Annotated in this window: 44 protein-coding genes (2 of these 44 running past the window's edge); 14 read left to right on the forward strand and 30 right to left on the reverse strand. The window is 66.3% G+C overall.

Going from position 1 to position 57,671, the window contains the following annotated elements:
* The 10 genes from ligA to smc all read right to left on the reverse strand — a co-directional run.
* On the reverse strand, positions 1–1,851 hold the 5' portion of the coding sequence (gene ligA, locus FB548_RS11830; RefSeq protein ID WP_142124979.1) for an NAD-dependent DNA ligase LigA. It extends 492 nt beyond the left edge of the window; only the first 1,851 of its 2,343 coding nucleotides appear in the window; its start codon is at positions 1,849–1,851; its stop codon lies beyond the left edge, outside the window.
* A 467-nt stretch (positions 1,852–2,318) separates the two neighbouring features.
* Positions 2,319–2,861 carry a hypothetical protein gene (locus tag FB548_RS11835; RefSeq protein ID WP_142124980.1) on the reverse strand — a complete coding sequence of 181 codons (543 nt, stop codon included), beginning with the start codon at positions 2,859–2,861 and terminating at the stop codon, positions 2,319–2,321.
* Between the two features lie 23 nt (positions 2,862–2,884).
* On the reverse strand, positions 2,885–3,244 hold the full coding sequence (locus tag FB548_RS11840; protein WP_142124981.1) for a GFA family protein: 360 nt from the start codon (positions 3,242–3,244) through the stop codon (positions 2,885–2,887).
* Positions 3,245–3,460: 216 nt separating this feature from the next.
* Entirely contained in the window at positions 3,461–3,967 is a 507-nt protein-coding gene (locus FB548_RS11845; RefSeq protein ID WP_142124982.1) for a DUF2314 domain-containing protein, read from the reverse strand.
* 60 nt (positions 3,968–4,027) lie between these two features.
* Entirely contained in the window at positions 4,028–4,375 is a 348-nt protein-coding gene (locus FB548_RS11850; protein ID WP_142124983.1) for a low molecular weight protein tyrosine phosphatase family protein, read from the reverse strand.
* Positions 4,376–4,473: 98 nt separating this feature from the next.
* Positions 4,474–4,953 carry a DUF2200 family protein gene (locus FB548_RS19010; RefSeq protein WP_345775916.1) on the reverse strand — a complete coding sequence of 160 codons (480 nt, stop codon included), beginning with the start codon at positions 4,951–4,953 and terminating at the stop codon, positions 4,474–4,476.
* 9 nt (positions 4,954–4,962) lie between these two features.
* A complete protein-coding gene (locus FB548_RS11860; protein ID WP_142124984.1) occupies positions 4,963–5,562 on the reverse strand; it encodes a hypothetical protein in 600 nt (199 codons plus the stop codon).
* A 139-nt stretch (positions 5,563–5,701) separates the two neighbouring features.
* Complete coding sequence (locus FB548_RS11865; protein WP_142124985.1) at positions 5,702–6,136, reverse strand: T6SS immunity protein Tdi1 domain-containing protein; 435 nt, start codon at positions 6,134–6,136, stop codon at positions 5,702–5,704.
* A 35-nt stretch (positions 6,137–6,171) separates the two neighbouring features.
* A complete protein-coding gene (gene zipA / locus FB548_RS11870) occupies positions 6,172–6,906 on the reverse strand; it encodes a cell division protein ZipA (RefSeq protein WP_142124986.1) in 735 nt (244 codons plus the stop codon).
* A gap of 35 nt (positions 6,907–6,941) precedes the next feature.
* Positions 6,942–10,445 (reverse strand): chromosome segregation protein SMC, encoded by a 3,504-nt coding sequence (gene smc / locus FB548_RS11875; RefSeq protein WP_142124987.1) that lies wholly within the window; start codon positions 10,443–10,445, stop codon positions 6,942–6,944.
* A gap of 276 nt (positions 10,446–10,721) precedes the next feature.
* Here smc and FB548_RS11880 point away from each other — a divergent pair, with 276 nt between their 5' ends.
* The gene (locus FB548_RS11880; protein WP_142124988.1) at positions 10,722–11,924 is read left to right on the forward strand and encodes an amino acid aminotransferase; all 1,203 of its coding nucleotides are present in this window, start codon (positions 10,722–10,724) and stop codon (positions 11,922–11,924) included.
* Between the two features lie 68 nt (positions 11,925–11,992).
* On the opposite strand, the gene ugpC is transcribed toward FB548_RS11880, so the two are convergent.
* Complete coding sequence (gene ugpC, locus FB548_RS11885; protein ID WP_142124989.1) at positions 11,993–13,075, reverse strand: sn-glycerol-3-phosphate ABC transporter ATP-binding protein UgpC; 1,083 nt, start codon at positions 13,073–13,075, stop codon at positions 11,993–11,995.
* 436 nt (positions 13,076–13,511) lie between these two features.
* Between ugpC and glk the strand changes: the two genes are divergently transcribed.
* From glk to FB548_RS11900, 3 genes are all read left to right on the forward strand, one after another.
* Positions 13,512–14,519 (forward strand): glucokinase, encoded by a 1,008-nt coding sequence (gene glk / locus FB548_RS11890; protein WP_142124990.1) that lies wholly within the window; start codon positions 13,512–13,514, stop codon positions 14,517–14,519.
* A gap of 232 nt (positions 14,520–14,751) precedes the next feature.
* On the forward strand, positions 14,752–16,662 hold the full coding sequence (edd, locus tag FB548_RS11895) for a phosphogluconate dehydratase (RefSeq protein ID WP_142124991.1): 1,911 nt from the start codon (positions 14,752–14,754) through the stop codon (positions 16,660–16,662).
* 150 nt (positions 16,663–16,812) lie between these two features.
* On the forward strand, positions 16,813–17,469 hold the full coding sequence (locus FB548_RS11900) for a bifunctional 4-hydroxy-2-oxoglutarate aldolase/2-dehydro-3-deoxy-phosphogluconate aldolase (RefSeq protein ID WP_142124992.1): 657 nt from the start codon (positions 16,813–16,815) through the stop codon (positions 17,467–17,469).
* A 156-nt stretch (positions 17,470–17,625) separates the two neighbouring features.
* Here the strand turns inward: FB548_RS11900 and FB548_RS11905 are convergent, their stop codons facing one another.
* The 11 genes from FB548_RS11905 to FB548_RS11955 form a co-directional block, all read right to left on the reverse strand.
* A complete protein-coding gene (locus FB548_RS11905; protein WP_142124993.1) occupies positions 17,626–18,333 on the reverse strand; it encodes a hypothetical protein in 708 nt (235 codons plus the stop codon).
* A gap of 111 nt (positions 18,334–18,444) precedes the next feature.
* Complete coding sequence (locus FB548_RS11910) at positions 18,445–21,663, reverse strand: discoidin domain-containing protein (RefSeq protein WP_142124994.1); 3,219 nt, start codon at positions 21,661–21,663, stop codon at positions 18,445–18,447.
* 35 nt (positions 21,664–21,698) lie between these two features.
* Complete coding sequence (locus FB548_RS11915; protein ID WP_142124995.1) at positions 21,699–22,520, reverse strand: carbohydrate ABC transporter permease; 822 nt, start codon at positions 22,518–22,520, stop codon at positions 21,699–21,701.
* Positions 22,517–23,401: a sugar ABC transporter permease gene (locus tag FB548_RS11920; RefSeq protein WP_142124996.1), complete on the reverse strand. Its 885-nt coding sequence runs from the start codon at positions 23,399–23,401 to the stop codon at positions 22,517–22,519. The genes FB548_RS11915 and FB548_RS11920 overlap by 4 nt, the downstream gene beginning before the upstream one ends.
* Complete coding sequence (locus FB548_RS11925; RefSeq protein WP_255470517.1) at positions 23,398–24,678, reverse strand: sugar ABC transporter substrate-binding protein; 1,281 nt, start codon at positions 24,676–24,678, stop codon at positions 23,398–23,400. The genes FB548_RS11920 and FB548_RS11925 overlap by 4 nt, the downstream gene beginning before the upstream one ends.
* An 81-nt stretch (positions 24,679–24,759) precedes the next feature.
* Positions 24,760–26,385: a glucoamylase family protein gene (locus tag FB548_RS11930; RefSeq protein WP_255470534.1), complete on the reverse strand. Its 1,626-nt coding sequence runs from the start codon at positions 26,383–26,385 to the stop codon at positions 24,760–24,762.
* A 101-nt stretch (positions 26,386–26,486) separates the two neighbouring features.
* The gene (locus FB548_RS11935) at positions 26,487–29,462 is read right to left on the reverse strand and encodes a TonB-dependent receptor (RefSeq protein WP_142124999.1); all 2,976 of its coding nucleotides are present in this window, start codon (positions 29,460–29,462) and stop codon (positions 26,487–26,489) included.
* Between the two features lie 96 nt (positions 29,463–29,558).
* The gene (locus tag FB548_RS11940; RefSeq protein ID WP_142125000.1) at positions 29,559–30,587 is read right to left on the reverse strand and encodes a LacI family DNA-binding transcriptional regulator; all 1,029 of its coding nucleotides are present in this window, start codon (positions 30,585–30,587) and stop codon (positions 29,559–29,561) included.
* A gap of 182 nt (positions 30,588–30,769) precedes the next feature.
* A complete protein-coding gene (locus FB548_RS11945; RefSeq protein ID WP_142125001.1) occupies positions 30,770–33,031 on the reverse strand; it encodes a glycoside hydrolase family 3 N-terminal domain-containing protein in 2,262 nt (753 codons plus the stop codon).
* An 86-nt stretch (positions 33,032–33,117) separates the two neighbouring features.
* Complete coding sequence (locus FB548_RS11950; RefSeq protein WP_142125002.1) at positions 33,118–33,387, reverse strand: BolA family protein; 270 nt, start codon at positions 33,385–33,387, stop codon at positions 33,118–33,120.
* Positions 33,384–33,683: a YciI family protein gene (locus FB548_RS11955; protein WP_142125003.1), complete on the reverse strand. Its 300-nt coding sequence runs from the start codon at positions 33,681–33,683 to the stop codon at positions 33,384–33,386. The genes FB548_RS11950 and FB548_RS11955 overlap by 4 nt, the downstream gene beginning before the upstream one ends.
* Positions 33,684–34,059: 376 nt before the next feature.
* Here FB548_RS11955 and FB548_RS11960 point away from each other — a divergent pair, with 376 nt between their 5' ends.
* The 6 genes from FB548_RS11960 (at position 34,060) to FB548_RS11985 (ending at position 40,234) form a co-directional block, all read left to right on the forward strand.
* Positions 34,060–34,965 (forward strand): ScpA family protein, encoded by a 906-nt coding sequence (locus tag FB548_RS11960; RefSeq protein WP_142125004.1) that lies wholly within the window; start codon positions 34,060–34,062, stop codon positions 34,963–34,965.
* A 46-nt stretch (positions 34,966–35,011) separates the two neighbouring features.
* Complete coding sequence (gene scpB, locus FB548_RS11965) at positions 35,012–35,845, forward strand: SMC-Scp complex subunit ScpB (RefSeq protein WP_255470518.1); 834 nt, start codon at positions 35,012–35,014, stop codon at positions 35,843–35,845.
* Entirely contained in the window at positions 35,842–37,506 is a 1,665-nt protein-coding gene (locus FB548_RS11970; RefSeq protein ID WP_142125005.1) for a pseudouridine synthase, read from the forward strand. The genes scpB and FB548_RS11970 overlap by 4 nt, the downstream gene beginning before the upstream one ends.
* 138 nt (positions 37,507–37,644) lie before the next feature.
* Positions 37,645–38,757: an NAD(P)/FAD-dependent oxidoreductase gene (locus tag FB548_RS11975; protein ID WP_142125006.1), complete on the forward strand. Its 1,113-nt coding sequence runs from the start codon at positions 37,645–37,647 to the stop codon at positions 38,755–38,757.
* A 69-nt stretch (positions 38,758–38,826) separates the two neighbouring features.
* A complete protein-coding gene (locus FB548_RS11980; protein ID WP_142125007.1) occupies positions 38,827–39,606 on the forward strand; it encodes a ferredoxin--NADP reductase in 780 nt (259 codons plus the stop codon).
* A gap of 163 nt (positions 39,607–39,769) precedes the next feature.
* Positions 39,770–40,234, forward strand: coding sequence for a TlpA disulfide reductase family protein (locus FB548_RS11985; RefSeq protein ID WP_255470519.1), 465 nt, complete (start codon positions 39,770–39,772; stop codon positions 40,232–40,234).
* Here the strand turns inward: FB548_RS11985 and FB548_RS11990 are convergent.
* Both FB548_RS11990 and FB548_RS11995 read right to left on the reverse strand, forming a co-directional pair.
* Positions 40,219–40,668 carry a hypothetical protein gene (locus FB548_RS11990; protein WP_221625953.1) on the reverse strand — a complete coding sequence of 150 codons (450 nt, stop codon included), beginning with the start codon at positions 40,666–40,668 and terminating at the stop codon, positions 40,219–40,221. The genes FB548_RS11985 and FB548_RS11990 overlap by 16 nt on opposite strands.
* Positions 40,622–41,104 (reverse strand): glutathione peroxidase, encoded by a 483-nt coding sequence (locus tag FB548_RS11995; protein ID WP_142125010.1) that lies wholly within the window; start codon positions 41,102–41,104, stop codon positions 40,622–40,624. Before FB548_RS11995 ends, FB548_RS11990 begins: the two co-directional genes overlap by 47 nt.
* A 127-nt stretch (positions 41,105–41,231) precedes the next feature.
* Here FB548_RS11995 and FB548_RS12000 point away from each other — a divergent pair, with 127 nt between their 5' ends.
* Entirely contained in the window at positions 41,232–41,831 is a 600-nt protein-coding gene (locus tag FB548_RS12000; protein ID WP_142125011.1) for a hypothetical protein, read from the forward strand.
* A 96-nt stretch (positions 41,832–41,927) separates the two neighbouring features.
* Here the strand turns inward: FB548_RS12000 and FB548_RS12005 are convergent, their stop codons facing one another.
* Positions 41,928–43,961: an amidohydrolase family protein gene (locus tag FB548_RS12005; protein WP_142125012.1), complete on the reverse strand. Its 2,034-nt coding sequence runs from the start codon at positions 43,959–43,961 to the stop codon at positions 41,928–41,930.
* 143 nt (positions 43,962–44,104) lie between these two features.
* On the opposite strand from FB548_RS12005, the gene FB548_RS12010 reads away from it, so the two are divergent.
* A complete protein-coding gene (locus tag FB548_RS12010; protein WP_142125013.1) occupies positions 44,105–46,294 on the forward strand; it encodes a M3 family metallopeptidase in 2,190 nt (729 codons plus the stop codon).
* 309 nt (positions 46,295–46,603) lie between these two features.
* Here the strand turns inward: FB548_RS12010 and FB548_RS12015 are convergent, their stop codons facing one another.
* Together FB548_RS12015 and FB548_RS12020 are read right to left on the reverse strand one after the other, a co-directional pair.
* The gene (locus FB548_RS12015; protein WP_142125014.1) at positions 46,604–47,488 is read right to left on the reverse strand and encodes a DnaJ C-terminal domain-containing protein; all 885 of its coding nucleotides are present in this window, start codon (positions 47,486–47,488) and stop codon (positions 46,604–46,606) included.
* 149 nt (positions 47,489–47,637) lie between these two features.
* Positions 47,638–48,078, reverse strand: coding sequence for an Hsp20/alpha crystallin family protein (locus FB548_RS12020; protein WP_142125015.1), 441 nt, complete (start codon positions 48,076–48,078; stop codon positions 47,638–47,640).
* Between the two features lie 148 nt (positions 48,079–48,226).
* On the opposite strand from FB548_RS12020, the gene FB548_RS12025 reads away from it, so the two are divergent.
* Positions 48,227–48,706 (forward strand): peroxiredoxin, encoded by a 480-nt coding sequence (locus FB548_RS12025; RefSeq protein ID WP_142125016.1) that lies wholly within the window; start codon positions 48,227–48,229, stop codon positions 48,704–48,706.
* 78 nt (positions 48,707–48,784) lie between these two features.
* Positions 48,785–49,459: a hypothetical protein gene (locus tag FB548_RS12030; protein ID WP_142125017.1), complete on the forward strand. Its 675-nt coding sequence runs from the start codon at positions 48,785–48,787 to the stop codon at positions 49,457–49,459.
* A 2-nt stretch (positions 49,460–49,461) separates the two neighbouring features.
* On the opposite strand, the gene pbpC is transcribed toward FB548_RS12030, so the two are convergent.
* The 3 genes from pbpC to gyrA form a co-directional block, all read right to left on the reverse strand.
* On the reverse strand, positions 49,462–51,813 hold the full coding sequence (gene pbpC / locus FB548_RS12035; RefSeq protein WP_142125018.1) for a penicillin-binding protein 1C: 2,352 nt from the start codon (positions 51,811–51,813) through the stop codon (positions 49,462–49,464).
* Positions 51,814–51,954: 141 nt separating this feature from the next.
* The gene (locus FB548_RS12040) at positions 51,955–56,853 is read right to left on the reverse strand and encodes an alpha-2-macroglobulin (RefSeq protein WP_185742097.1); all 4,899 of its coding nucleotides are present in this window, start codon (positions 56,851–56,853) and stop codon (positions 51,955–51,957) included.
* 137 nt (positions 56,854–56,990) lie between these two features.
* Positions 56,991–57,671: the end of a DNA gyrase subunit A gene (gene gyrA, locus FB548_RS12045; RefSeq protein ID WP_142125020.1), read on the reverse strand. Its footprint extends 2,010 nt past the window's final position; only the last 681 of its 2,691 coding nucleotides appear in the window; its start codon lies off the right edge, out of view; its stop codon occupies positions 56,991–56,993.

Here is a 57,671-nt window from a genome sequence, read left to right on the forward strand (position 1 = left end):
GGCCAGGTCCAGGCCGGCGCGCAGCTTGCCCGACGGCGGATGTGTGTCGCCGATGACCACGCCGCGCGCCAGCAGGTCGCCGATGGCCTGCTGGTTGCCGGGCTGGTCGAGGAAGTGGCCCAGCGAGCGCGCCACTTCGCCACCGATGTCCGGCACGCGCTTGAACAGTGGCCACGGCAGGCGGCGGATCAGCTGAAGGTCGCCGAACCACTGTGCCAGCGCCTTCGCGGTGCTCTCGCCCACGTGCTGGATGCCCAGTGCGAACAGGAAGCGCTCCAGCGTGGTCTGTCGACTGCGGTCGATGGCCTCGATCAGGTTCTCGGCCCACTTCGTCGCGACCTTGCCGGACTTCACCGTCTCGGGCGTGGTGCCGTCGCGCTCGTCCGCGCGCCGCTTCATCTCCAGCAGGTCGTCCACGGTCAGCGTGTAGAGGTCAGCGATGCACTGCACGATGCCGAGGTCGCTCAGGTCCTCCACGAAACGCTCGCCCAGGCCTTCGATGTCCATCGCGCGGCGCGAGGCGAAGTGGATGATCGTCTCCTTGCGTTGCGCCGGGCAGGTCAGCTCGCCGCTGCAGCGCCAGACCGCGGCGCCCTCTTCGCGCACGATCTCCGAGCCGCAGACCGGGCACGCCGTCGGCATCTGCCACGGCTGCGTGCCGGCGGGGCGGCGTTCCAGCACCACGCCCACCACTTCGGGGATGACATCGCCGGCGCGGCGGATGATCACGGTGTCGCCGTTGCGCACGTCCAGGCGCGCCACCTGGTCGGCGTTGTGCAGCGTGGCGCGCGTCACCGTCACGCCGCCCACGTGCACCGGCTGCATCAGCGCCCACGGCGTCACCGCACCGGTGCGGCCGACGTTGACCTCGATGGACTCCAGCACGGTCATCTGTTCCTGCGCCGGGAACTTGTGCGCGATGGCCCAGCGCGGCGCGCGCGAGACGAACCCCATCGCGCGCTGCCCTTCCCCGTCGTCCAGCTTGTAGACCACGCCGTCGATGTCGAACGGCAATGCGTCGCGGCGTTCGCCGATACGCCGGTAGTAGTCCAGCAGCCCGTCGGCGCCTTCCACGGTTTCGCTGAGGCTGCTGACCGGAAAGCCCCACGCACGCAGCTGCTTCAGCGTGGCCGAATGCGAGTCCGGCAGTTCGCCGCCCTCCACCAGGCCAGTGCCGTAGGCGAAGAACGCCAGTGGCCGCTGCGCGGTGATGCGCGGGTCCAGTTGGCGCAGCGAACCGGCGGCGCCGTTGCGCGGATTGGCCAGCACCTTGCCGCCGTGCAGGCGGGCGTGTTCGTTGTACGTCTCGAAATCCGCGCGCGGCATGTACACCTCGCCACGCACTTCCAGCACGTCCGGCCAGCCGTTGCCGCGCAGCTTGAGGGGAATGGCCTTGACCGTGCGCAGGTTGAGGGTGACGTCCTCACCGGTGGCGCCATCGCCGCGCGTGGCGCCCTGCACGAACACGCCATTCTCGTAGCGCAGGCTGATGGCCAGCCCGTCCAGCTTGGGCTCGGCGGAGAACAGCAGCGTGGGCCGCTTCAGCCGGTCGGCGATGCGGCGAACGAAGTCGTCCACCTCTTCGTCGCTGAAGGCATTGCCCAGCGACAGCATGGGGATGGCGTGGCGCACCTCGGCGAACTTGCCGGCCGGGGCGTTGCCCACGCGCTGGGTGGGCGAATCGGCGGTGACCAGCTCCGGGTGGGCGGCCTCCAGCTCATCCAGCTCACGCAGCAGGCGGTCGTACTCGGCGTCCGGGATGTTGGGCTCGTCGAGGACGTGGTAGCGGTGGTTGGCGTCCTCCAACTGGCGGCGGAGGTCGGCGATGCGGGCAGTAGGCGTCAGCGTCATGGGGGAATTCTAAAGCCCCGCGCCGTGAGGGAAGGCGCAACGCCGGCGGGTCGAGGACCGTCCCTGCCCTCCGGCCCCGCGCGTGCCTCACGTGGCCGGATCGTTCACAAGGCTCGGAATCCCAAGCGCAAGGCACTGCAGCTCCATCGATGGGGCCCCGAGTGCCATCGATGGGGCTGGGAGTGCCATCGATGGGTTTCCGGGGGCGATCAATGGGGCTCCGGAATGCCATCGATGGCTTTCGGAGTGTGATCGCTGCGGCTGGGGAGCCCGACGGATGGGGCTCGGAATGTGATCGATGGGGCGTTGAGGGCGATCGATGGCTTTCAGAGAGCCATCGATGGAGCTCATGTACGCCATCGTCGGCGCTCCGAGCCGTGCGCGCGAGGCTCGGAGAGCCATCGATGGGGCTCGGAGCCCGATATGGCGACGGGAATGTGAGGCCCGACGCCCGCCGGGGCCCTGCTTCACGCGTGGACCAGGTACAGCACATCCTCGTCCAGGTCACGCAGGACCTCGGGCAGCGCGGCGCCCACTCTCACCGGACGGCGCTCGCGTATGCGGATGTCCTCATCCAGCGGGCCGCTGTAATGGTGCAGCAGCAGGCCAAGTTCCCGCACCTGTCCGGAGCCCAGCACCGCGTCGATGAAGGCGACCCATTTCGCCATCGCGGTGTCGACGCGGCGTGCCTCGACCTGCGCGTCCACCTCCGCCTGCTCGCGCTTCTGAGCCAGCGCCCGCGCCACCTTGGCCGTGCTCCACCCTTTGCGCGCCAGTTTCCGGGCTTCCTCGTCCCAGTCGGTGGTGCGCGACCTGCGCGCCCACCCCAACGGCGCATCGCAGTCGCAGTGGCCGAGCGTGGTCAGGAAGTACGCCTCGCAGGGCGCCAGGTGTCGCTGCACCGACGGATTTGCCAGGGGACGGAGCTGCTTGCCATGCGCACGCGCAAGCGCGTCCAGCGCGGCAATCTGCGCCGTGGCGGGCAGCGTGGCGGTGATGAAACGGCACATGGGCGCAGTCTAGCCGGTCAAAGTCATGGCATGCCCGCACCCACGGTCATCCGCACCGGGATGCCGGCCGGATCGAACCCGTCCAGGCAGTGCACGTTGATGCCGTAGTAGTCCGGGGTGACGCGCTTGCGGTGGAAGGGATAGATGCCGCACACCTTGCAGAAGTAGTGGTGAGCGGTGTGGGTGTGGAACTGGTAATCGGTCAGCGCGTCTTCGCCGGCCAGCAGGCGGAAGGCGTTTTCGTGCACCTTCACCATCAGCGCGTTCTTCTTGCGGCAGATCGAGCAGTCGCACTGCGTCAACTCGGGGAAATCGGTATCGATCTCGAAGCGTACGGCACCGCAATGGCAGCGGCCGGTGTAGGTTTGCAGGGGGCGGCTCATCGGGCATCCCATGGGGTTTGGAGGGGTCGGGGTGAGCAACGCGAACCCCTACACGCGCGGCCGGACCAGAGCATCAGAAAGCAACCGCAGGATGGGTTGAGCCATCGGCGGCTTTCAACGGCGAAGCCGGTCTACCCATCACGCTTTTTCAGAGGAGCGATGGGTATCGCTTCGCTCAACCCATCCTACGCGCTGCGCGCATGTCGGGCCGCGTGATCAGGTGTCGGCGTACTCGGCTTCGTGCGCCCTGAGCTTCTCGGGCAATGCAATGCCGTCGCGTCGCGCAATGGCGAACATCGCACGCTGGGTGAAGCCGCCATGGATCTTTCCGGCGCTGTCCCGTACCTGCCAGTCCTCGATGTCCTCGAAGGCGCAGTGATGCAGGCGGTCCAGCGTGCCGTTGTGGGTCACGGGCGGCGTGACCAGGCGCACGCCCAGTTCGCTTGGCCCGAGCACTTCGACGACCTCGGCCCACAGGTGCTCCACCTGCCCGGAACTGCTGACGAAGCGCAGCTTGACCAGTGCGCTCTCGCGCGGCCCCGCCAGGTGCGAGCGGAATGCATCCAGGGTGGCGGTGGCGCGCTCCATCGCAGCCAGCAGCAGGGGATCGTCCGGGTCCGTCTGCAACGGCGGAAACTCGGGACGCGGCGAACGCCATCGGATGAAAAGCCACAATGCGCCACACAAGGCGAGGAACAAGCCGATCTTGACGGGTAATGGCATGGTGGATCCTGCAAGGGGCGACCCAGCGCAAGGTACTGCACACGCGCAACACGGGGAAGCTCAACCGAGGCGCGCGGCTCCGGCGGGCAGGAACCGCACCACCTTCTCCTTCAACCGTTGAATGAGTGCCGGATCCATGAAGTCGTAGTTGTCTGGAATGTCCAGGCAGACCACGCGCTTGCCGTTGAGGTGGCGGGCGAACTTCGCTGACAAGCGGACCCGGTGGACTTTCTCCATCACGAAGACCAGGTCTGCCCATGCCAGGAGCTCGGGCGACACAGGCACCTCGGCGTCATGACCCAGTCCCGCCGAGGCCGTCTCGATTCCCGGCCAGTCGGCGAACACGTGCTCCGCCGTGGGGCTGCGCAGGCGGTTCTGGGTGCAGATGAAGAGGACGTTGCGGGGCATGGCGGGAGTGTGCGGGATCGCGTGGTGGTGGGCCAAGGCCCAGCCTACATGGTGCAGCCGACACGTAGGTAGGGCGGGCCCCGGCCCGCCGTCCGGGTTCACCGCAGGATCTTCTCCATCGCCTTCCCTTTCGCCAGTTCGTCCACCAGCTTGTCGACGTAGCGGATCTTCCGCATCAGCGGGTCTTCGACGTCTTCCACGCGCACGCCGCAGACCACGCCTTTGATGAGCGACGCGTTCGGATGAAACGCCGGCGCCTCGGCGAAGAACGTGGCGAAATCCATCTTCGCCTCAATGTGCCGCTCCAGGCTTGATCGTACACCGTCAGCCAACGGATGACCTCGCGGACTTCCGCCTTCGTACGGCCCTTGCGCTCCGCCTTCTGCACGTAGAGCGGGTACACGCTGGCGAAGGAGGTGGTGAAGATGCGGCGCTAGCCATTGGCGTTCCTCAGAATCCGGGCGCGGAGAGTAATCGTAGGATGGGTTGAGCCGAAGGCGATACCCATCGTGAGCCAGCCTTGCCGTCGGCGACAAACAGATCGGCGCCGTCGTGCAAAGCCACATCGCTCGACTCATCCCACGCCTTCATGAAATCCATGTCGGCTCAGTTCCGAGCACATGCCAGACACCTTCCTTGAACCGCAACCTGGACCGGAACCCGCCGCCGCAATGCGGGCCGCAGTGAATCCCATAGTCCACCGTCGCGAGCAAGCCTTCTGCGTCCCGTCCGTACCGTGGCATCTGAAGCGACATCCAGGACGCCATGCCGGGATAGCTTCGCTGGAGGCACGGCAAGGGCGAGTGCGACCGCTCGCGCGCCATCTGGCTCAAGCAACGGTCGACGTTCGCGTTGAAACGGACCCCATCCTCGACGTGGATGGAAGGACACCCGAGGTCTTCGGGTAGTGCCAGCAGGCGCAGTTCACGGCGCCCATCCACGCGGTCACGTGGCGGCGACGCCACGATGAAAAACTCTCGGTCCATGTGGCAGCGCCCTTCCAGCGCAAGCCGCAGCACGACCGCGTCGTATTGCAGCGCGAACGCCCGCGTCAGCACGAACGGCGGGATCTCTTCAGGAGGTGGAGGCGGTACCGTCGGCCGCGCCTTCAACAACGGCAGGATCAGCGCCACGATGGACGCGCCGAACAGAAGAACCATCCACGTTGCGATGCGCCTGCGTGCCATCTTCCGATTCCCCCGACCGCTAGACATGCTGATTGATGGCCGATCGCTAAGCTGCGCACCCCGGCGGCCATCCTTTTTCACCGCCGATGGGTATCGCCTTCGGCTCAACCCATCCTACGCACGCTTTTCAACCAAGACGCTACTTGACCACCAAACTGATACTTGCACCATCAGGCAGCTGATCGATCTGTCGCGCAATAGAGCCTGATACGGAAACAAGTTCCTCAAGCGGCATCGTGGCGACATTGTCTCCTCCATACTCACCGCCCAGCACACTAGGAATTTTCAGGCAGCATTTGAACCCCGGACGGAGCGGACCAAGCCTCTCTTTCGCCTGCCGCACCAGCTCGGTCATATTCCAATCGTGCGAGAAGCCCTGATCGTTCGAGAGCGTATCCAGCTCAGCCCTCGAGGCGGCAATCATCCTGCAGCAAGGGTCCTCCGGACGGAGCCGCCAGTAGTGTTCTTCGAAGTCCTTGACGATCAAGTTTCCGAATGCGTTGTCCCCGATGACGAGTTGCGGCCTCAAACCCGTCCAGCCCCACGACTCCTCAATGATGGCTATCAGCTGCATGCGTCGTTATTGAACACGCCGCCCGATCTCCACAATCACCACCGCGGCGCCTTCGTCAGCGGCGGCGCTTCATGCTGGCGGTCGTACGCACGCAGTTCCTCGCGGATGTGCTGGATCCGCTGGCGGCCGAGGGTGTTGCGGCTGTCGTCGAGGACTACGCCGCCCAGCAGTTCGGCCATGCGCTCGACGTTGGGGAGCAGCTTCTCCCAGGCTTCCAGCGCCGTCATCGGTGCGGGCAGCGTGAGGAAGAACGCGATGGCCGGGGTTTCCAGGGTGCGGATGTTGGCCATGTCGAAGCTGCCGGGCTGCATGATGTTGGCCATGCTGAAGACCGGGCCGCGTTCCGCATGCCCTTCCACCAGCCGGTGGAAGACATTCATGTGGCCGAAGGTCAGGCCCGTCTTCTCGGCGGCGACCACGATGTCCTCGCCGCGCAGCACCTGCCCGGCCTTGGCCGCGACATACAGCGAGACGATCTTGTCGAAATCCTGGCTGGGCCGCTTGCCCAGGTCGCTTTCGACGCCCGCCACCGGCGTGCCGCCGGGCAGGCCCAGCTCGGGCTGGCTGACACGGTCGTCGCTGTAGTCCTGCAACTGCTCGCTGGTGTCGTCGCCAGCAAGGCTGGGCTCGACGCGCGCCGTGTCGCGTTCGGCGGGTTCCAGCCGGCGGCCCTGGCTGGGTTTCTTGGGACGACCGAACAGGAAGATCGCGACCAGCAACAGGATGCCGGCGACGATGATTCCGATACGAAGCATGGCCATGTCGGACACAGGGGATTCTCCGGCAAGGTGGAATGGATGAAGGGTCAGGCGGCGCCGGCCAGGCGGGCGGCCTCTTCCAGGTCCACCGACACCAGCCGGCTGACACCGGGTTCCCGCATGGTAACGCCACTGAGCTGGTGTGCGGCTTCCATCGTGGCCTTGTTGTGGGACACGAACAGGAACTGCACCTTCTCGCTCATCTCCTTCACCATGTTGGTGAAGCGGCCCACGTTGGCCTCGTCGAGTGGAGCATCGACTTCGTCCAGCAGGCAGAACGGCGCGGGATTGAGCTGGAAGATGGCGAACACCAGCGCCACCGCGGTCATCGCCTTCTCGCCGCCGGAGAGCAGCGAAATATTGGACACGCGCTTGCCGGGAGGACGCGCCATGATGGCCACGCCGGTGTCGAGCAGGTCTTCGCCGGTCAGTTCCAGATAGGCATGGCCGCCGCCGAACAGGCGCGGATACAGCTGCTGCACGCCGGCATTGACGCGGTCGAAGGTGTCCTTGAAGCGGCCGCGGGTCTCGCGGTCGATCTTGCGGATGGCTTCTTCCAGCGTTTCCAGCGCGGTGGTCAGGTCGACGTTCTGCGCGTCCAGATACTCCGAACGCTGGCTGGCTTCGCCGTACTCGTGGATGGCGGCCAGGTTGACCGGCTCCAGCCGGCGCATGCGGCCATCGATCTGGGTGACGGCCTGCTCCCACTCGCGGATGTCGGCGACCTCGGGCAGCGTGTTGATGACGTCGTCCAGCACGAAGCCGCCGGCGACGACGGCCTCGGACAGCTGCTCGGCCTTCAGCGCGAGTGCCTGCTGGTCGAGCTTGCGCTGCGAGATGCGCTCGCGTTGGGCCACGGCCTGTTCGTCGCGTTGCTGGCGGGTCTGCTCGTACTTGCGCAGCTCGTTGTCGATGCCTTCCAGCAGCGAGCGCGCTTCGGCCAGCTGGCGGTCGGCGGTGACGCGGTGTTCGAGGGCAGCCTGGCGCTGGGCATCCAGCTCCTGGACCGGTGAATCGCCTTCGCTGAGCTGCAGGGTGAGTTCTTCCAGGCGTGAGTCCAGCTGCCCGCGCTGCCCACCCATGCGCTCCAGCGCCTGGCTCAGCGAGACGATCTGGGCGCGCTGCGATTCCAGCGTCAGTGCCAGCGCGTGCACGGTGTCGCGCGAACTGCGGGCGGCTTCGCGGGCCTGGTCGCGGGCGTCGACCAGCTGGCGGCGTTCGCCTTCCAGTGCCTGCCGGGCCGACTCCAGGTCGCCCATGCGGGTAACCGCATCCTCGAGCTTGGCGCGGGCTTCGCGGGCCTGTTCGCGGCTGGTATCCAGCGTTTCGACCAGTTGCGCGATCTCGCCATCGATGCGCTCAAGGCGCGTCCGCGTGGCGTCCACCTTGCCCTGCTGGCTCTGCAGCTGGCCGGCCAGTTCCGACACGCCGCGATGGGCCATGTAGAGCGTGCGCTGCGCGTCTTCGCGCTGCTGCTCGGCGGCCAGCAGCTGATCGCGCAGCTGCGCCAGGCGCTCTTCCAGTTCGGCTTCGCGCGCCTGCAGGGTTTCGATCTCGCCACGCAGCGCCTGGATCTCGCGCTCGCGCAGCAGCGCGCCCTGCTTGGCGGCGCCGGAACGCAGCACGCGCACCCAGCCTGCGCCGAGGCGTTCGCCGTTGCGGGTGATGACGGAATCGCCCTCGCCAAGCTGCGATTGCAGGCGGCGGGCTTCACCCAGATCCTCGGCCACGTGCAGGCGGGCCAGCAGGCGACGGATCGCCGCCGGCCCCTGCACCTTGGCGGCCAACGAGGTCGGTGCGAACGCGACATCGCTGCGGTCGTCCGACACCAGTGCGATGCGGCCGTCGCCGAGTTCGCCCAGTGCATCGACCAAGGCTTCGGGCGCATCGACCAGCACACCTTCGATCAGCTGGCCGAGCGCGCCTTCGACGGCGTTCTCCCAGCCCGGCTCGACGGTCAGCTTCTCGCCGACGCGCGAAGCATTGTCCAGGCCGCGCGCCTTCAACCAGCTCATCGCGGCGCCCTGCTCCTGGCCCAACGCGGCGTGCTGCAGCGTCTCGAGCGAGGACAGGCGGCCGCGCGCTTCCTGCGCGCGCTTGCGCACGTCGGACAGCTCGGTCTGGGTGCCACGCTGCTGCTCCTGCACGTCGGCGGCGCCCTGCTTGCGCGCCTCGACCTGCTCGGCCAGCGTGTCCAGTGATTCCTTCTGGGTATCGTGCTGCAGCTGCAGTTGTTCGAAGGCGGACGCCAGTGCGTCCAGGTCCAGCCCGAGGCGTTCGTTGGCCAACGCCTCGCGACGGCGCTCGGCTTCCAGCGACTGGCGGTCGAGGTAATCCACGCGGGTGCGTTCCACGTCACCGGCGCGCGAAGCTTCCGCCGATTCGCGGCTGTGGGTTTCCCAGCGCAGTTGCCAGTCGGCCAGCGCGGCCTCGGCCTCGCGCAGGGCGTCCTGGCGGAACACATCCTCCTCGCGCAGCTGTTCGAGCTGCGGTTCGGCATCGGCGACCGACTCACGCAGCACGTTGAGGCGGGTCTCGTCGCCGCTGATGTGCTGGCCGAGTTCCTGCAGCGCGTTATGGGCTTCGTCGCGGGCCCTCTTCAGGCGGTCGCCGAGCTCGCGCTGGTGCTGGATCTGCTGTTCGATGCGGGCCAGCGTGCTGCCGACCTGGTAGACCTCACCCTGCGCCTTGTTGAGGGCATCGGCAGCTTCCTCGCGGCGCACGCGGTCGGTTTCGAGCAGGCGCTCGGCTTCGCGCTGTTCGGCAATCAGCTGCTGCAGGCGGGTCTCTTCCTGCGACAACGCCTCGCGCAGGCCCTGCAGCTTGCCGTCAAGGCCGCGATACTCCAGCGCCTTCCACTCGGCGTCCTTCACCCGGCGTTCTTCCTGCAGCGCCTTGTACTGCTCGGCCTGCTTGGCCTGGCGCTTGAGGTGCTCGAGCTGCTTGCCGATTTCCTCGCGCAGGTCGTTGAGGCGGTCGAGGTTTTCGCGGGTGTGGCGGATGCGGGTTTCGGTTTCCTTGCGGCGCTCCTTGTACTTGGAGATGCCGGCGGCTTCCTCCAGGTACACGCGCAGGTCTTCCGGCCGCGCTTCGATGATCTGGCTGATCATGCCCTGCTCGATGATCGAGTAGCTGCGCGGGCCCAGGCCGGTGCCGAGGAACAGGTCGGTGATGTCGCGGCGGCGGCACTTGGTGCCGTTGAGGTAGTAGTTGCTCTGGCCGTCGCGACTGACCAGGCGCCGGACCGAGATTTCGTTGAAGGCGGCGAACTCGCCGCTGATGGTGTGGTCGCTGTTGTCGAAGATCAGTTCGACCGAGGCCTGCGAGACGGGCTTGCGCGCCGCCGAGCCGGAGAAGATCACATCGGTCAGCGAGTCGCCGCGCAGGCGGCTGGCCGAACTTTCGCCCATGACCCAGCGCACCGCATCGATGATGTTCGACTTGCCGCAGCCGTTCGGACCGACCACGCCGGTCATGTTGGTCGGCAGGTGCAGCACGGTGGGATCGACGAACGACTTGAAACCGGACAGCTTGATGGTGGAAAGGCGCATGCGGCGGTGTCTTCCGGGCACCGCGACCGGACCGGGCCGGCGCGCTGCCGCAAGTGTGAAGTGGGATCAGCTTCGATTGCCAATTCATTGATTTGACTGACAATCCGACATGCCTTGGGGCACGCCAACGGATGAGTATAGCCGCCCCTGCCATGGGATGCCCGGGCCTCCCGTTGACGTACGCCGCACCACTACCAGCGTACGGAGAGGCCCGCGCCTGTTAGCATCGCAGGCCGCTTCACCCCTCCTCCCTCACTCATCAACGGTCCCCACTCCGTGTCTCTTTTTGCATCCGTCGAACTGGTGCCCGGCGACCCCATCCTGGGGCTGACCGAGGCTTACAACGCCGATCCCCGCACCCAGAAGGTCAATCTGGGCGTCGGCATCTATTACGACGAACAGGGGCGCATCCCCCTGCTCGACTGCGTCCGTCAGGTGGAACAGGCGCTGGCCGACGCCGCCAAGCCGCGCGGCTACCTGCCGATCGATGGCCTGGCCGCCTATGACGCCGCCACCCGCGAACTCGTGTTCGGCAAGGATTCGGCCCTCGTGGCCGCCGGCCGCGTCGCCACCACCCAGACCGTCGGCGGCAGCGGCGCGTTGCGCGTGGGCGCGGACCTGCTGAAGAAGCTGCTGCCGCACGCCACCATCGCGATCAGCAACCCGAGCTGGGAAAACCACCGCGCGGTGTTCGGCGCGGCCGGATTCGACATCGTCGACTACACCTACTTCGATGCCGCCACGCATGGCCTGGACTTCGCCGGCATGCTGGCCGACCTGGGCCAACTCAAGCCGGGCACCGTCGTGCTGCTGCACGCGTGCTGCCACAACCCCACCGGCGCCGACCTGACGGTCGAGCAGTGGACACAGGTCGCAGCGCTACTGAAGGACCGTGGCCTGTTCCCGTTCATTGACATGGCCTACCAGGGCTTCGACAAGGGCATCGTCGAGGACGGCGCCGCGGTGCGCATCCTCGCCGATGCCGGCACCGACAGCTTCATCGTCGCCAACTCGTACTCCAAGTCGTTCTCGCTGTACGGCGAGCGCGTCGGCGCGCTATCGGTGGTCGGCCCGGACGCCAACGCGACCAAGGCCGTCCAGTCGCAGGTGAAGCGCATCATCCGCACCATCTACTCCAGCCCGTCCACGCACGGTGCCGCGCTGGTGGCGGGCGTGCTGGCAAGCAGCGAACTTCGTGCGGTATGGGAAAGCGAGCTGGGCGGCATGCGCGAGCGCATTCATGCGCTGCGCGCGGCACTGGTGGACAAGCTGGCCACCCTCGGCGCGCCGGAGTTCGCCTTCATCCAGCGGCAGGCGGGCATGTTCTCGTACTCGGGCCTGAGCAAGGCGCAGGTGGACCGGTTGCGCGATGAGTTCGGCATCTATGCGGTAGGGACCGGCCGCATCTGCGTGGCGGCCCTGAACCAGCAGAACCTGGGCTACGTAGCGGAAGCGATCCGGACGGTCAGCCGCGACTGACCGCAACGCATCCTGCTGCAAACGAAGAAGGGAGGCCTCGGCCTCCCTTCTTTCTGTCCTGCGGCGGGTCAGGCCAACCGCAGGCCGGTGTCGGGGTCGAAGAAATGCAGCACGGCGCCTTCGACGGTGACGCGCAGCGCCTGGCCCGGTTCGGGCAGACGCTGCGGCGGCATGCGGGCGACCAGCGCGTGGCCCGCATACGTCAGGTTGACGAAGACTTCATTGCCCACCGGCTCGATCAGTTCCACCTGCGCCTCGAACGCGGCCTTGCCGATGCCGGCGGGCAGCAGATGCTCGGGGCGCACGCCCAGGGCCACGCGTCGTCCGCTCCACGGATTGGCCACCAGGGCATGGCCGAGCGGCAGTTGCGTACCGTCGTCGAGTGAAAGATGCAGTCCATCGGCCTGGTGCAGTGTGCCGTACAGCACGTTCATCGCCGGACTGCCGAGGAAACCGGCGACAAACAGATTGGCCGGCTTCTCATACAGCGCCATCGGCGTGTCGATCTGCTGGATCTCGCCGTCCTTCAGCACCACGATGCGCTGGCCCAGCGTCATGGCTTCCACCTGATCGTGGGTTACGTAGACCATGGTCGCGCCAAGCTGACGGTGCAGGCGGCCGATCTCGGTACGCACGGAGTGGCGCAGCTTGGCGTCCAGATTCGACAGCGGTTCGTCCAGCAGGAACACCGACGGTTCGCGCACCAGCGCACGTCCGAGCGCCACGCGCTGGCGCTGGCCGCCGGACATTTCGCGCGGCAGCTTGCCCAGCATGTGCGTCATGCCCAGGGTCTCGGCAGCGGCGTTGACGCGCCGATCGATCTCGGCACGCGGCGCCCCGCGCAGCTTCAATCCGAAGGCCAGGTTGTCGGCCACCGTCATGTGCGGGTACAGCGCATAACTCTGGAACACCATCGCGATATCGCGGTCTTTCGGCGCCACGTCGTTGACGCGCCGTTCGCCGATCAGCAGGTTGCCGTCGGAGATCTCCTCAAGGCCGGCGATCATCCGCAGCAGCGTGGACTTGCCGCAGCCGGACGGACCGACCAGCACCATGAGCTCGCCATCGGCGATCTCGAAACTGGCCCCGTGCACGGCCACCTGGCCGTTGTCGTACACCTTGCGCACGCGGTCGAGTTGGACACTGGCCATCATTGCTCCGGTCGGGCGACGCCCATGGGTTGTATTCGCTGCGACCGGGCTCTCCCGATGGCAGGCATGCCCTCGCGGGCGATGCGTTCGGCTTCCCTTTCCGCAGGCGGGGAAGTTCGGCTATTCTGCCATGTAACCGTTTTCACAACGCAAGCCGCCCCCTGCACGCTGGTGTACTTGGGCGGGTCGCACTGCCCACGCACGCCATGTCCGTCACGTCTCCCTGCGCCTCCGACCGCGCGTCTTCCTATTCCGGAATAGCGCATACGTATACGGATGCCGCATGGACGCGCACGCCGGCATCCCGTTGGCGCAGGTGCGCGCTATCATGCGCCGCCCACGCGACGTGGCCCTTCTCCGGCAGCACAGGATCGACCAGGCGAATGCAGCGGACCCGTTTTGGAAGCCACCCCGCATCGAACAGGATGTTTGCCGCATGAGCAACGCCGAGCGCGTCCTTCTCGCCGATATCGGCGGCACCAATGCGCGCTTCGCGCTTGCCGATGCGGCCGCCGCCGTTCCGCTGCTGGACGACAGCGTGCGCGAGTTCGTGGTCGCCGATTTCCCTTCGCTCGCCGAGGCCGCGCAGCACTACCTCGATGAAACCGGCGCCACGGCGCAGAACGGCGTCTTCGCCGTTGCCGGGCGCGTCGATGGCGACGAAGCCCGCATCACCAATCATCCGTGGGTGATCTCGGTGAACCGCACGCGCCAGGCATTGGGATTCCAGGGCCTGAAACTGGTCAACGACTTTGCCGCGCAGGCGATGGCGGTATCGCTGTTGACGCCTCGCGATGTGGTCGCCATCGGCGGCGCGCAGTGGGCGCCGGCGCCGCTGTCGGTACCGCGCACGTATGCGGTGATCGGCCCCGGCACGGGCCTGGGCGTGGCGGCGCTGGTGATTCGCGACGGACGCGCGTATCCGCTGGAGACCGAAGGCGGCCACGTGAGTTTTCCGCCCGGTACACCGGAAGAAATCCGCATCCTCGACATCCTGTCCGCGCAGTTCGGCCGCGTGTCGAACGAACGCCTGATCTGCGGCCCGGGCCTGGTGAATCTGTACCGCGCGCTCAGCGAGATCGCGGGTGAGGATCCCGGCGGCCCGCTGGAACCGAAGGACGTCACCGCGCGTGCCGCCGCTGGCGATCCGCGCTGCGTGCGCACATTGGATGTGTTCTGTGCGGTGTTCGGCGCCATTGCCGGCGACCTGGTGCTGACCACGGGCGCATGGGACGGCGTGTTCCTCACCGGCGGGCTGGTGCCGAAGCTGCTGACCTCGCTGCAGCATTCCGGCTTCCGCCAGCGTTTCGAGCACAAGGGACGCTTCTCGCCCGCGATGGGACGCGTGCCTACGCTCGCGAACATGCATCCGCGCCCGGGCCTGCTGGGTGCGGCGGCGTACGCAGTCGAACTGTTCGGCCCCAGGACACCCGCGCGCACCTGAGGTTTTGCGCAGATGCGCGCTGCAATGCAACACGCGCAATGCTCCGAAGCAGGGACTGGTCTGCCTTTGGTCGCTTTCGCACCTGCGCCAAAGACGGTAGAAAGCATCATGCCGTCGCCGTCGTTCCCCGCCCTTCCCCTCCACGCGCTGGAGATGCCGGAAGGCTGCGCCTCACGGCCTCATCTCGCCACGCCATGCAGAATGTCCGTGTCTGCAGCCTAGCCCTATGCCCATGAGCCTGCACCCCCGTATCCAGGAAGTCACCGAACGCATCCGCCAGCGCAGCGCCCCCCTGCGCCGTGCCTACCTCGACGGCATCGATGCCGCGCACCGCGACGGGCCGCAGCGTGCGCGCCTGAGCTGCGGCAACCTGGCGCATGCCTTCGCCGCCTGCGGGCCCACCGACAAGGGTCGGCTGCGCGCCGACGTGACGCCGAACCTCGGCATCATCAATGCCTACAACGACATGCTGTCGGCGCACCAGCCGTTCGAGCATTACCCCGAGATCATCCGCCAAGTCGCGCGCGATCTCGGCGCCACCGCGCAGGTCGCCGGTGGTGTGCCGGCGATGTGCGACGGCGTGACGCAAGGCCGTCCGGGCATGGAGCTGTCGCTGTTCTCGCGCGACGTGATCGCGCAGGCCACGGCGATCTCACTGAGCCACGACATGTTCGACGCCGCGCTCTACCTGGGCGTCTGCGACAAGATCGTGCCGGGCCTGCTGATGGGCGCGCTGGCGTTCGGCCACCTGCCGGCGGTGTTCGTGCCGGCCGGCCCAATGTCGCCCGGCATTCCGAACAAGGAAAAGGCCGCCGTCCGCGAACGCTATGCCGCCGGCGAAGCCTCGCGCGAAGAACTGCTGGAGGCGGAAGCCGCCAGCTACCACGCCGCGGGCACGTGCACGTTCTACGGCACCGCCAATTCCAACCAGGTGTTGCTGGAAGCGATGGGCCTGCAGTTGCCGGGCACCTCGTTCGTCAATCCCGACCAGCCGCTGCGTGACGTGCTGACGCGCGCGGCGGCGGAGCGCGCGCTGGCCATCACCGCGCTGGGTGACGACTACCGTCCGATCGGCCGCCTGATCGACGAGCGCGCCATCGTCAACGCAATGGCGGCCTTGATGGCGACCGGCGGCTCCACCAACCACACGATCCACTGGATCGCGGTGGCGCGTTCGGCCGGGATCGTGCTGACCTGGGACGACATGGACCTGATCGCGCAGACCGTGCCGTTGCTGGCCCGCGTCTACCCCAATGGCGAAGCCGATGTGAACCGCTTCGCGGCGGCCGGTGGCACGCAGTTCGTGTTCCGCGAACTGCTCGATGCCGGCCTGATGCATGACATCACCACCATCGTGCCCGGCGGCCTGCGCGCGTTCTGCGATGAGCCGCGCCTGCAGGACGGCAAGCTCGCCTACGCGCCGGGTGTCGCCCAGAGCGCGGACGAAGACGTCGTTCGTCCGGTCTCGCGCGCATTCGAGGAACAAGGTGGCTTGCGCCTGCTGCGCGGCAATTTAGGCCGTTCGCTGATCAAGACCTCGGCCGTGAAGCCGGAGTATCGCTTCATCGAGGCTCCGGCCGTCGTCGTCGACGATCCGCGCGCACTCAACAAACTGCATGCCGCCGGCGTGCTGCCGCAGGACTTCGTCGCCGTGGTCCGCTACCAGGGACCGCGCGCGAACGGTATGCCGGAACTGCATTCGCTGGCACCGCTGCTGGGCCTGCTGCAGAACCAGGGCCGGCGCGTGGCGCTGGTGACGGACGGCCGCCTGTCGGGTGCGTCGGGCAAGATTCCCGCCGCCATCCACCTGACACCGGAAGCCGCCCGCGGTGGTCCGCTGGCCAAGCTGCGCGAAGGCGACATCGTGCGTCTCGATGCGGAAGCAGGAACGCTGGAAGCCCTGGTCGATGCGGCGGAATGGGCGGCGCGCGAGATTGCGCCGAACACCTCGCCCGCCGCGCTGGACATGGGCCGCAACCTGTTCGCGGTCAGTCGCGACGTGGTCACGCCCGCAGATCGCGGCGCCATGTCGATTTCCTGCGGCCTGCCGTATCACGACGGCACGTGGGAATACGATGCCGAGTACGAACTGGGCGATGCCGCGCATGCCGCCGAGGCGCCGCATGAAGCCAAAGATGCGTGAGCCTTTTCCTACTCCCCTCGGGAGAAGGTGCCCGAAGGGCGGATGAGGGGCGAAGGCCGTCCCGGTGGTGAATCATCCGGACCTTCGTCGCCCCTCTCCCCAACCCCTCTCCCGACGGAAGAGGGACTCAACCCAACAAGTCGACACGCCATGACCATCGAAGCCCACCAGCAGAAAGCCGAATCCCTCCTCCGCGCCGCCGGCATCCTGCCGGTCGTCACCGTCCATACGCTGGATGAAGCGCGCAAGGTGTCCGAAGCATTGCTGAAAGGCGGCCTGCCCGCGATCGAACTGACGCTGCGCACGCCGGTGGCGATGGAAGCGCTGGCGATGCTGAAGCAGGAGCTGCCGGACATCGTGATCGGCGCGGGCACGGTGCTCACCATCGAACAGATGGAGCAGTCCATCGCGGCGGGCGCGGATTTCCTGGTGACACCCGGCACGCCGCCGCACATGGCGGAAGCGCTGGCCACCGCCGACATCCCGGTGGTGCCCGGTGCCGCCACGCCGACCGAACTGCTGTCGCTGATGGCGCGCGGCTTCCGTGTGTGCAAGCTGTTCCCCGCCACCGCCGTCGGCGGTCTGGCGATGCTGAAAGGTCTCGCCGGCCCGCTGTCGGAACTGAAGATCTGCCCCACCGGCGGCATCACCGAAGACACCGCGGCCGACTATCTGTCGCAGCCCAACGTGGTCTGCATCGGCGGCTCGTGGATGGTCCCGAAGGGATGGCTGGACAACGGCGAGTGGGACAAGGTCACCGAGAGTTCGGCCAAGGCCGCCGGTATCGTGCAGCGCGTTCGCGGCTGACAGCTCCGCTGTGTGTAGGAGCGACGTGAGTCGCGACCGCAAGAATAAGCGGCCCTGATATCGGAACGCAGCCCGCTTGCCAAGGCCAGGAAGGTGTCGTGCTTGCCCCCGGTGCTACGGGAGGCTTTTGCCTTACGGTCGCGACTCACGTCGCTCCTACAGTGGAGCATGGGGCTTGAGGTCCGCTGACAGGCCCTGCCGCCTCCATCCCAAGGCGAGCACGGCGTACCAGCCGACCATCAGTACGCCGAGCCACCATTCAAAGACGTTCTCCCACCGGTCCTTCGCTGCCGGGTCGGCGACGAGCAAACCGGCCGCGACATTCGCCACACCAAGCAACAGCATTGCCAGCGAGATCCACGACATCGCCGTGATCGTCCTTGACGAAAGTGCGCGCATCCGCGACGCGCGACGCATCAACGCCAGCTGCGCCAGATATCCGAATCCGAAGTAGACGACCACGCCGTAGCGCCGCAGGAAACGGTAGGTCTCGCCTTCAGTCCCAAGGAACGTGGCGTAGACCGCCAGTGCGATCGCGGACAGGAGACCCAACAGCACCATCGCCCGCCCGCCGTGCAACCAGCGCATCGACAGCCACCACACCAGCGCATGCAGTACCGCGCACGGAATCACCATCAAGCGGAACAGGTGATTGCCCAGTCCGTGCCGAGCCGCACGACTGATCGAGACGCAACCTTCCGTGTATGGCATGCAGGCAGGCACATGGCCGCCCTGGATCGAAAGCAGGTAGGCAGCATGCGCGGCGACCAGGAACAGCAGCGTGATCAGCAGGGGCAGTGGCCAGAGCGGGATGCGCGTGGAGTCGGCGAGCATGGCGGCGACGCGGCAGGACGGACGATACATCGCAATGTACTCCGCCCTGCGAGAGACGTGGAGCCGGGCTTACCCGGCTCAAGCATGCAGCAGGCGTCTCCACCACACCGTTGAAGCAGCGGAGCGGGCTCCGCTCTACGGTCAAGGTGTCTTGACCACCACGCGTGCAGGCAACGTGGTGATGCGCAGTTCGCCGTCCTTCCACTGCGCCGGCTTGCCGTTGATGCGCGTCTCGCCGGGTGCCTGCTTGTACGGCCACGGCAGCACCAGTCCACCGGTTGGCAGTTTCAATCCGGCCTTCGCGTCCAGCACGACCTCGCCACCACCGCTGCGCAGCGAATAGCCGAGCACGCCGCTGGGCGTACGCAGGCCCTCGATGGCGATGCCCTCGCCGTCCAGCCATGCGGCCGGGACACCTGCGGCCAGCACGAGGCTGTCGTCCAGCTCTCGCGTGTAGGCAAACATGTCCAACGCGGAACGCACGAAATCCGAAGCCACCCACGCATGCGGCAGGTCGCCGACGAAGAACGGCGTGCGCGGCGTGCGCGACACCACCTCCGCCCACTGGTTCCAGGGCTGCGGCGCACGGTCCTTGAAGAAGAAATCCAGCACCTCCCACGCCCGCTCCCGCCAACCCAGCCGGACGAAGGCCGCCACGTTGCGCCATTCGTACGGCGTGTAATCCTTCCATTCGCGCTTGCCGTCGCGACGCTGCACGAACTCGGTCCAGTAGCGTTCGAACGTGCCATGCAGCAGGTCGGCGGGCAGCTCGCCCTGCTCGCCGCCCGGCGCAAGCGCGATGGTGGTCGACGTGGGGTCGAAGTCGCCGATCTCGGCCGCACCCGGCAGGTAGTTGATGCGATGAAGCTGCGTAGCCGCGCGCAGCGACGCGTACAGATCATCGCGGAACTGGTCGCGCGATGCGGCCATGCGCTTGGACGCGGCGACTTCACCCAGCGCGTCGGCGACCTCGACCGCATCCTTGTAGCCGCGCAGTGCCCAGAAGTTGTCCCAGTACGAATGCATCGGCTTGGCCGAATAGCCTTCGTGGCTGATCGAGGCCGGCATCATGCCGTAGAACGCCGCATTGACGGCGCGATTGGCCTCGGTGCGCTCGCTCAGGCGCAGCTCTTCCATATAGGCGAACGCGCCCTGCACGTGCGGCCACATCTTCTTGAGGAATGCCTTGTCGCCGGTGTAACGGTAGTACTCGGCGATGTTGAAGATCAGCTCGCCGTGGCTGTCGTTCTCCGGGACGGGGTCGCTGCCGCGATCGTCGACGCAGCACGGCACCTTGCCGTTCTCGAACTGGTAGGGCGCGTAGTACTCGACGTATTCCTTGACCACCTCCGGGCGACCGAGACGAAGCAGTCCCTCGGAAATCATCGCGCCATCGCGGATCCAGCTGCGCGAGTACGAGCGTGTGCCTGGCTGCAGGCGCGGGCCGATGCGCGAGATCAGCATGTGCGCGAGCGCGGTACGCAGCGTGTCGGCCACCGGCTGGCCTTCTGCCGGTACCTGCAGCTTCATTTCGCCGAGTTTTTCTCGCCACACGGCCGCGGTGGCCTGCTGGTCGCGTGCCGCGTCGACGCGCGCAGGCAGCGCACCTTCCAGCGGCGCGGCCCAGTCGATGTCGCGGCTTTCGCCCGGCGCCAGGGTGAACCGGTACAGCACCGCGCCCGAGGCAAGGCCGGTTGCATCGCCCGTCACGTGAGCGCCGCTCTGTTCGTCCCCGGCATCGAGGACGTCCAGCCGCTCGCGGACCAACCCTTCATCGAACCGGGATGCCAGCACCGCGTCCGGCTGCGCGAACCGCACGCTGTCGCGCCCGTTGACGGTGGCCACGCCGTCACGCAACTCCAGCGCGTTGACCGGGCTGAAACCACCCGTCGTGTTGAGGAACTGGCTGGGTGGATTCACCTGCCATGGCTGCACAGCCAGCGCCAGCACGTACTCGCGCGACGCAACGCCCGTGTTGGTCAGGCGATGGCGGGCTACGACGCGCGAGTCGCCGGGCCTGCCCGCAGCGAAAGTCGTGGTGGAAAGCGCGAAGTCGGCGTGCGTCCATGTGACGGTCGGCATCGGCAGATAGCCGTCCTGCAGCGACTGCGTCGCCTGCAGGTCCGCCCAGCCGATCCAGCGCCCATCGACCTGCACGAACGGCTCGACGCTGATGCCGCCCTTGGCGATCTCGATGGCCCCATCCTCGCCGATCAACCCCTGCTCGCGTCCGCCATCGATCCCGACGATCGTCCAGTACGGCTGTTCGCCGCTGAAGCCACGCGGGAACCAGCCCTTCGGCGCTTCAGCCGCCATCGCCTTGATCAGATCGTTCGGATGCGCGGCGAATGCCAACGGCTTCACTTCCAGTGCCGACAGCGCGAACGAACGCCCGGGGCCATCACCGACGTTGACACGCACATAGCGCGCCTCCGACTCCGGCAGCGCCAGATAATCGTTGCCGCCGTTGCCACCCACCACGGTGCGCACGTCGCGCCAGCGAGCGCCATCGTCGGACAGCTGTACCAGGTAATCCGACGCGTGCTGACCGGCTTTCCAGCGCAGTACCAGTCCACCGAACTCGCGCACCCTGCCCAGGTCCAGCGTCAGCTGGGGATCCGTGTCTCCATGCAGGTCGGCCGACCAGGCCGTCTCCGGTTTGCCGTCGATGGCCATCATCGCCGGGCCTGCGGGAAACGCGACGGTAGCGCTTGCCTGGCCGGTCAACGGCGCGCCATCGTCCACCGGCAGCGGCTCGAACGTCAGCTGATCGAAGCAGACGGACCCTTTGCCGCCCGCGTTGTTGTAGACGGTGAACTCGAGCTTCTCGCTCCGGCGCAGTACGCGGTCCGGGTCCGGGCCCCACGCCTTGTCGATGTGGCGCTGCTTGTAGCGCACCGGCGTCCACACGGATGGATACTCGTACTTCGCCCGGTTGACCCACCAGACGTTGTCGCCGCTGGCGTCGACCACCTTGAACTGCAGATCGTTGCGCGGCGAATCACCGCGCAGCTGGAAACCGAACCGGTAATTGGCCGGATACGACAACGGCAGGTCGCGCTGGATGCCGGCATGGCCCGACACGCCATTGAAGTCATAGTCCAGGCACAACGCCCTGCCGTCCACCCCATCGACCGCGCGCAGCGCGCCACTGACCTGGTTGGAGGTCACCACGCGCCACGCCGAGGGATCGCTGAAGTCGTCGAGGATGCGGGCTTCGTCCTGCGCAGCGAACGCGGGCGCAGCCAACGCGAGAATCAGGCAGCCAACGAGCACGCGGCTGCGACGGCACTCGGTGCCGGGCGACAAAGCGAAGCCACTGTGTTCCCGCCTGCGCGGGAATGACGATTCAATGTTCATGGTGATTCAAGCTCCGCGACGATCCGGTTCCCGGGTCAACCCTTCACGCTGCCCAGCAACAAGCCCTGGATGTAGTAGCGCTGCAAAGCAAGGAACAGCAGCAGCACCGGCAGGATGGTGACGACCGAACCGGCCATCATCAATTCGTAGTCCATCACGTGCTCCCGCGACAGGCCCGCCAGGGCGACCGGCAAGGTCTGCAGGGCGTCGTCGCTCAACACGATCAACGGCCACATGAAATCGTTCCATGCGCCGAGGAAACTGAAGATGGCCAGCGTCACCAGGATGGGCTTCAATCCCGGCAACACGATCTGGAAGAAGATGCGGGCTTCACCGGCACCATCGATGCGTGCGGCTTCCAGCAGTTCGTCCGGGATCGAACGCGCGTACTGGCGCACCAGGAAGATGCCGAAGATCGCCGCCATGCCGGGCACGATGGCACCGGCATAGGTGTTCACCAGTCCCATCTGCTTGAGCAGCAGGAACAGCGGCATCATCGCCACCTGGGCCGGGATCACCAGCGCCGCCAGCAATGCACGGAACGTCCGGTCGCGGCCCCTGAAGCGCAGCTTGGCGAAGGCGTAGCCGGCCATGGTGTTGAACAGCAGCGACAGCAGCATGACGCTCGTGGAAACGATGAAGCTGTTCAACAGGTAGCGGCCCATGCCGGCGCGCACGAACAGCTCGCGGTAGTTGTCCAGCGTTGGCGCGGACGGCAGCAGCGGCGGTGGGAAATGGCCCGCCTCGCCGGTCTGCATGAAGGATACCGACAGCATCCACAGCAGCGGCCCCAGGCTGATGACCGCCAGGGCGACAAGCAACCCGTTGACGACGGCGGCGGCGACACGGGCGTTCATTGCACGCCCCGCTTGCGGGCGAACCAAAGCAGCCCGCTGGTCACGACGGTCATCAGGATGAAGAGCAGGAACGCAACGGCCGAGGCATTGCCGAGGTTCCACCATTTGAAGCCTTCTTCGTACATCAGGTACAGCACGCTCTTGGTGCTCTCCAGCGGCCCGCCCTGCGTCATCACGTAAGGCTCGGCGAACAGCTGGAAGTAACCCGCCATGGTCAGGATGCCGACCAGCAGCAGCACCGGCCCGAGTTGCGGCAGGGTGACGTGGCGGAACTGCGCCCATCGCGACGCGCCATCGATGCGGGCGGCTTCGTACAGGTCTTCCGGGATGCTCTGCAGGCCGGCGAGGAAGATGATCATGTTGTAGCCGAAGTTCTTCCAGACGGCGAACAGGATGATGGTCGGCATGGCCCACGCGGGGTCGCCCAGCCAGTCGATCGGATCGATGCCGATCCACGACAACCCCCAGTTCACCAGCCCGTACTTGGTGTGGAACAGGTAGCGCCAGATCACCGCGACTGCGACCACCGTGGTCACCACCGGCGCGAAGAACGCGGTGCGGAAAAAGCCCTTGAAGCGCCCGAGCTTCGAATGCAGCAACAGGGCTGCGCCCAGCGACAGGGCGACCGATAGCGGAACGCCGACCACTACGAAGTAGACGGTGTTGCCCAGCGACTTCCAGAACATCGGGTTCTGCAGCAGGCCGACGTAGTTGTCCAGGCCGACGAAGCGCAGGTTGTCGATGTCGGCCAGCGCGTAGATGTCGAAATCGGTCACGCTGAGCGCAAGCGCAGCCAGCACCGGCAGGCCGAAGAAGACCACGATGACCGTCAATGCGGGCGCGGCGAACAGCCACCCGGCGAGCGAGTGCGTGGATCTCACGGCGCCACCCCCGGTTTCACTGCGTGGTCCAGCATCCAGCGACGTTTTTCCAGGATGCGGTCGGCGCGGCGATCAAGTTCTTCCGCCGCCTGGTCCACGGTCATGCGGCCGTTCGCGACCTGTTCGCCGACCAGCCGCATCTCGGTGGCGATGCGCTCCCACTCCGGCACCTTGGGCGTGGAGACCGCACGCTCCAGCTGCTCGCGGAATGCCCTGGCGTAGGGATCCTTCGCAAGCGCCGGCGTCTGCCATGGCGAACGACGTGGCGGCAGGTCCCCGGTCAGCGCATGGAATTCGGCCTGCACCGATGGCGACGACAGCCACGCGATCAGCTCCCACGCCGCCGCCTTGTTCGGCGAATCCTTGAACACGACGAAGCTGGTGCCGTTGGCCAGCGATGCACCGGGGCCGTTCGGGCCGGGCAGCGGCATCGTCATCCAGTCGTCCTGCTGCGAGGCCGGCAGGCGCTCCTTGAACTTGGCGATGTTCCAGGGGCCGGAGATATAGAACGAATAGAAGCCCTTGCCGAACTCGTCCCAGACATTGGAGATCTGGTTGTTGGTGACGATCGGCGCCCAGCCTTGCTCGAACATCTCCTTGTAGAAGCCCAGCGATTGCCGGAACCCCGCACTGCGGAAATTGCCGTAGCGCCCACCGTCGCGCAGCAGCGGCTCGGGTTGCTGGATCGCAAGGCTGAGCAGCGGTTCGAATTCATTGAGGGGCAGCAGGATGGAATAGTTTCCCTGCCCTGCGACCTGCTTGACCTGCTGCATGGCGATGCGCCACTGGTCCCAGCTTGCGGGCAGGGTCTCCACGCCGGCCTTGGCCAACATGTCGCGGCGATAGAACGGCAGCCGCGTCTCGACATACCAGGGCACCGCATAAGCGCGACCGTCGATTACGCCCGTGTCCCAGACGCCTGGAAAGAAGTCTTCCCGGTCGAAACCGGATGTCGCGGCGATCTCGTCATCCAGTGGCTCGAGCGCCCCGAGCGCCGCGAACTCGGGAATCCAGGTGTTGCCGATGGGGCTGACGTCGGGAAGCGATTCACCTGCGAAGGCGGTCAACAGCTTCTCGTGTGCCGACAGCCACGGCACGATCTGCAGGTCGACATGGATGTCGGGGTGCTGGCGCTCGAATTCGGGCAGCAGTCTGGCGACGACCTCTCCTTCATATCCCATCACCCAGAACCGTACGACGGTGCGGTCGTCCTGCGTGCGCGCGCACCCCGCGATCGCCAACACGGACAGCAGGATCAGGAAAGAACAGCAGCGCACCAGGGCCCTCCTTCCACCGGAGAAGACCCTGATGCGTGCCGGAGAGACCCTTGCTGGCGCACGCAGATCCATGCGGTCAGCTTACTCTGGCTGCTGCGGACGCGCCGCCTCGGGCTGTGACGCCTGGTTGGCGCGCGACTCCGCAGTACCCAGTGCACGCGCTGCCGCCGCATCCAGGTCTGGTGGCGTCGTCGGTGCCGTTGGCGCGTTCGCAACCGCCTGTTCCGTCTTCGCATCCAGCCAACCACCTTCGAACCCCGCTTTCCGCAGACCGTCACGGATATAAGGATTCTTCTTCATCACGCTCCAGACGAAATCGTTGCGGTAGTTCGCGATCATCGCCAGGATCGGGCCCTGGTCGATGCCGATATAGTCGCTGGCCACCCAACCCTTGCCCGGGACGATGCGCCCCGTCTTCAGCGGTATGTCGTAGTCGAAGCTGGGGTTGAACGAATCCAGGAAACCGTAACTGGAGTAGAGGTAGTCGCCGTAGCGGCGGTGCATTTCCTCGGTGGCCGGAATGACGATCTCCGGTGCGAATGGCAGCGAGGCCACGGCTGCGGTCGGCGCGATGGTGCCGTCGTCGAAGTTCTCGCGGAAGCCGGCGCCGCGCGCGGAGTAGTGGCGGAACGGGCGTTGTTCGCCGCGATACTCCTGCGTGGTCTGCTGTGGGCCGTCGGAGGCGGTCAGGCCCCACACGTTCTCGCCGTAGTCCCTCCACTTCATCGGGTTTTCGATGGCATATGCGCGTTGCGCGTAGGTGGCACGACGGCTGTTCTCGAAATAGTCCATGCCGCGCTCGCGCATGTAGGCGTCCTGGATGCCGCGGAAGTCGATCCAGACGTGGCTGTACTGGTGGCCGAAGTGCGGTGCGAACGTCAGGTATTCCTGGCCCTGGAACACGCCCCACAGCTCGCTGTAGCTGCGCGTCCACACTTCCCACGCCTCGGGACCCACCGGATGCGTCGGCGAGGCCATCGCCAGCACATAGACCATCATGGCCTCGTTATAGCCCTTCCAGTCGTGCGGGATGACGCCGCTCTCGGGGAACCAGCCCATCGAGATCAACGGCTTGTTGTTCTGCAGGAAGGTCCAGTCCACGCGCTTGTAGATCGCGTCGGCAAGGGCGCGGATCTCCTTCTCGCGCGCGTCGTCGCGGTCGTAATACGACTGCGCGAACAGCACGCCCATCAGCAGCAGCGACGTGTCGACGCTGGACAGTTCCACCCAGGTGTCGAAGCGCTCGCCGGTGTTCATGTCGAGGAAGTGGTAGTAGAAGCCCTTGTGGCCACCCTTGCCGTTCTTTTGGGGACCTTGTGGCACGTCGCGTAGGAATTTCAGCGTGGTCAGCGTGCGGTCGACCGCCTGGGTGCGGCTGACCCAACCATTCTCGATGCCGATGGGGTACGCCGTCAGTGCGTAGCCGATCGATGCGATGCTGGCGAACGGCCGCGACGGGTAGCGGTCGGGCGTAAGTCCGTTCACTTCGTTGGTAGTGTCCCAGAAGAACTGGAACGTGCGGCGTTCGATGTCGCGGAAGAGCGGCGGCAATTCCGGCTTCGCGGGTGGCTCGGGCTTGGCAGCGAGCGCGGGGGTGGCAGGCTTGGCGACGGGCGCCGCGACCTGCTCGGGTGCCTTCTGGCAGCCCGCGATCAACAGAGTCAGCGCTACGCCGGTGAACCAGGACGAACGCGAGGCTTGGGTGATCTTTTTCAAAACATCGTTCCGTTGTAATCGTTTACAGGGCCGCATGAAACAAACCCGCCGGTCAGACGGCGCACGAGGCGCCGCCTGAGGGCGGGTCACTATTACCAGTCGAAGCCGAAAGACAGCTTGAACGTGCGCGTGGGCCAGTAGATGCCATTTCCACTGCGCCTGCCGAAGTTCGCGTTGGGGCCCGCGTTGGGATTGCCACGATCGTCGTTGTAATCGGTCCAGTTACGCCAGTTGAACGCATTCAACAGGTCCGCACGCACCTTGAAGCTGATGTCGCTTCCGGTGTTCCAGACCTTCTGCAGGGCGATGTCAAACTGCTTGTAGCCGAGCGTTTCGTCAATCTCATAGGGATCGAAGAAGCAGTTCCCCACGATGTTGACGTCCAGGCAATTGACGGCTTGGCGGGGAATCGGTGTAGCCAGCGTCAGCTTCGTCGATACGGTGATGTCCCAAGGCAGACCGAAGATGCCGGTCGTGACGAGGCGATGCTTGGCAACGCCGGTGGATGTATAGAACTCATTGCCGACATCGGGGTAGTCGAAGACGTACGTCTCACCCTCCGAAGAATTCGTGCGTAGTTCGGTCGCATCGCTGTACGTGTAGGCAATGGTCACGCCCCAGGGGGACGCTTCCGTGTAGGGCTTGTCCACCGACAGCAGCAGCGAGTTCAGCTTGGTCTCGATTCCGTTCTGCCCGAGGATCAAGCTGCCATACCCGGGGATAGCCTGGCCCCAAGGCTGCCTACCCCACGTGGCGTCTGGGAACGCTGGGTCGCGGAAGCTACCGTCTGCATAACGGTTGCCGAGGCGGAAGTAGATGCCTTCCTTCGAGCGGATGTGTGCGAGCGTGACCGAGGTGTTCCAGTCATGCCCCCACACGTTGACGATGTTGCGCATACCGAGACTGAACTGATCGGAATACGGCGTTACCAGATCGTTCTTGATCAAGTTGACTTCACCACCCGCCGTCGGATTGGCTGCCGCAAATGCCGCCAGTCCCTCAGGGGTCATCAGCGCAGGATCGAACGGGATACAGGTCGCGCTGGGGTCGCACGGGTGATTGGAATCCGGGAAATTGATCGTATACGTGGTAAACGCACCGCCGTAGAACTCACGCGCCATATAGTCGAACAGGTTGCGGTCATACGAACGCCCGGCACCACCAAAGATCACATGCCGCTGATCAGAAAACAGGTCGTATGAGAAGCCGAGACGCGGCGCGAAGTTGTTTTTGTCACTCTTGCGATTGCTTCCGCTGCTGATGTAGTCCTCGACTTCATAGTCTGTATTCTGGATGTTGCCCCAACCACGCAGCGCGGAAGCGATCGCGGGATCAAGCACGTAGTCCTTGTATGCACCCATGTCCTCGTAGTCCCAACGTAGGCCAAGGTTCAGCGTCAGCTTGTCACTCACCTCCCAGTCGTCCTGGATGTACAAGCCGAACTGCTGGTTATCGGATACGATGAATGGATCACGACCCACACGCGCCGTCGAGTACTCAATCCGGTAAGGCTGGTCGATATTCTCCACCACGTCGTAGATGTAGCGCGGGTTGGGTGGCGAATTCTGAAACGCGGTCAGCTCCACATCCTTGTACTTGACGCCCATCTTGAGCGTGTGGTTTTCCCAGCCATAGAACGTGAAGTCGTTCTGCAACCCCCAGCCCTTCTGACCCTTGTCCTGGAAGGTGGCACCGCCGCCGGTGTTTAGCAGGGTGATGTCGCCATCGTCGGCCACGTTGCGCGCCGTGTATCGAGTAATGGGCGCACTGATGACCGGGCGCGGGTTGTAAGCCGACTCCTCGAACGTAATATGCGCATCGTTCATCCAGCTCCCAGCGGAGTACAACGAACGCAGGTCGTAGCGCTTCTCGTCGTTGGTCAGCGCCGTTGCCGTACTGTTCGCGTTAACCCCGCCGACACCAAGGATTCCCACCTCCTCGCGCACGCGGGCCGAGAATTCAATCAGGTGCGCATCACTAGCCTGGAAGCTCAACTTTCCGAAGTAGACGTCCTGGTCGAACGGGCGACTGGTTGTGCCGTACTCGGCCAAGATGTTCGCTGGGATAGCTACGTGCGCCGTATTGTTGGGTCGTGCGATCAATTCGGGAACGATGAAATCCTTGGCCTCGTAAGTCACGAAGAAATGTAAGCGGTCACGAATGATCGGACCGCCAAAGGCGATGCCGTATTGCTCGGTCGTCTCGGGACTCTTCTGGCCTGCGGCTTCTTCGCCAGGCGTCGCCTTTCGCCAATCGTCGGTAAAGCGGTCCCAGATGAAGCTACCGGTGAAGTCGTTGGTGCCGGAGCGGGTCACTGCCGTCACCGCAGCCGAACTGATTTGATCGTATTCGGCCTTGTAGTTCGAGGTGATGACCTTGTACTCGCCGATCGCCAACTGAGGGAACGGGTTGCCTCGACTGTCGTCCTGACCGGTGATGCCGCCCGGCGTGACGTAGTTCTTCTGGCCGACGCCATCAATGAAGACGTTAATCTGACTCGATCCCTGCGCACCGCTTTTTAGCTGGGATTCGTTGCCATTGCCCGTGGTGACAAACTGCATGCCCGGCACGGTATCTGCGAACGCCAGGAAGTTGCGCGAATTCTGCGGCAGCGAATCGATCTGCTTCTGGCTGACGTACGTCGCCACTTCCGACGTCTTGGTCTCCACCAGTATCGGTGCAGTGACGCGGATGGTATCCAGCGTCGTCGCATCACCCGTGGGTGCCGACACTGGCGGGGCTTCCTGCAGGTTCAGCGTCGCAGTCTGGCCCACGGCCAGTGTCACGGCGCGACTGCTGGTCTGGCCACCCGCGTTCACTTCAATGCGATAGGTGCCAGGCGGCAGGCCACCGATGTTGTAACTGCCATTGGCAGCCTTCGATGTACGCGTCAGGCCCGTGTCCACGTTGGTGACCGTGACCGTTGCATCCTGGGCGACAACGCCACGCAGCGTGGCCGACGTGGACTGCGCCATCACGTGCGGCGCCGCCATGGCCAGGCAGCTGGCCAGGGCGCAGGACAACAACTTGCGATTGGGTTGGAACGTGGTGCGGTTGCGCTGTTTCATTGGCTCTCCCTCCAAAGATTGATGCATTGCATATCGGCATTGGTGCCGCTTGTAATCGATTACATCTCCGCTCAAAAAAAAGCGGCCGAACTTTGCCTATCTTTTCGCGTGGCGGCCCTCTCCCACACTCGAAGCCCTGACGATCAATTCGGGAGTCAACATCGCCGATGGCGCCACGCGCGCGCCATCCGAGTCGATGGCATCCAGCAGGCGGCTCATGGCCTGACCACCCAACTCGGCAATACTGACGCGCATCGTGGTCAAGGTCGGGTGAACGAAGCGCGCCAGCGGAATGTCGTCGAAACCCGCCAGCGCCACGTCCTGCGGCACGCGCACGCCGGCTTCGTTGAACGCATACAGGCAACCCAGCGCCATCATGTCGTTCGCCGCGAATACGGCCTGCGGCCTCTCGGCCATCTGCGCGATGCGCTTGCCGGCCTCGTAGCCCATGGACTCACTGAAATCACCCAGGAATTCCAACGGCGATGCATCCGGCACGAAACGCGCCAACGCATCGCGATATCCGCGCAGGCGTTCGCGCGCATCGAAGTTGCCATCCGGTCCGCCGATGAAAGCGATGCGGGCGTGGCCGGCCTGCGCCAGGTGTTCCACCATCGCCACGGCCGCGCCGTAGTTGTCGATGGTCAGCGTGGGATACGTCGCGTCCTGTACATCGCTGTTGATGAGAACGACCGGCAGCGATGACGGCAGGTTGTCCACCAGGAAACCCGGCTGGTCGGTATAGGGCGAAAGCACGAGCAGCCCGTCCACGCGGCCGCGCATCGCGCGCAAGGCCTCGCCCTGCTCTTCCGGGTGGCCGTGGTAGCTGGACACCAGCAGATGCTGGCGACGCGCGCGGGCGATCTGGTCGACGCCGCGAATCAGCTCGGAAAAGAACTCGCCATACAGGTCGGGCAACACCACGCCGATGGTCTGGGTGCGACGGCTGCTGAGGCTGCGCGCCGCGGCGTGGGGCTGGTAGCGCAGGCGATCGGCTGTTGCCAGAACCTGCTGGCGCACGGATTCGGCCACGTTCTCGTGCCCGTTCAAGGCACGCGACACGGTGGCCACGGATACCCGAGCCTCACGTGCGACATCCTTGATGGTGACCGAGGTTCGCGCCATTCCCCGCCCCTCCGCGGTGATGACTGCTGCAAGTGGCGCGGACTGTAACCGTTTTCACGGAAACGTGTAAAGCGCGCGTTAGTTACCGGCAAAAGCATTTTTCTTTCAATGACTTGTACGCACTGCGCCGCCCGCGAAACATATTGCGATGCAGCATCAAAGACGGCACATGTCAGCCTGCCTCAGGGCATCCCGACCGTGAACGTAGCTTGCTGCGTGTGGTCCGAACTGCCCCCCACGAAGACCGTGAACGTGCCCGGCTCCACCACCTGCTGCATGCGCGCGTCGTACATGGCCAGGTCGTCGAAGCCGAGCGTGAACGTCACGGTCTTCGATTCACCCGGCTGCAGCGACACGCGCTGGAACCCCCGCAGTTGCTTCACCGGGCGGGTGATGGTGGCGACGTCGTCGCGTACGTAGAGCTGCACCACTTCGTCACCTGCGCGCTTGCCGGTGTTGGTGACGCGCACGCTGACCTGCTGCTCCAGCGCGTCCGGCTTCAACGTCGCCGATGACACCACCGGCACGTCGTACCGGAACGTGGTGTAGCTGAGGCCGTAGCCGAAGGCGTAGAGCGGCGTCCACGGCACGTCGAGGTACTTGCTGGTGTATTTCTCTTCCGTGCGCGGCGGGCGGCCGGTGTTCTTGTGTGCGTAGTAGATCGGCACCTGGCCGACATTGTGGGGGAAGGTGATCGGCAATTTCGCGGAGGGATTCACGTCGCCGAACAGCACGTCGGCGATCGCGTGCCCGCCCTCGATGCCCGGGAACCAGGCCTCCAGGATCGCCGACACCTTGCCTTTCAACCCGCCGATCGACAGCGGCCGGCCGTTCAACAACACCACCACCACGGGTTTTCCGGTGGCCGCGACCGCAAGCGCGAGCTGCTCCTGCACGCCAGGCAGGTCCAGCGAGGTGCGGTTGTTCGCCTCCGCGCTCATGTCGGGGTGTTCACCGAGGAACATCACCACCGCGTCCGCCTGCTTCGCAGCGGCGACCGCATCGGCAAAACCGCGGGTGTCCTGGCTGTCGATGTCGGCACCCTTCGCCACGACGAGGCGCGTCTTGTCGCCGAGCGAGGCCTTCAAGCCTTCGAGCGGCGTGACCGCATCTTCCTCGCGCCCGGCCACCGCCCAGTTGCCCAGCATGGCGCGGCGATGGTCGGCCAGCGGCCCGATTACCGCCAGCGTGCGCACCGACTTGGAGAGCGGCAGCACCTGGTTGTCGTTCTCCAGCAGCACCAGCGACTTCTGCGCCATCCGGCGAGCGTCGGCACGGTGCTGCGGCGTCAGTGTCAGCGCGCGCTCACGGGCGCCATCGTCGGTGCAGGAGCGATAGGGATCATCGAACAGGCCCAGGCGGTACTTCGCGTTCAGCACGCGACGCACCGATGCATCCAGCTGCGCCATCGGGATGCGCCCCGCTTTAACCGCCGCGGGAAGATCCTTCACGTAGATCTGGCTGACCATGTCGACATCCACGCCCGCGCGCAGGCCGAGGAGGCCGGCCTGTTCGCGGTCGGCGGCCACGCCGTGCGGCATGAGTTCCATCACGCCGGTGTAGTCGCTGACCAGCAGACCGTCCCAGCCCCACTGCTTGCGCAGCAGGTCCTCGATCAGCGGCTGGTGCGCGTGCATCGGCACGCCGGCGATCTCGTTGAACGCGGCCATGATCGATTGCGCGCCGGCATCGACGGCGGCCTTGAACGGCGGCAGGTAGAGCTCGTGCAGCGTGCGCTCGGAGATGTCGGCGACGTTATAGTCGCGCCCTGCCTCCGCTGCACCGTAGGCGACGAAATGCTTCGCGGTGGCGAGCACCGCATCCGGCGCGCGCAGGTCTTCGCCCTGGAAGCCCCGCACCCGCGCTGCGGCCAGTACCGAGCCGAGGTACGGATCTTCGCCTGCGCCTTCCACGACACGCCCCCAGCGCGGATCGCGCGCAATGTCGACCATCGGCGCGTACGTCCAGTGGATGCCGTGCGCCGAGGCCTCGATCGCGGCGACGCGGGCGGCATGCTGCACTTCGGCCGGGTCGAAACTCGCCGATTCGCCCAGCGGCACCGGGAACACGGTGCGGTGTCCGTGGATGACGTCGTAGCCGAACAGCAGCGGGATGCCGAGCCGCGACTCTTCCACGGCAATCTTCTGCAGGCGGCAGGTCAGCACGGCGCCCTGAGTACCCAAGTACGAGCCGATCTCGCCACGGCGGATCTGGTCCTCGTTGCCGGCCATGGCCGCCGGGCCGGTGTTGTTGCCGACGCCGGGCGGCTGGTTCAGCTGACCCAGCTTTTCCTCCACCGTCATCTTCGCCAGCAGGGCGTCTACGAACGTCTTTTCGGCCGGCGTCGCGTAGACCGGCGGCCTCGCAGCGGCGGTCGCGGCCAGCAACGTAACCACCAGTCCGGCCAGCAGTGCGTGGCGGATTCGAGGATTGTGATGCTTCATGGCGCCCTCCCGGCATAGCGAAGGGCGCGAATGTAAACGTTTTCAGCGGCGACTGCATGCGGCAGCGCCGGAAAGGCCGGAGGTGCTCAGCGGGCCTCGTCGGGTGTACGTGCCTCGATGGCCAAGGCATGGATATCGGCCTGCATCATCTCGCCCAGGGCGGCGTAGACGGCACGATGGCGGACCAGCGGGGGCTTGCCGGCGAAGGCGGCGCTGGTGATGCGGACCGTGAAGTGCCCTCGCCCATCACGGGCCCCCTCATGGCCCGCATGCTTGTGGCTGTCGTCCAGAACATCCAGCGAGACCGGTTGCAGGGCGGACTCGAGGGCTGCCCGGATGCGCTCGATCCTGTTCACGGCAGGACCTTGCGGAAGGGCCGCACGTCCGTGCGCGCGTAGACGCCTGCGGTTGCGTAGGGATCGGCATCGGCCCAGGCGCGGGCGTCTTCCAGTGAGTCGAACTCGGCGATCACGATGCTGCCGCTGAAGCCGGCCGGACCCGGATCCTCGGCATCAATGGCCGGACACGGGCCGGCAAGCAGCAGGCGGCCCTCGTCGCGCAGCGCGGTCAGGCGGGCCAGGTGCGCAGGCCGCGAAGCCAGGCGCTTGGGGAGGGCGTCGGGGGCGTCATGCCCTTCAATGGCATACCACATGCTGTTCACTCCTGGGGCTGAGCCTGAATTGTACGTGCCCTCCTCTGGGCGGGTGCTGGACACGCTCCCGGCCAAGGCTTACCCTGTCGTTCATTGCACGGCCGGAAGCAGCGGCCCGTCCAGGGGAAGACCCGGCCACGCCGCCCTCCCCGATCCCCGGCACGGGGACCACCGGGACGTTCGATTCGCTGCCCATACCCGCCCGCGCCCGACGACCTCTCGCTGTCCACCGCCGCATCCTGCGGTGTGCTTTGCTGGTTGCTTCAAGGGAAGCGTTCGCCCTGCGACGCATGATGTTGGTTTGCGGAATGACGGCACCAAGCCGGCCCTGCCGCGTGCAGGATGGATCGGTGGTTAGCACGATGACTGTTTCTTGATGAGCCCAGAACTCGCGTCCGACGCGAACCCACAATCCCCGCCCACGCATCCGCAGCAGCAGGAAATGCCGCTGGCGATGGTGCATGGCCAGCCGGTGCTGCAGATCCCCCAGGACCTGTACATCCCGCCGGACGCCCTGGAAGTCATCCTAGATGCGTTCGAAGGTCCGTTGGACCTGCTGCTGTACCTGATCCGCCGACAGAACCTGGACATCCTGGACATCCCCGTCGCCGAGATCACCCGGCAGTACGTGGACTACATCAATGTGATGCAGGAACTGCGGTTCGAATTGGCCGCGGAATACCTGCTGATGGCGGCCATCCTGGCCGAGATCAAGTCACGCATGCTGCTGCCCCGGCCGGTGAGCGAGGATGGCGAGGAAGGCGATCCGCGCGCAGAACTGGTGCGCCGCCTGCAGGAGTACGAACGCTTCAAACAGGCGGCCGAGGATCTGGACGCCCTGCCCCGCCAGGACCGCGACACCACCCCGGTCAGCGCGGATGTTCCAGATCGGGCGGCGGTCAGGTTGCCTCCCCCGGTGGAACTGAAGGAAATGCTGCTGGCGCTGCACGACGTGCTGAAGCGCGCCGAGTTGTTCAGCGGCCACGCGATCAAGCGCGAGGCGCTCAGCGTGCGCCAGCGCATGGGCGATGTGCTGACGCGGCTGGAAGACGGCAAGTTCCACCGCTTCGAAAGCATGTTCACCCCCGAGGAAGGCAAGCTGGGCGTGCTGGTGACGTTCCTGGCCATGCTGGAACTGGCCAAGGAACAGCTGCTCGACATCGTGCAGGAAGCCCCACTTGCCGCGATCTACATCAAGTCGCTGGCGCTGAACAACACCAACGAACCGCTGCAGTTCTCCAGCGAATTCGACGACACCGACGCCGCCAACGACAGCCCGTGACGCGGCCGGGCCCTGCGCCCGCCGCACTTCAGAACGACAGGACCGCATGGATCAATCGCTCATCAACCGCATCGTGGAAGCCGCCCTGTTGGCGGCGACCCAGCCGCTGACGCTCGCGCAGTTGCACGGCCTGTTCCCCGAGGACGAGCCGGCGCCGGAAGGCAGTGTCGAGCAGGCGCTGCAGCAGCTCGCCGACGCCTGCGCCGACCGCGGCGTGGAACTGGTCGAAGTCGCGTCCGGCTACCGCTATCAAGTCAAGGCCGACGTGCATGCCTGGGTCGCCCGGCTGTGGACGGAACGCAAGACCAAGTACACCCGCGCCACGCTGGAAACCCTGGCGCTGATCGCCTACCGCCAGCCGATCACGCGTGGCGAGATCGAGCAGGTCCGCGGCGTGGCGGTGAGCAGCAACATCATCCAGGCCCTGGAAGAGCGCGAATGGATCCGCGTGGTGGGCCACCGCGATGTACCGGGCAAGCCGGCGCTGTTCGGCACCACCAAGGGCTTCCTCGACTACTTCGGCCTGAAGCGCCTGGACGAATTGCCGCCGCTGTCCGAACTCAAGGACATCGGCGAACTGGAACCGCAGCTGCCGCTGGACGGCGCTCCGTTGCCGGTCAGCATCGCCAGTGGCGATGCGGTGGATGGCGAAGAACAGGCCACGCCGTCGGACGGCGATGCCGGCGACAGGGACGACGGAACGGATTCCGATACGCAGGACCCCGCGGACGCGTCGCAGGACGAGGCCGCCAATGACGACACCCCCACGGAAGCCGGCCACGACGCCGCACACGCTTCCCACGATGAACCTCAACCCCAAGATGACGACGCCGCAGTTTCCGACGAGGAACACCAGGCACCGTCGGAGCAGAAACAATGAGCAACACCCCGAAAAAACCCTCCCTCGGCAAGCTGTCGCTGAAGCGCGGCGAAGGCGCCGACGCGCCTGAAACGAACCGACTGGAAGAGCGCCTGCACAAGGTGCTGGCGCAGGCCGGCCTGGGCTCGCGACGTGCGCTGGAACAGCGCATCGCCGACGGCCTGGTCAAGGTCAACGGCGAAGTCGCGCAGACCGGCATGTCGGTCAAGGGCGGCGACCGCATCGAGCTGGACGGCAAGACCTTCGTCGCCAGCGCACTGACTGAACCCTCCCGCGTGCTGATCTACAACAAGCCGGAAGGCGAAGTGACCACGCGCGAAGATCCCGAAGGCCGCCCGACGATCTTCGAAGCGCTGCCGGCCCTGAAGGGTGCGCGCTGGATCGCCATCGGCCGCCTGGACATCAACACCACCGGCTTGCTGCTGCTGACCACCGATGGCGAACTCGCCAACGCGATGATGCACCCGTCCTATGAAGTCGAACGCGAGTACGTGGTACGCGTCCGCGCGCCGGAAGGCCAGGACAGCGTGCCGGACAACATCGTCGACCGCCTGCGCCGCGGCGTGGCACTGGAAGACGGCCCGGCCAAGTTCGACAGCATCGAGCGCATCGGCGGCACCGATTCGCACGACTGGTTCAGCGTGGTGGTCAAGGAAGGCCGCAACCGCGAAGTGCGCCGCCTGTGGGAGTCGCAGGGCTGCCAGGTGAGCCGCCTGAAGCGCGTGCGCTACGGCAAGGTCAGCCTGCCGCAGCCGCTGCTGCGCGGCCAGTCGCAGGAACTGGCCGACGCGCAGGTGCTGGCGTTGCGCAAGGAACTGGGGCTTGAAGACGGCACGCCTGCGGCGCTGACGCTGCAGCCCGTGATCGGCCAGCGCAAGGCATCCAAGTCCACCGTACATGTGGGCGGGGGCCGCAGCGGCAGCGCGTACGTCAACGGCCACAACAGCGCCGACGAAGGCCGCGAACTGCGCCGCTTCGACCACGTGCGCGAAGACCGTGGCCGCGGTGGCCGCGGCAAAAAGCCGCATGGCGGCCTGACCGTCAGCGGCGAGCAGGCAGCCAAGCAGTCGCAGCGTCCGTTCAAGCAGCGCACGCCCAAGGGCCCGAAGCCGTTGCCGGATGGCAACCCGGCCGCGTTCCGCAGCTGGTACGTGCCCGACGGTGTGGATACCGGCCCGGCCGGACATCGCAACGCCGGCCCCGGTGGCCCGAAGAAGCCCTACGGCGGCAAGCCGGGCGGGCGTCCCGGAGCCGGTGCCGGTGCCGGTGGCAAGCCAGGCGGCGGCGCGGGCAGGCGCGGTCCGGGTGGTGGGCCGGGTGGCTTCGGTGGCGACCGCTTCGGCAGCGACCGTGCGGGTCCGGCGGGCGAACGTGGTCCGCGTGGCGCGCAAGGTGCGGGCAAGCCGCAACGCGCGGCGCGTCCCTACGGCCATCCCGCCAGCGCACCCAGCTTTCCGTCCGACCACGCCAACCCCGGCTTCAGTCCCTACGGCCAGCAGCCGCGCAGCCCGCGTCCGCAAGGTCGTCCTGGTGGAGGCGGCAATCGCCCGCAACACGCCGGTCCGCGACCGGGCGGGCGTCCGGCGGGGGGACGTGGTCCGGGTGGTCGCCCCGGCGGCGGCGGACAGCGCGGCCCCCGCGGCGGTGGCGGCCACGGTTGAAGCAACAAGGAGAAGGCGCCCATCGGCGCCTTTTCCGTTTCCGCGGATCGATCGCGGAGACTTCATGGCGACTTCATCGCGACTCCCCGCAACGTCTGCACGCTGCGCGCCATCCCGTGATGGAGCCCATGCCCGACGATGCAGGACAACCGGTACGACGTGATCGTGGTGGGTGCAGGATTCGCCGGCCTCGCCTGTGCGGGCGAACTTGCTTCCCATGGCCTGCGTACTTGCGTGATCGATCGCAAGCAGGACCTCGGCGAGCGCATCCACACCACCGGTATCCTGGTGCAGGAGGCATGCGATGCACCGCTGCTGGCCGGCCTGCCGCAGGCGCTGGTGCGGGCCGTTCCGCATGTCCGCCTGTACGCGCCCAACCTGCGCAGCGTGCGGCTCGGTGCGACCGGGTATCGCTTCTACACCACGGACACGCCAGCGCTGATGCGCTGGCTGGGTGAGCGCGCCGAGGCTTGCGGTGTCGAACTGAAGCGCGGCCACGCGTTCCGCGATGCCGTGCGCACCTCCGCTGGATGGCGGGTGGAAGGCGTCGGGCAAGCCCGCTTCCTCGTCGGCGCCGATGGCGCACGCTCGCGTGTCGCCGAGCGGCTCGGACTCGGCCGCGTGGGCGAGTTCCTCCACGGCGTGGAATACGAGTTCGATGGTATCGCCCTGCGCGAACCCGATGCCCTGCACTGCTTCATCAGCAAGCGCTTCGCCCCCGGCTACCTGGGCTGGGTGGCACAGACACCGACCGGCGTGCAGGCCGGCCTGGCGCGGCGGTATCGGCCGGGGAATACGCAGGCACCGGACATGATCGGCTTCCTGCACCATGTCGCGCCGATGACGGGACTGCCTGCGACGCGGCGACCGGACAGCATCCGCGCCGGCCTGATTCCCTGCGGTGGTGCGGTCCGGCCGATGTCGGGGGATGACGTGGTGCTTGTCGGCGACGCGGCCGGCATGGTGTCGCCACTGACGGCCGGCGGCATCCATTCCGGTCTTCGCCACGGCGCCGCCATCGGTCGCATGCTGGCTTGCCGCGTGTCCGGCGAAGCGGCATCGGGCGTATCAATGACGCCGCCTGTTCCGGGTTTCGCTTTCAAGCGTCTGTTGCGATGGGCGTTCGACCAGGGACAGTTCGACGCCCCGATGGACCTGCTGCTGACAACGCGCCCCGTGCGTCGTGCCGTCGAGCACCTCTGCTTCCATCGACGCGGTGGCCTGGTGTCCGATCCGGGCGGTGCGGATTGAGTACGATCAAGGCCCCGCTGCGGCGGTCGGCTACAATGACGCGTTGATTCAATAGCCCAGACTCCCCCCATGTCCTCTGCGTTCGGCACCGAGACGGTGCTCGACGTCCGTCACTGGACGGACGCCTACTTCAGCTTCACCACCACCCGCGACGACGGTTTCCGCTTCGAGAACGGCCAGTTCGTCATGATCGGGCTGGAAGTCGATGGCAAGCCGCTGTTGCGCGCCTACTCGATCGCCAGCGCGAACTGGGAAGAACAGCTCGAGTTCTTCAGCATCAAGGTGCAGAACGGCCCGCTGACCTCGCGGCTGCAGCACATCAAACCGGGCGACAGCGTGCTGATCGGGCGCAAGCCCACCGGCACATTGCTGATCAGCGACCTGCACCCCGGCCGCAACCTTTATCTGCTGGGCACGGGGACCGGACTGGCGCCGTGGCTGTCGATCATCAAGGACCCGGCGACCTACGAGCGCTTCGACAAGGTCATCCTGACCCATGGCGTGCGCCATGCGGAAGACCTGGCCTACCGCGACTACTTCGAGAAGGAACTGCCGCAGCACGAGTTCCTCGGCGAAATCATCCGCGAGAAGCTGCTGTACTACCCCGCCGTCACCCGCGAGGACTTCCCCCACCAGGGTCGTCTGACCGACCTGATGGCCAGCGGCAGGATGATGGAGAGCCTCGGCATCGACGCGCTGGATGCGGAGCACGACCGCGCCATGATCTGCGGCAGCCCGCAGATGCTGGCCGATTTCCGTGCCCTGCTGGACAGCCGCGGCTTCACCGCCGCACCACGCATCGGCACCGCCGGGCAGTACGTGTTCGAGCGCGCCTTCGTCGAGAAATAGGCGCGCGTCGGAACAGGCCACTCGGGACGACCTCGCCGCGAACTGCTACGCTGCCGACACGAGGTCCTGGGGAGGACGTACCGGGATCCGGAATCTGCTGCTGGCCATGCTGTTGGCCGTTGTCCCGCATGTGCGCGCCGCTGATGCCGTCAAGCAACCTGGCATGGGCGAAGTCCCGCCCCCCATCACACTGAAGGATCGCGAGGGCAATCCCGTCGATCTCGATGCCCTCAAGGGCAAGGTGGTCGTGGTGACGTTCTGGGCATCATGGTGCGGCCCCTGCCGGCGCGAGCTGCCGATGCTCGGCCACATGCAGAAGATCGTTGGCCGGGAACACCTGGAAGTCATCGCCATCAACATGAAGGAACCGCGCAGCGACTACCTCGGCGTCCTTCGCGCCAACAAGGATCTCGACCTGACCTTCGTCCACGACGTCCGCGGCGTGGTGACGGACCTTTACGGCGTGACTGCGCTGCCGAACATGTTCGTCATCGGCCAGGATGGCCTCATCGTGCGTACCCATCGTGGTTATTCGGAGGCCGTGCTGGAATCCTTCTCCCGGGAGTTGCTCGCGTTGCTGCCCGAAGAGGCACTGCAGCGGCGCGTCCCCGCTCAGCCACCGCCGTAGCGCAGCCAGATCACGGCCGCCGCCTCATCTGCGAACACCTGCGCGTTGAACCCGTGTTCGTTGGCCAGCAGACCCGCGAACTCCACCTGCGGCAGCTGGTCCGCATGCCGTTCGACGTACGCGATACGCACGGCCTCCATGCCCTGGCCCTGCATCGCCCGCACGAACTCCAGCAGCTGTCCCGGCGGCGGTGGCTCGCCTTCCATGTCATCCACCACCAGCAGCGCGCGTGGCGTCAACCGGCGGATCTCTCCCGCGATGACCTGCCAGTAGGCCAGCGTGGTCTCGAGCGTGCCATTGACGCCGGTCACCCACGCGCGCAACCCGTAGTCGGTGGTGGCGAACTCGATATGGAACAGCCGGCTGTCCACGCCCTCTTCCACCATGTCAGGCCAATGCAGCGCGGACGTCGCCCGCCAGCGACGCCGGCGCATCGGTCGGCGCATAACGCTTGATCACCTTGCCGTCGCGGCCCACGAGGAACTTGCTGAAATTCCATTTGATCGCGCTGATGCCGAGCAGCCCGCTCTTCTCCTGCTTCAGCCACTTCCACAGCGGATGCGCGTCGTCGCCGTTGACGTCGATCTTGGCGAACATCGGGAACGTCACGTCGTAGTTCAGCGAGCAGAAGTTGCGGATCTCGGCTTCATCGCCCGGCTCCTGGTGGCCGAACTGGTCGCACGGGAATCCCAGTACCGCCAGCCCCTGCGGTCCGAATTCGCGCCACAGCGCCTCCAGGCCGGTGTATTGCGGCGTGAAGCCACACTTGGAGGCCACGTTGACGATCAGCAGGGCCTTGCCCTGGTACTCGGACAGGGAACGCTCCTGGCCATCGAGGTCCTGGGCGGAAAAATCGTAGGCGGTGGTCATGTGCGCGCTCCGGGAAAGGCGCTATCAGACACCGCGCGCGCGCGCAGGGCAAGGCATGCGCCCGGCGGCTGTCCAAGCCTCCGATGATCGGCTAACGTGGCTGCGCACCCGGTCCAGGATGCTGCCCATGCAAGAAGCTGCCGATCCCGCCAGCCACGCCAGCCTCTACATCCATGTCCGCATCCTGTTGGGCATGATCGTCGGCCTGGGCCTGACCCACCTGCTGCGCCACGTCGCGCGTCTGGTGGAGCGACCGAACGCACACCGCATCCACGGCGTCCATCTTGTCTGGGCCGCCTTCATGTTCGTCTACGTCCTGCACTTCTGGTGGTGGGAATTCAGCCTGTCCCACCAGGCGCACTGGAACTTCAACCTCTACCTGTACGTCACGCTGTACGCGCTGCTGCTGTACCTGCTGTGCGCGCTGGTCTTCCCGGAATCGCTGCCGGAAGGCGGTGGCTACCGCGAGTACTACTACGGGCGACGGCACTGGTTCTTCGGTCTGCTGGCGTTGATGTTCGTCGTCGATATCGGCGACACCCTGATCAAGGGCACGGCCTATGCCCAGCAGCTGGGGCCGGAGTACTGGGTGCGCAATGCGGTGTATGTCGCCGGCAGCCTGGTGGCCATCGCCACGCGCAACCCGCGCTTCCACGGCACGTTCGCGGTGATGGCACTGCTGTACGAGTTGTCGTGGATCTGGCGGCGTTACGAGATCCTGACGTAGCCCTGTCCTCCTGCAGGAGCGACGTCAGTCGCGACCGCAGACTGGGAATCCTCAAGGTATACGGTCGCGACTGACGTCGCTCCTACAACCGCTGCGTCAGCGAGCGGATTGCACGTTCAGTGCAGGCGCAAACGGCTTGATCCCCAGCGCTTCGTGGATCTCGGCCGGGTAGTACACGCGCCCGTCCTTGATCACCAGCGCGAGCTTGCGGATGTCACTGATGTTCTCCGTCGGGTCGCCATCCACCAGCACCAGGTCCGCGCGCTTGCCGGGGGCGATGGAGCCGGCGTCGTCCAGCGTGCGGCTGTACTTCGCGCCGTTCCAGGTCGCCACTTGCAGCACCTGCGATGGCGTCAGCCCCGCCTGCACGTACAGTTCCAGCTCGCGCTGCAGGGTGAAGCCGGGCAGTTCGTCCGTGCCCGCGACCAGCGGGACACCTGCGCGATACATGCGCCCGGTGAAGTCGACCAGCTTGTCGAAGCTGCGCTTGTAGCGGGCACCGGTGACGTCGTCAGGAATGTTCAGTTCCGCAGCGCGGCGACCGCGTTGCACGTCCGGCGGGAGGTGGTCGGCCACATCGGCGACGATCGGCGACAACTGGCCCTCGCGCTGGTGCAGGAACTCGAAGGTCGCCAGCGTCGGATCGATGACGACCTGCTTCTTCGCCAGTTCGCCGATGAAGTCCTGCACCGGCTTGCTGTCGAAATCCAGTCCGTCCGTCTTGTCCGCCACCAGGTAGAAGCGCGCCAGCGTGCGCGTGTCGGTCTCGGGGGTGACGAAGAAGTTCAGCATCACCTGGTTGATGTGCTGGATCTCGTCGTAGCCCTGCTCCACCACGTCCTGCGCCCGCATGAATGCAGGCACGTGGCCGCTGACGCGGATGCCGCGCTGGTGGGCGTAGGCAGTGGTGTCGCGCAGGATCTCTTTCGGGAAGGAATTGTAGATCTTGATCTGCGGATAACCATGGTCGGCGTACCAGTCGATGGCCTGCTTCGCGCCGGGCAGATCCTTCACCACGAAGCCGCCCTGCGAGGAATGCGGGCTCTGGCCTTCGATGTAGCCGGCGGGAATCACGCGCGGATGCATCAGCGTGCCGGCCTTCTCCTCGGCCATCAGCTGCTGCAGCGTCGCGTTGTCGTTACCCATGTCGCGCGCGCTGGTGACGCCCGCGGCCAGGTGCAGACCGCCTTCCCAGCTCCCCGCATGCACGTGCATGTCGTACAGGCCTGGCAACAGCACGCGGTTTCCGGCGTCGACAACCTGTTGCGCCTCCACCGCCGCCTGCCCAGCCGGCGACACTGACACGATCCTGCCATCGCGCACGACTACATCGGAGGAAGCACCGAGCACGGCCTTCTCGCTGTCGAAGACGCGCGCATTACGGATCAGCGTGGTGCCCGGCAACGGATGCGCCAGGCGTTGCTGCAGTGCCACCAGTGCCTCGCGCTCTGCGATCTTCTGGCGGGCTTCCAGGGTGTCGGCCGTGCCCTGCCAGCCGTCTTCGATGAGTTGCAGGAAGCCCGGGTAGATGTAAGCGAACAAGCGCGGCTCGGCATCACGCGTTACCCATACGAAGCTCGGCGTGAAGCCGATGCCGGTCAGCGCCACCAGGTCGACAGTCCGCGACTGCGCGCCAGTGCGGATGTCCATCGACGCGAGCTTGCGTTGTGTCAGTGTGCCACTGGGAACCAGCGGAAGCTTGCCATCCGCCTGCCTGGCCAGCGCCGCCAGCGCCACCGACGTCGTGGCCGGCGTGCCACCGAGCGGCGTGTACAGCGCCGTGCCGGTGAAGGTATGCGTGCCTGCGTCGGAGGTGCTCTTCCATTGGCCACGATCGCCGTCACGGGTGAAAGTCTCGTCCACCGGCGCACCGAACGTGGATACGCCTTTCACCTGGTAACGCTCGAACGTGCCGTCGGCCGCGAGCCGATACTCCTCCTTCAGCTCCGGCCCGCGCCCGTTGTCCTTGAAGATGAAGTCCACCCGGGTGACACCGTCATTCCCGACCGTCACAGTCTGTTCCCCGGCCTTCTTGCCGCCATCCACCAGCGCGATGTACTTCAGGGTCTCGGCGGCCAGCGCCGACGGGGTCAGCAGCAGCGCACAGCAGAACGCAAGGACAGGCTTCACGGGACTCTCCGACAAGGGACGCACGATGCGATCCCCCGCAGATTGAGGCCCCGCCGGGTCCGTCGCCCATGCCTTTCGTCATGGGTCCGGTCCGCCCCCCTGGGTTACCCTTGGGAATCCACTCTGTCAGGACGTTGCGCTACATGACCACCCGCCTCGCCATCGCGCTCGCCGCGACCCTCGGACTCGCCATGCCCGCCTACAGCCAGGCCGCCACCCCGGCCACCCAGACCGCCCAGGTCGCCAATCCCTTCTACGCCGAAAGCCCGCTGCCACTGCATTACCCGCAGTTCGACAAGATCAAGGACAGCGACTTCGCCCCCGCCTTCGACGCCGGCATGGCCGAGCAGCTGAAGGAGATGGACGCCATCGCCAACAACCCGGCCGCGCCCACCTTCGAGAACACCATCATCGCGATGGAGAAATCGGGCCAGGTGCTGGACCGCGCCACCACCGTGTTCTTCAACCTGGTGGGCACCGACACCAACGATGCGCGCAACAAGCTGCGCGCCGATTACTCGGCCAAGTTCGCCGCGCATGGCGACGCCATCAGCCTGAATCCGAAGCTGTTCGCCCGCATCAAGGCGCTGTTCGACAAGCGCAACGACCTGGGCCTGGACGCGCAGGGCGTGCGCCTGATCGAGCGCTACCACACCAGCTTCGTGCGCTCCGGCGCCAACCTCAACGAAGCCGACAAGGCGACGCTGAAGAAAATGAACGGTGAGCTGGCGTCGCTGGGCACCACCTTCAGCGACAACGTGCTGAAGGAAGTCAACGCCTCGGCCGTCGTCGTTGACGACGTGAAGCAACTCGACGGCCTGACCGATGGCCAGATCGCCACCGCGGCCGAAGTCGCCAAGAAGCGTGGCCTCGAGGGCAAGTACGTCCTGACCCTGCTCAACACGACCGGCCAGCCGCCGGAGTCGCAGCTGACCAACCGCGCCCTGCGCCAGCGCCTGCACGAAGCCTCAGTCGTGCGCGGCAGCCGCGGCGGCGAGTTCGACACCACCGCGCTGGTCTCACGCATCATGAAGCTGCGCGCCGACCGCGCGAAGCTGCTGGGCTACCCGAACCACGCGGCCTATGGCCTGGAAGACCAGACTGCGCGCACGCCGGAAGCCGTCAACGCGATGCTCGGCAAGCTGGCCCCGGCTGCCGTGGCCAATGCCAAGCGCGAAGCCGCCGACCTGCAGGCGATGATCGACCAGGAACAGAAGGCCAAGGGCGAGCCGACCTTCGCGCTCGAGCCGTGGGACTGGGCGTTCTACACCGAGAAGGTACGCGCCGCGAAGTACAACTTCGACGAATCGCAGCTCAAGCCGTACTTCGAGATGAAGAACGTGCTGGAAAACGGCGTGTTCTACGCCGCGACGCAGCTGTACGGCCTGACGTTCAAGGAACGCACCGACCTGCCGAAGTACCACGCCGACACCTGGACCTACGACGTGTTCAACGCCGATGGTTCGCAGCTGGCGATCTTCATCTTCGACCCGTATGCGCGCGACTCCAAGCGTGGCGGCGCCTGGATGAATTCGTACGTGTCGCAGTCCGGCCTGACCGGCGACAAGCCGGTGGTCGCCAACCACCTGAACGTGCCGAAGCCACCGGCCGGCGAGCCCACGCTGATGACGTGGGACGAAGTGACCACCACGTTCCATGAATTCGGCCATGCGCTGCACGGCATGTTCTCCGACGTGAAGTATCCGTACTTCAGCGGCACCAGCGTGCCGCGCGATTTCGTGGAATACCCGTCGCAGGTCAACGAGATGTGGGCCGACTGGCCGTCGATCCTGGCCAACTACGCCAAGCACCACAAGACCGGCGACGCGATGCCGCAGGCGCTGCTGGACAAGGTGATCGCCGCATCCAAGTTCAACCAGGGCTTCGCGACGACCGAGTACCTGGGCGCCGCGATGCTGGACCAGCGCTGGCACCAGATCACCGCCGACCAGGTGCCCGACGCCGCCGGCGTGATGAAGTTCGAAGCCGACGCGCTGACCGCCGACGGCATCAACTACAAGCCGGTGCCGCCGCGCTACAAGACGCCCTACTTCAGCCACATCATGGGCGGCTACTCCGCCGGCTACTACGCCTATATCTGGTCGGAAGTGCTGGACGCGAACAGCGTGGAATGGTTCAAGAACAACGGCGGCCTGAAGCGCGAGAACGGCGACCACTTCCGCAAGACGTTGCTGTCGCAGGGCGGCAGCCAGGATGCGATGAAGCTGTTCCGCGACTTCGCAGGCCACGATCCCGAGATCGAGCCCCTGCTGGAGAAGCGCGGCCTGACGGCACCCGCCAGCGCTGCGCCGGCGGCCACGCAGGTCAAGTAAGCGGACTGCCAGGTTGCATGATGTTTCCCACGCCACCTTCGGGTGGCGTGGTGCTTTCAGGGAACTGGAATCCCCGAGTGGCGTGCCGGGTTTTCCACAATGCATGTGGATGGAACCTGCACGAAACTGTGGATAACCCTCTGCCCGCCTTGTGCGGCGGACGTGTCAATACGGGTGGCGAAAATTTCACCACCCCGCACTTCCAGCCATCGGGTTTGCCCTGGCGAACCATCACGGCGCCCTCGATGCCTTGAAGGTTGAGCCAAAGGGTGGCACGCCAGGGCGCACCCGACATCTCCGTGGATGGGATCAGGCGTCGAAGGCCTTGCCCAGTGCCGCGTAGGCCTGGCGCTGCTCATCGGTCTCCGCACGCGGCGCCGTGATCTCCAGTTCCACGATCTGGTCGCCGTGTGGCGTGCCGGGCAGGCCGCGCCCGCGCAGGCGCAGCTTGCGGCCGGAATCCGAGTCCGCCGGGATCTTCAGGTCCACTGCGCCACCCAGCGTGGGGACGCTGACGGTTGCGCCAAGGGCCGCCTGCCACGGCGTCAACGACAGCACATGGATGATGTTGCGGCCGTCAACCTCGAACTGCGGGTGCGGCGCGTACTCCACTTCCAGCAGCAGGTTGCCGCCCTGCATGCCTTGCCCGGCCAGACGGATCACCTGCCCCGGCTTCACGCCCGTCGGTACGCGGACATCAAGCTGCCGCCCGTTGACGTTCACCCGCACGCTGCCGCCGTCATGCACCGCCTGCAACGGCACCGACAGCTTCGCGCGCGAATCCCGCATCGGCTGCGGTCCGCGCGCCTGCGCCTGCTCCGCGCGGGCGCGCCTGCCGAACAGTCCTTCGAAGAAATCACTGAATCCGCCGCTGCCGCCACCCGCGCCGCCGAAGATCTCCTCGTAATCGAAGTCCTGCGATCCCGGTCCGCCGCGCCCGAAATCCGGCGGTGGACGGAATTCTTCGCCGGGCCTGTAACCGCGCGCGCGCAGCTGGTCGTAGGCTGCCCGCTTCTGCGGGTCACGCAGGGCCTCGTACGCCTCGTTGACGGCCTTGAACTGATCCTCGGCGCCGGGCTCCTTGCTGACGTCGGGGTGGTACTTGCGGGCCAAGCGACGGTACGCCGTCTTGATCTCGGCGTCGCCGGCCGTGGGCTCGACGCCCAGCACCGCGTAATAGTCCTTGAACTGCATGGAATCTCCGCACGATCACGCGGGATGCCGTCCACCATGGCGGGGAGGCATCCGGAAAAAAGAAAAGGCCCGCGACGCGGGCGCCACGGGCCGATTCTATCGCTCCGCCCGCTACCCCGCCGTGTATACCGGCGGGGCCCCGGCACGGCTTACTGCACCTGGATGCGGCGCGGCGTGGTTTCAGGCTTCTTGGGGATGTCGATCTGCAGGACGCCGTGCCGGCCGGTGGCGGTGATGCCGTCGGCGTTGGCGCTGTCCGGCAGCGAGAAGCGGCGGTAGAAGGTGCCGTGGACGCGTTCCATGCGGGAATAACGTGCGCCCTCTTCCTTCTCGGATACCCGTTCGCCCCGCAGGGTCAGGATGCCCTTGTCCATGTGGATCTCGATGTCCTTCGGGTCCACGCCCGGAATGTCGGCCAGGATCACGAAACGGTCATTGTCCTCGCGGATGTCCACGCGCGGCGCCCACTGGCTGGTCACCACATTGGACTGGTCGGCGTCGGCCTCGCCCAGGAAGCGGTCGAAGACCTGCTTGATCTCGTCCTGCAGGCCGCGGGCATTGCCCCAAGGGTTGTACTGCACGATGCTCATGTCGGTATCTCCTCTGGAAGTGGCGCCGGCCCGGCCAGGCGCCGATGCCGGGAAAATAGGCGCTTGCCCAGGCATTTCAAGCCCGTCACGGCCGCACCACACCGACACGCTAAACTGCATTCAGTTTCCCTCCACACAAGGCATCCCCATGAGCATCCAGGTTGGCGAGCGCATTCCCGAAGTGACCCTCAAGCGCATCCGTGAAGGCGTGGAAACGGTGGATACCACCACCCTGTTCGACGGCCGCAAGGCGGTACTGTTCGCCGTGCCGGGCGCATTCACCCCGACCTGCTCGGAGAAGCACCTGCCCAGCTACGTGCAACACTTCAACGACTTCCGCAGCCGCGGCATCGAAGTCTTCTGCGTGTCCGTCAACGACCCCTTCGTCATGCAGGCCTGGGGCAAGACCCAGCACGTGCCGGATGGCCTGCAGATGCTGGCCGATGGCAATGCCGACCTGGCCAAAGCGCTCGGCCTGGAGATGGACGCCAGCGCTTATGGCATGGGCATACGCGCCAAGCGCTTCGCCCTGTATGTGGAAGACGGCGTGGTCAAGAACGTGTTCGTCGAAGCACCGGGCGAGTACAAGGTTTCCGGCGCGGAGCACGTGCTGGAGCAGATCGGCTGAGGTATGCGACGTCGTGACCGATCCCACGACACGTTGAGGGCGCTGGTCGCGGCACAGGTCAGCGTGCCGCGACTTCAGATGAGCCTGCTGGTGCTACTGACCGCCGCCACCGGATTCCTCGCGTCCGTGGTGCTCTCCGCGATCGGCATGGACGCGCTCTGGCTGCGCTACCCAATCTGCGTGCTACTCGCGTACGGCACGTTCCTCGGTTTGATCTGGGCCTGGCGCCGCCATCGCGAATGGGATCTAAGCGGCTTGCCCTCCGGTGACGGCGCTTCACCATCGTCGTCGTCCGGAAAGCATGATTGGCAGGGCGGCGGCGGCAGTTCCGGCGGCGGCGGCGCCAGCGCATCGTTCGATGCCCCGGCAATGCATGCATCGTCCGCCTCCTTCGGTCCAATCCCGACCTCGGCCGAGCTTCCGTCGCTCGACAACACTCTCGATGCCGACGAGGCCCTGCCGGTCGTGTTCGTGATGGTGTTGCTCGGTGGCGCGCTGCTCGCGGTGGGCTGGGTGATCTGGATTGCGCCCACACTGCTGGCAGAACTCGCGCTGGACGCGGTCCTTTCCGCCGGCCTCTACCGACGCCTGAAGCGTCCGTCCACCGACGATCATTGGATCTCTACCACGCTGCGACATACGGGGAAGCCATTCGTGGCAGCCACGCTATCCTTGCTCGTCGCCGGCGCCCTGATGAACCTGCTGGTACCTGATGCCACGTCGCTGGGTGAGTTTCTTGCTCATTTCCACTGACCTCAACGCAACACGTTGAATCGCACCCGCGCCCATGCACCGTTGTCAGCCAGCGCGGTGAGCTGGTGTTCGCCCGTTTCGGTGAAATCATGCTGGAACGCCTGCGCGCCCCGAGTCTCCGCGATCCAACGACCGTCGAGCAGCCACTGCACGCCGGTGTCGGTGCCCAGTGCGCGCAACTGCAACCGGACGCCATGCTCACTGCCCGGCGCACGCGCCAGCGTGGCGAGGTCATTCAAGCCGTCGATGCGCAGTTCCTCAACCGCATCGCGGCCATCGGGCTGGCAGTCTTGCGACAACGGCGGCAGCCGCGACGCCGTCCGCTCGCGCGCAGGCAGCCAAGGCGAGGCCAATGCAGGCCAGCGCGCTATCTCCGTGCTGCGCGCGTCGTGCGTGCGTGCGCACTCGCCCGAGAGACGCAGCCCGGTCCGCGCATCCACCTCGAAGCGCTCGCGGCCGGCACTCCACAGGCGTGCGTCGCGTTCGGCGAACGTGGGCGGCACATTGCCACCCAGCGTCCACGCATCGCGCCTGCGCTGGCAGAGCTGCGGCGACTCGGCTTCTGCCTGTGTGCCCAGCGGCCAGCAGACCTGCTGTTCCGCCACGTCGGCAGGTGGCGGCATCGGACCCGCATCGCCCTGCGCACGCGGCAGGCTGTCGATCACTTCGAACATCAACGGGAGCGCGGTGACCGCGCCGTACTGGCCAGGCAGCGGCGTGCCGTCGGGCCTGCCCACCCACACCCCGACGGTATGGCGACGGGTGCTGCCGAGCGCCCAGGCATCGCGGAAGCCATAGCTGGTGCCGGTCTTCCATGCCACGCGCGGCCGACTGCCGGTATCGAGTACGCCGCTTCCATAGCCGGGACGTGGATGCGCCTCCAGTACTTCGCGAATGATCCATGCCGCGCCGGGCGACAGCAGGCGTCGATCGGAGGCTGGATCCTCTGCTGTGTAACGCACGCGGCCTGACAGTCCGCCACGATTCAATCCTGCGTATGCGCCCACCAGATCCTCCAGGCGCGCACCTGTACCGCCGAGGATCAGCGACAGGTTGGGCTGCGCGCCGCGTGGATAGCGCAGGACCAGGCCGTTGTTCGCCAATCGCGCGGAGAACCGCGCCGGACCCACGCGATCCAGCAGGTCCACCGCCGGCACGTTGAGCGAGAGGCGCAAGGCGTCCGCTGCGCTGACGGGTCCGTTGAATGCAGCGTCGAAGTTGCCGGGCCGGTAACCGCCGAACGATTGCGGCGCGTCGATCAACAGGCTTTCGGAATGGATCAGGCCATCATCGAGCGCCAGCCCATACAGGAACGGCTTCAGCGTCGAGCCGGGCGAGCGCCACGCCTGCACCATGTCCACATGCCCCAGGCGCTCGCGATCGCCGAATGCCACCGAGCCGACGTATGCACGTGCTTCCATCGTGGCGTTGTCGACCACCAGCAGCGCGGCCGACGTGCGCGCGGGCAAGGTGGAGAAGTAGCCCTGCACGCGCTCCTCGAGGGTGCGCTGCAGGCCAGCATCGATGGTGGACGTGATGCGCGACGCGCGCGGCTGCTGGCGGCGCAGGCGTTCGGCCAGCAGTGCGGCGCTCAACGGCGCTTGCAGGCTTCGGGCGACGACGGGCTCGATGCGTGCATCTTCCACCTCGGTCTTCGACCAGACGCCGAGATCGGCCATGCGCTGCAACACCTTGTCCCGCGCGATACGCGCCGCATCCGGATGGCGGTCAGGGCGTAGCCGGCTGGGCGATTGCGGCAGCACCGCGAGCAGTGCTGCCTCGGCATGCGAAAGCCGCGATGCCGGCTTGCCGAGATACGCCCAGCTCGCGGCATCCACGCCTTCGATGGTGCCGCCGAACGGGGCGCGCTCCAGGTAAAGCGTCAGGATCTCGCGCTTCGAGAGATGGGCTTCCAGTTGCACCGCGCGCAGCATCTGCTTGGCCTTGCCCCATGGCGTGCGCGAATGCCGGTCCAGCATGCGCGCGACCTGCATGGTCAGCGTGGAGCCGCCGGAGACCACCCGCCCGTGCTGCACGAACTGCCCGGCCGCACGCATGAGCGCCCACGGATTGATACCGGGATGTTTCCAGAACCAGCGGTCCTCATAGTTCAACAACGCCTGCAGGTAGAGCGGCGACACCGTGTCGGGCGTGGCGGGATAGCGCCAGACACCATCGCGGTCGGCGAAAGCGCGCAGCGGCGTGCCGTCGCGCGCGACGACCAAGGTGCTGGTGTCGCGGATTTTCGGCAGCGGTGGTGGGAAGGCGACATCGAGGACCAGCAGCGCGACGAGCACGGCGACGGTAGCCCAGCGCAGCCAGGTCAACAGCCCGGGGAAAGGTCGCTTTTGCATGAAGGGTTGTAGCGATGCGTATGGCCGTGGGAGCGACGTGAGTCGCGATAAGGCGTTACCGGCAATCCGTCGCGACTCACGTCGCTCCCACGGCAACCAAGGATGCGGCCCTTCTCCCCGCGAGCGGGGAGAAGGAAAGCGTCACGGCTGCACCACCGTGATCGTCGCCGGCGACGCCTTGCCGACACCACGGATGTCCGGGCGGTACATGTCCTCAACCAGCGAGGGCGGCACGGTGTACGTGCCCGGCGTCACCGCGCGCACGAGGTAGAACACCTTGGCGGTGCCGCCGCGATCCAGTTTCAGCGCGGCCACGTAGCGATCGTCGCGGAACTCCTCATGCTTCACGTCGGCCGCGCCACCACGGTCGCTGATCGAGATGCCATCCACCACCACCTCGGCCCATTGTTTGGCATCGCCGAGGTTGAAGTTCTCGATCTCCAGCCCCGCCGGCAGCAGGTCGGTGAACAATGCATCCGGCATGGCGACATTGGCGGTGATGCCGACGCGCACGATCAAGGCTTCGCCCTCCTTCAGCGTGCCGCCTTTCCATTCCTTTCCATCGGTCGTGTAGTAGCGGCGCTCGATGCCGATCTGGCGGTTGTCCGGCGCCGGCGCGCTGCGCGGAATGCCGGCCACATCGAGCGATGCGTACAGTGGCGGCGAACCCTCGGGTACGAAACGCACGCCACGCGCCAGCGCAGCATGGTCCACGCTGCGCCCGAACAGGCGCACGGGCGTCACCGTCTGCGCGTCGCCGCCGATGCTCCATTGGCCCGACACCAGTTTCTTCTGGTCGACCATCAACGCCTTGCCCAGCCTTGCCAGCGCCACCTGCTCCTGGGTGCTCAACCACAGCCAGCCACTGTTGCGACGTGCATCCAGCTCGCGCCCCAGCGAGATGGCGCGACGGTCGAACTCCGGTTTGGCCAGCTTGCGCTCGTGCACCAGCGCGATCATCAAGGCGTCGTCGCGCAGTTTCGTCCCGTAGTCGCCCAGGTATTCCGGGCGATCACCCGTCCTGGCGAACCCTTCGGTGATCGCCTTGGCGCCACGGTTCTTGTCGCCTTGCAGCGACAACGCGATACCCAGGTGCACCAGCGGCAGGCCGGTCAGGCTCTTGCCGCGCTCGTTGTCGTACAACGCACGCAGCGTACCCAGCGGCGCCCGGTTCACGCGTGCCAGAACGTAGCCTGCATAGGCCTGGTTGGCGAACTTGAGGTGATCGCGCCGGTCGTACCCGTAGAACTGCGCGCCACCGGCCAGCAGGTCCTCGTTGAGGCGGGTCAGCGCCTTCTGCAGCACGGCGTCCGGCACGGCGAAACCGCCTTCACGCGCATCCAGCAGGAATTCCGCGATGTACGGCGTCAGGCCCGGATTGACATAGTCGTCGTTGCCCCACATCGAGAAGTGGCCGTTGGCCACCTGCATCGAAGCCAAGCGTCCGAACGCGCCCTCCATGCGTTCGCGACGCTTCTTCGCTTCCAGTCCATCGATGCCCAGCAGCTTGGCCGTGGCATCGTCGAGTTCCAGCGCGGCATAGCCCTTGCTGGTGGTCTGCTCGGCGCACCCGTACGGATACTCCAGCGCGCCCTTCAAGGCACTGGCGAACGGAATCGGCGGCAGCGCGCTGACCGTCATACGTGCCGTCACAGAGCCCGGCATCAGCCCGTCAGCAAAGCCCGCGCCCATCTCCACAGGCGCCAGGCTGTCCAGCACCTGCGTGCGCGAGCGCAGCACCGCCGGCCAGCCCGCGCGTACCGGCACGTCGTAGCGGCGGTCGACCTTGAAGCCGTTGCCCTCCACGCGCACGCGCACCTTCGCCGTGGTGTAGCCCTCGTCCGCCGTGACCGGGAATGTCAGCGTGCGCTTGGCGTCCACCGCCAGGTCGGTGGTCCTGCTGCCTTCGCCGATGTCGAGCGGACCCTCACCGTTCACCGTTACCTTGAACACGCCGGCCTTGCCGGTGAAGTTCTGCACGTCCAGCGTCACCGTGCTGCGGTCGCCAGGCGCCAGCACGCGCGGCAGGCTGGCTTCGGCCACGATGGGCGCGCGCACCACGGTCTCGCGGTCGCGGTTGCCGTAGCGTGTGTCCGAGTAGACCAGCGCCGACACGCGCAGCGTGCCGTTGAAGTCCGGCACCTTCAGCGCGATGCGTGCATTGCCCTTGCCGTCCAGCTTCACCGGACCGGAGAACAGGTCCACGGTCTGCACGCGTGAGGTCGGCCGCTTCGCCTGCGGCAAGGCCGCCAACGCCATGTCGCCACCGAAGCGCATCTTCGCACTGCCGCCCTCGAAGCTCTCGATCACGCGGCCGTAGATGTCGTAGGCGTCCACGCCGAAGCGGCGCTGGGCGAAGAACTGCGCGTTCGCGTCCGGGACCGGGAAGCGGGTGATGTTGATGATGCCCACGTCCACCGCCGACACGGTGACGTGCGCGGCCTGTCCCGCGAGTTCGGGAACACTGACCGTTACCGGCAGGTTCTGCTCGGGGCGCATCTGTTTCGGCACCGACAACCCGACGGCGACGCGACGCTCGCGCCGGTCCATCGGCACATGCACCACGCCGACGGCGCGCGCCGGCGTGATCTTGCTGGGCGCCGACCCTCCGCGGAAGACCAGCGCGGTGATGTAGACGTCATGCCGCTCCCAGTCCTTGGTCACCGGGATGGAGAACGTGCCGCCCGGCTTGGCGTCGATCGCCTGCACGTACAGCATGCGGTCGCTCTCCACCATCAGCAGGCCCTTGCCCGCGTGCGGTGGGGTGATGGTGACCTGCAGCGTGTCGCCGACCTTGTAACCGGTCTTGTCCAGCGCCAGCTTGACCTTGTCGGGGCGCGCATCCAGGCCGCGGTTCTGGTCGTCCCAGCTCCAGCCGGCACGGAACGGATAGCGCGTGGTCAGGCCGGTGGCCGGATCGAATACGTCCAGCCGGTACTCGCCCCACTCCACCGGGAAATCGATCTTCGATGCGCCCGTGCCGACATCCAGCGTACGGGTGTCCTTGTTCTCGAACCGACGGGTGAAGTCGTAATCCCAGCCACCGTCCTCGTCGTAGTTCCAGTGGTAGTCGCGCAGCTCGCGCACCAGCGTGGCCTTCAGCCCCTTGCCCGGCTGTGGTTTGCCGCCCGCATCGACGCGCACCACCTCGAAGCCGGCGTTGGCATTCGCATCGGCGCCGTCCTTGTCGTCGAACAGTGGCCGGATGCCGACCAATGCATTGGCCGGCCACAACACGCGCTTGAGCGTGCGGTTCACCGTGCGGCCGCCGGTCTCATAGACGCTGCCGGACACGATGGCGGCGATGGTGCTGCGCGGCTTCGCTTCGATGGGCAGCGCGATGTCTTCCTGCAGCACACCGTTCTCGGGCAGCGTGGTGTCGATGACGTCCTTGGCTTCCTTCGGCAGTTCCATCGTCGGGTCGCCGAAGAAATAGCCTGGCAGTTGTTCCAGCGGGTGCTGCTCCACCGCCACCGCCAGCTTGGCGGTGAATCGATTGCCGCTGGCCGGCGCGCCATACAGGTAGGCCGCCGTCGCCTTGAGCTTCAACGGCTGGCCCGGCTTCAGCACAGGCTGTGCCGCATCCAGGTCCAGCTTCATGCGCTCGGGCAGGAACTCCTCGATGCGCAGCGTCATGCCCTGCACGGCTTCCTTGCTGGCCGGGTCGGTGCGGAACTCCACCTGCCAGCGCCCGGTCGGCGCTTCCACCGGAATCGCCTGCTCGAAGCTGAAATACCCCTGCGCTCCCGGTTGCAGCCGAGTCTCGCGGAAGACTTTTCCGTCAGGCTGCTTCAGGCGCAGGAACACCGGCTGGCCGCCGCCCTGCTTCGGCGCCGGTACCGGCTTGCCGTCGTTGTCGCGCAGCAGCGCGGAGATGCGCACCGTTTCGCCCGGGCGGTACAGGTCGCGCCCGGACCATGCGAACACGTCGAACCAGGCCTGCTCGCGGCCGGCCACGGCGAACTCGGACAGATCGAGCGCCGGCTGGTTGAACGGCAGCATCGACACGTCCTTGCCACGCGTGGCGACCAGCACATGGCCGGCATCCAGCGTGTAGTTCAGCAGCGCATTGCCGTTGCCGTCGGTCTTGCCGGCCAGGATGCTTTCGCCACGCGCATCCAGTACTTTCAGTTCGACGCTGCCGGTGGCGGTGCCGTCCTGCAGCGATGCCGTGTGGACGAACAGCTTGTCCTTGAAGGCGCGCGTGTGCAGGCCGATGTCGCTGACGGTGAAGAACGCGGTCTCGAATTCGCCGGCGAACTTGCCGGTGCGCTTCATCACCGCGAAATAGAGGCCAGGATCCTGCAACTCGCGGATGTCCTGGATCGGCAGGTAGGTCAGCACGCGCTCGTTGGGTTTGCCACCCAGCACGAAGCGGTTGAGATAGACCGGCTCAGCCAATTTACCCAGCGGCGTGTTGTCGCCGTAGTCACTGTCAAGGTCCCAGCTGCCGCGACGACCGCCACGCTGGTATTCGGCGAAGAATTTCGGCAGCTGCTTCTCGCTGACGCGCAGGAACTCCACGTCCACTTCCGGCACATTGATCGACACCACGGGCAGGCCGCGGCTCTCGCGCGCCGGCAGCACGCTGCCCTGCGAGGCGAAGCCCACGGCAGGATCCAGCTCGCCGGTGTGCACCTTGCGCGTGTCGTCCTTGCCCAGGCGCGTGCCGTCCGCGGCGGACAGGCCGGCCTTCAGGGTGACTTCGTAGTCCTTGGCCGCTTCCACCGAGGGGAAGCGCAGCACCAGGCCCTTGTCGTCCAGCACCCAGCTGCCCTTCACCACGGCGCCGTTGGCGTCCTTCACCACCAGCAACGCATCGAAGTCCTGCGAGCTGACCAAGGGACGGCTGAATTCCAGCGCGATGGCGAGGTCGCCGTCATGCTGGTCGGGATAGGCGCCGACCAGCGCAAAGCCTTCCACCCTCGCGGCCTGAGCCTTGATCGGCTCGCCGCTGGCTTCGGGCAACTGCCCGGACTCGTTGCGCTTGCAGCCGGCGAGTGCCGCCGCCGCGAGCAACCCAATAAAAAACGCGCGCATCCAGCAGTTGCGCGCGTTCTTCGTGTTCCGACGTACCGATCCCATGTGCTGTTCCCTGCCTTGGTCGTATCGGCAGTATAGAACGCAGGGATGAAAGTGGCGGGGTCATCCCCGCACACTTTCATGTGAATCGGTGATCAGGCTTCCGGTGGCATGTCGGTGACCTCGGGTGTCACGGCCACGACGCCGACAACGCCCTCGATGCCGTCCTCTTCGTCCAGCGAGGCATCCAGGCGTTCCACCGCCTGCAGCGTCTCGCCATCGGACAGGCGGATCAGGGTGACGCCCTGGGTGTTGCGACCGACCTGTGAGATCTCCGCTGCGCGGGTACGCACCAGGGTGCCGCCGTCGGAGATCAGCAGCACCTCGTGGTGATCGGACAGCTGGATGGCACCGACCAGCCGGCCGTTGCGTTCGGTGGTCTTCAGCGCGATCACGCCGCGAGTACCACGCCCCTTGCGCGGGTAGTCCGCCACCGGTGTGCGCTTGCCGTAGCCACGCTCACTGGCGGTCAGGATGTCGCCGTCGCCATCCACCACGACCAAGCTGACGACCTCGGAGCCTGCTTCGGGGATCGAGGGCACGCTGTCGGCATCGCCAGCCTCACCGTCGTCCTGGTCTCCCTCGACATCCGCATCCGCGCCCGCAACCAGGCGCATGCCACGCACGCCGGTCGCGGTGCGGCCCATCGCGCGGACCAGCGACTCGGAAAAGCGCACCGCACGGCCGTTGGACGCGAACAGCATCACGTCGCGCTCGCCGTCGGTCAGCGCCACGCCGACCAGCGCGTCACCTTCGTCGAGATTGATCGCGATCTT

Source organism: Pseudoxanthomonas sp. 3HH-4, from assembly GCF_006716465.1.
GTDB lineage: Bacteria > Pseudomonadota > Gammaproteobacteria > Xanthomonadales > Xanthomonadaceae > Pseudoxanthomonas_A.

Excerpts from the sequence above, each read along its gene's own strand:
- scpB (WP_255470518.1), top strand. The coding sequence starts at position 35,012 with ATGGATCAATCGCTCATCAACCGCATCGTGGAAGCCGCCCTGTTGGCG.
- FB548_RS11980 (WP_142125007.1), top strand. The coding sequence starts at position 38,827 with ATGTCCTCTGCGTTCGGCACCGAGACGGTGCTCGACGTCCGTCACTGG.
- FB548_RS11835 (WP_142124980.1), bottom strand. The coding sequence starts at position 2,861 with ATGTGCCGTTTCATCACCGCCACGCTGCCCGCCACGGCGCAGATTGCC.
- ugpC (WP_142124989.1), bottom strand. The coding sequence starts at position 13,075 with ATGGCCAGTGTCCAACTCGACCGCGTGCGCAAGGTGTACGACAACGGC.
- FB548_RS12010 (WP_142125013.1), top strand. The coding sequence starts at position 44,105 with ATGACCACCCGCCTCGCCATCGCGCTCGCCGCGACCCTCGGACTCGCC.
- FB548_RS11905 (WP_142124993.1), bottom strand. The coding sequence starts at position 18,333 with ATGTATCGTCCGTCCTGCCGCGTCGCCGCCATGCTCGCCGACTCCACG.
- FB548_RS11960 (WP_142125004.1), top strand. The coding sequence starts at position 34,060 with ATGAGCCCAGAACTCGCGTCCGACGCGAACCCACAATCCCCGCCCACG.
- FB548_RS11970 (WP_142125005.1), top strand. The coding sequence starts at position 35,842 with ATGAGCAACACCCCGAAAAAACCCTCCCTCGGCAAGCTGTCGCTGAAG.
- FB548_RS19010 (WP_345775916.1), bottom strand. The coding sequence starts at position 4,953 with ATGAGTCGAGCGATGTGGCTTTGCACGACGGCGCCGATCTGTTTGTCG.
- FB548_RS11845 (WP_142124982.1), bottom strand. The coding sequence starts at position 3,967 with ATGCCATTACCCGTCAAGATCGGCTTGTTCCTCGCCTTGTGTGGCGCA.
- FB548_RS11915 (WP_142124995.1), bottom strand. The coding sequence starts at position 22,520 with ATGAACGCCCGTGTCGCCGCCGCCGTCGTCAACGGGTTGCTTGTCGCC.
- edd (WP_142124991.1), top strand. The coding sequence starts at position 14,752 with ATGAGCCTGCACCCCCGTATCCAGGAAGTCACCGAACGCATCCGCCAG.
- FB548_RS12025 (WP_142125016.1), top strand. The coding sequence starts at position 48,227 with ATGAGCATCCAGGTTGGCGAGCGCATTCCCGAAGTGACCCTCAAGCGC.
- FB548_RS11945 (WP_142125001.1), bottom strand. The coding sequence starts at position 33,031 with ATGAAGCATCACAATCCTCGAATCCGCCACGCACTGCTGGCCGGACTG.
- FB548_RS11840 (WP_142124981.1), bottom strand. The coding sequence starts at position 3,244 with ATGAGCCGCCCCCTGCAAACCTACACCGGCCGCTGCCATTGCGGTGCC.
- FB548_RS11975 (WP_142125006.1), top strand. The coding sequence starts at position 37,645 with ATGCAGGACAACCGGTACGACGTGATCGTGGTGGGTGCAGGATTCGCC.
- FB548_RS12030 (WP_142125017.1), top strand. The coding sequence starts at position 48,785 with ATGAGCCTGCTGGTGCTACTGACCGCCGCCACCGGATTCCTCGCGTCC.
- FB548_RS11900 (WP_142124992.1), top strand. The coding sequence starts at position 16,813 with ATGACCATCGAAGCCCACCAGCAGAAAGCCGAATCCCTCCTCCGCGCC.
- glk (WP_142124990.1), top strand. The coding sequence starts at position 13,512 with ATGAGCAACGCCGAGCGCGTCCTTCTCGCCGATATCGGCGGCACCAAT.
- FB548_RS11865 (WP_142124985.1), bottom strand. The coding sequence starts at position 6,136 with ATGCAGCTGATAGCCATCATTGAGGAGTCGTGGGGCTGGACGGGTTTG.
- FB548_RS12000 (WP_142125011.1), top strand. The coding sequence starts at position 41,232 with ATGCAAGAAGCTGCCGATCCCGCCAGCCACGCCAGCCTCTACATCCAT.
- pbpC (WP_142125018.1), bottom strand. The coding sequence starts at position 51,813 with ATGCAAAAGCGACCTTTCCCCGGGCTGTTGACCTGGCTGCGCTGGGCT.
- FB548_RS12020 (WP_142125015.1), bottom strand. The coding sequence starts at position 48,078 with ATGAGCATCGTGCAGTACAACCCTTGGGGCAATGCCCGCGGCCTGCAG.
- FB548_RS11990 (WP_221625953.1), bottom strand. The coding sequence starts at position 40,668 with ATGCGCCGGCGTCGCTGGCGGGCGACGTCCGCGCTGCATTGGCCTGAC.
- smc (WP_142124987.1), bottom strand. The coding sequence starts at position 10,445 with ATGCGCCTTTCCACCATCAAGCTGTCCGGTTTCAAGTCGTTCGTCGAT.
- FB548_RS11955 (WP_142125003.1), bottom strand. The coding sequence starts at position 33,683 with ATGTGGTATGCCATTGAAGGGCATGACGCCCCCGACGCCCTCCCCAAG.
- FB548_RS11850 (WP_142124983.1), bottom strand. The coding sequence starts at position 4,375 with ATGCCCCGCAACGTCCTCTTCATCTGCACCCAGAACCGCCTGCGCAGC.
- FB548_RS11940 (WP_142125000.1), bottom strand. The coding sequence starts at position 30,587 with ATGGCGCGAACCTCGGTCACCATCAAGGATGTCGCACGTGAGGCTCGG.
- FB548_RS11910 (WP_142124994.1), bottom strand. The coding sequence starts at position 21,663 with ATGAACATTGAATCGTCATTCCCGCGCAGGCGGGAACACAGTGGCTTC.
- FB548_RS11935 (WP_142124999.1), bottom strand. The coding sequence starts at position 29,462 with ATGAAACAGCGCAACCGCACCACGTTCCAACCCAATCGCAAGTTGTTG.
- FB548_RS11995 (WP_142125010.1), bottom strand. The coding sequence starts at position 41,104 with ATGACCACCGCCTACGATTTTTCCGCCCAGGACCTCGATGGCCAGGAG.
- FB548_RS11985 (WP_255470519.1), top strand. The coding sequence starts at position 39,770 with ATGGGCGAAGTCCCGCCCCCCATCACACTGAAGGATCGCGAGGGCAAT.
- FB548_RS12040 (WP_185742097.1), bottom strand. The coding sequence starts at position 56,853 with ATGCGCGCGTTTTTTATTGGGTTGCTCGCGGCGGCGGCACTCGCCGGC.
- FB548_RS12015 (WP_142125014.1), bottom strand. The coding sequence starts at position 47,488 with ATGCAGTTCAAGGACTATTACGCGGTGCTGGGCGTCGAGCCCACGGCC.
- FB548_RS11860 (WP_142124984.1), bottom strand. The coding sequence starts at position 5,562 with ATGGCACGCAGGCGCATCGCAACGTGGATGGTTCTTCTGTTCGGCGCG.